This is a genomic window from Micromonospora sp. NPDC003944, assembly GCF_053605225.1.
Genome location: NZ_JBSGIV010000024.1, coordinates 1 through 55,747 on the forward strand (window position 1 = coordinate 1; position 55,747 = coordinate 55,747).

General features: G+C 71.6%; 53 protein-coding genes and 3 tRNA genes (1 of these 56 cut by a window edge). 26 read left to right on the forward strand and 30 right to left on the reverse strand.

What is annotated here, in order from left to right:
• Positions 1-81: 81 nt before the first annotated feature.
• A complete protein-coding gene (gene purD / locus ACWER9_RS14290) occupies positions 82-1,332 on the forward strand; it encodes a phosphoribosylamine--glycine ligase (RefSeq protein ID WP_452302260.1) in 1,251 nt (416 codons plus the stop codon).
• 40 nt (positions 1,333-1,372) lie between these two features.
• On the opposite strand, the gene ACWER9_RS14295 is transcribed toward purD, so the two are convergent.
• The 3 genes from ACWER9_RS14295 to ACWER9_RS14305 all read right to left on the reverse strand — a co-directional run bounded on the left by ACWER9_RS14295 (position 1,373) and on the right by ACWER9_RS14305 (position 4,798).
• Positions 1,373-2,935, reverse strand: coding sequence for an AMP-binding protein (locus tag ACWER9_RS14295; protein ID WP_452302261.1), 1,563 nt, complete (start codon positions 2,933-2,935; stop codon positions 1,373-1,375).
• Between the two features lie 194 nt (positions 2,936-3,129).
• Complete coding sequence (locus ACWER9_RS14300) at positions 3,130-4,344, reverse strand: acyl-CoA dehydrogenase family protein (RefSeq protein ID WP_452302262.1); 1,215 nt, start codon at positions 4,342-4,344, stop codon at positions 3,130-3,132.
• Position 4,345: 1 nt separating this feature from the next.
• Positions 4,346-4,798 (reverse strand): SCP2 sterol-binding domain-containing protein, encoded by a 453-nt coding sequence (locus ACWER9_RS14305; RefSeq protein WP_124815440.1) that lies wholly within the window; start codon positions 4,796-4,798, stop codon positions 4,346-4,348.
• 68 nt (positions 4,799-4,866) lie between these two features.
• Between ACWER9_RS14305 and ACWER9_RS14310 the strand changes: the two genes are divergently transcribed.
• Positions 4,867-5,505, forward strand: coding sequence for a TetR/AcrR family transcriptional regulator (locus tag ACWER9_RS14310; protein ID WP_452302263.1), 639 nt, complete (start codon positions 4,867-4,869; stop codon positions 5,503-5,505).
• On the opposite strand, the gene ACWER9_RS14315 is transcribed toward ACWER9_RS14310, so the two are convergent.
• On the reverse strand, positions 5,480-6,145 hold the full coding sequence (locus tag ACWER9_RS14315; protein ID WP_452302264.1) for a DedA family protein: 666 nt from the start codon (positions 6,143-6,145) through the stop codon (positions 5,480-5,482). The genes ACWER9_RS14310 and ACWER9_RS14315 overlap by 26 nt on opposite strands.
• Before the next feature lie 170 nt (positions 6,146-6,315).
• On the opposite strand from ACWER9_RS14315, the gene ACWER9_RS14320 reads away from it, so the two are divergent.
• Both ACWER9_RS14320 and ACWER9_RS14325 read left to right on the forward strand, forming a co-directional pair.
• Complete coding sequence (locus ACWER9_RS14320; protein ID WP_452302265.1) at positions 6,316-7,467, forward strand: sensor histidine kinase; 1,152 nt, start codon at positions 6,316-6,318, stop codon at positions 7,465-7,467.
• Complete coding sequence (locus ACWER9_RS14325) at positions 7,464-8,105, forward strand: response regulator (RefSeq protein ID WP_452302266.1); 642 nt, start codon at positions 7,464-7,466, stop codon at positions 8,103-8,105. The genes ACWER9_RS14320 and ACWER9_RS14325 overlap by 4 nt, the downstream gene beginning before the upstream one ends.
• A gap of 6 nt (positions 8,106-8,111) precedes the next feature.
• On the opposite strand, the gene ACWER9_RS14330 is transcribed toward ACWER9_RS14325, so the two are convergent.
• From ACWER9_RS14330 to ACWER9_RS14360, 7 genes are all read right to left on the reverse strand, one after another.
• Entirely contained in the window at positions 8,112-8,747 is a 636-nt protein-coding gene (locus tag ACWER9_RS14330; RefSeq protein ID WP_452302267.1) for a DedA family protein, read from the reverse strand.
• A 176-nt stretch (positions 8,748-8,923) separates the two neighbouring features.
• The gene (locus ACWER9_RS14335; protein WP_452302268.1) at positions 8,924-10,186 is read right to left on the reverse strand and encodes an adenylosuccinate synthetase; all 1,263 of its coding nucleotides are present in this window, start codon (positions 10,184-10,186) and stop codon (positions 8,924-8,926) included.
• Positions 10,183-11,142 carry a hypothetical protein gene (locus ACWER9_RS14340; protein ID WP_452302269.1) on the reverse strand — a complete coding sequence of 320 codons (960 nt, stop codon included), beginning with the start codon at positions 11,140-11,142 and terminating at the stop codon, positions 10,183-10,185. The genes ACWER9_RS14335 and ACWER9_RS14340 overlap by 4 nt, the downstream gene beginning before the upstream one ends.
• A 9-nt stretch (positions 11,143-11,151) precedes the next feature.
• Positions 11,152-12,120: a serine/threonine protein kinase gene (locus tag ACWER9_RS14345; protein ID WP_452302270.1), complete on the reverse strand. Its 969-nt coding sequence runs from the start codon at positions 12,118-12,120 to the stop codon at positions 11,152-11,154.
• Positions 12,117-12,869 carry an NUDIX hydrolase gene (locus tag ACWER9_RS14350; RefSeq protein ID WP_452302271.1) on the reverse strand — a complete coding sequence of 251 codons (753 nt, stop codon included), beginning with the start codon at positions 12,867-12,869 and terminating at the stop codon, positions 12,117-12,119. Before ACWER9_RS14350 ends, ACWER9_RS14345 begins: the two co-directional genes overlap by 4 nt.
• Positions 12,870-12,957: 88 nt before the next feature.
• The gene (locus ACWER9_RS14355; RefSeq protein WP_452302272.1) at positions 12,958-13,806 is read right to left on the reverse strand and encodes a MaoC/PaaZ C-terminal domain-containing protein; all 849 of its coding nucleotides are present in this window, start codon (positions 13,804-13,806) and stop codon (positions 12,958-12,960) included.
• Positions 13,806-15,164 carry a 3-oxoacyl-ACP reductase gene (locus tag ACWER9_RS14360; RefSeq protein WP_452302273.1) on the reverse strand — a complete coding sequence of 453 codons (1,359 nt, stop codon included), beginning with the start codon at positions 15,162-15,164 and terminating at the stop codon, positions 13,806-13,808. Before ACWER9_RS14360 ends, ACWER9_RS14355 begins: the two co-directional genes overlap by 1 nt.
• A gap of 55 nt (positions 15,165-15,219) precedes the next feature.
• Between ACWER9_RS14360 and ACWER9_RS14365 the strand changes: the two genes are divergently transcribed.
• Positions 15,220-16,512 (forward strand): acetyl-CoA C-acetyltransferase, encoded by a 1,293-nt coding sequence (locus ACWER9_RS14365; RefSeq protein WP_452302274.1) that lies wholly within the window; start codon positions 15,220-15,222, stop codon positions 16,510-16,512.
• A gap of 67 nt (positions 16,513-16,579) precedes the next feature.
• On the opposite strand, the gene ACWER9_RS14370 is transcribed toward ACWER9_RS14365, so the two are convergent.
• Positions 16,580-18,904: a PKD domain-containing protein gene (locus tag ACWER9_RS14370; RefSeq protein WP_452302275.1), complete on the reverse strand. Its 2,325-nt coding sequence runs from the start codon at positions 18,902-18,904 to the stop codon at positions 16,580-16,582.
• Between the two features lie 254 nt (positions 18,905-19,158).
• Between ACWER9_RS14370 and ACWER9_RS14375 the strand changes: the two genes are divergently transcribed.
• The 3 genes from ACWER9_RS14375 (at position 19,159) to purB (ending at position 23,991) form a co-directional block, all read left to right on the forward strand.
• Positions 19,159-20,130, forward strand: coding sequence for a glycosyltransferase family 2 protein (locus ACWER9_RS14375; RefSeq protein WP_452302322.1), 972 nt, complete (start codon positions 19,159-19,161; stop codon positions 20,128-20,130).
• A complete protein-coding gene (locus ACWER9_RS14380; protein ID WP_452302276.1) occupies positions 20,123-22,477 on the forward strand; it encodes a hypothetical protein in 2,355 nt (784 codons plus the stop codon). The genes ACWER9_RS14375 and ACWER9_RS14380 overlap by 8 nt, the downstream gene beginning before the upstream one ends.
• An 89-nt stretch (positions 22,478-22,566) precedes the next feature.
• The gene (gene purB / locus ACWER9_RS14385; RefSeq protein ID WP_452302277.1) at positions 22,567-23,991 is read left to right on the forward strand and encodes an adenylosuccinate lyase; all 1,425 of its coding nucleotides are present in this window, start codon (positions 22,567-22,569) and stop codon (positions 23,989-23,991) included.
• Between the two features lie 141 nt (positions 23,992-24,132).
• Here the strand turns inward: purB and ACWER9_RS14390 are convergent, their stop codons facing one another.
• Both ACWER9_RS14390 and ACWER9_RS14395 read right to left on the reverse strand, forming a co-directional pair.
• Complete coding sequence (locus ACWER9_RS14390) at positions 24,133-24,696, reverse strand: YbjQ family protein (protein WP_452302278.1); 564 nt, start codon at positions 24,694-24,696, stop codon at positions 24,133-24,135.
• A gap of 24 nt (positions 24,697-24,720) precedes the next feature.
• On the reverse strand, positions 24,721-25,404 hold the full coding sequence (locus ACWER9_RS14395; RefSeq protein WP_452302279.1) for a S1 family peptidase: 684 nt from the start codon (positions 25,402-25,404) through the stop codon (positions 24,721-24,723).
• Positions 25,405-25,761: 357 nt separating this feature from the next.
• Here ACWER9_RS14395 and purS point away from each other — a divergent pair, with 357 nt between their 5' ends.
• The 4 genes from purS to ACWER9_RS14415 are packed head-to-tail and all read left to right on the forward strand — an operon-like array spanning position 25,762 to position 30,181.
• Complete coding sequence (gene purS, locus ACWER9_RS14400; protein ID WP_350854676.1) at positions 25,762-26,025, forward strand: phosphoribosylformylglycinamidine synthase subunit PurS; 264 nt, start codon at positions 25,762-25,764, stop codon at positions 26,023-26,025.
• Positions 26,022-26,705 (forward strand): phosphoribosylformylglycinamidine synthase subunit PurQ, encoded by a 684-nt coding sequence (purQ, locus tag ACWER9_RS14405; protein ID WP_357348088.1) that lies wholly within the window; start codon positions 26,022-26,024, stop codon positions 26,703-26,705. Before purS ends, purQ begins: the two co-directional genes overlap by 4 nt.
• A 46-nt stretch (positions 26,706-26,751) precedes the next feature.
• Positions 26,752-29,421 carry a phosphoribosylformylglycinamidine synthase subunit PurL gene (purL, locus tag ACWER9_RS14410; protein WP_452302280.1) on the forward strand — a complete coding sequence of 890 codons (2,670 nt, stop codon included), beginning with the start codon at positions 26,752-26,754 and terminating at the stop codon, positions 29,419-29,421.
• 4 nt (positions 29,422-29,425) lie between these two features.
• The gene (locus ACWER9_RS14415; RefSeq protein ID WP_452302323.1) at positions 29,426-30,181 is read left to right on the forward strand and encodes a 2-phosphosulfolactate phosphatase; all 756 of its coding nucleotides are present in this window, start codon (positions 29,426-29,428) and stop codon (positions 30,179-30,181) included.
• Between the two features lie 211 nt (positions 30,182-30,392).
• Here the strand turns inward: ACWER9_RS14415 and ACWER9_RS14420 are convergent, their stop codons facing one another.
• On the reverse strand, positions 30,393-32,402 hold the full coding sequence (locus tag ACWER9_RS14420) for a carboxypeptidase-like regulatory domain-containing protein (RefSeq protein WP_452302281.1): 2,010 nt from the start codon (positions 32,400-32,402) through the stop codon (positions 30,393-30,395).
• A 161-nt stretch (positions 32,403-32,563) separates the two neighbouring features.
• Here ACWER9_RS14420 and ACWER9_RS14425 point away from each other — a divergent pair, with 161 nt between their 5' ends.
• From ACWER9_RS14425 to amcA, 5 genes are all read left to right on the forward strand, one after another.
• Complete coding sequence (locus ACWER9_RS14425) at positions 32,564-32,917, forward strand: sterol carrier family protein (RefSeq protein ID WP_357348082.1); 354 nt, start codon at positions 32,564-32,566, stop codon at positions 32,915-32,917.
• Between the two features lie 168 nt (positions 32,918-33,085).
• Positions 33,086-34,624, forward strand: a complete 1,539-nt coding sequence (gene purF / locus ACWER9_RS14430) for an amidophosphoribosyltransferase (RefSeq protein WP_452302282.1) — start codon at positions 33,086-33,088, stop codon at positions 34,622-34,624.
• 57 nt (positions 34,625-34,681) lie between these two features.
• Complete coding sequence (purM, locus tag ACWER9_RS14435) at positions 34,682-35,836, forward strand: phosphoribosylformylglycinamidine cyclo-ligase (protein WP_091396042.1); 1,155 nt, start codon at positions 34,682-34,684, stop codon at positions 35,834-35,836.
• Between the two features lie 203 nt (positions 35,837-36,039).
• Positions 36,040-37,143 carry a cyclophane-forming radical SAM peptide maturase AmcB gene (gene amcB / locus ACWER9_RS14440; RefSeq protein WP_452302324.1) on the forward strand — a complete coding sequence of 368 codons (1,104 nt, stop codon included), beginning with the start codon at positions 36,040-36,042 and terminating at the stop codon, positions 37,141-37,143.
• Positions 37,112-37,339, forward strand: a complete 228-nt coding sequence (amcA, locus tag ACWER9_RS14445) for a multiple cyclophane-containing RiPP AmcA (RefSeq protein WP_357348079.1) — start codon at positions 37,112-37,114, stop codon at positions 37,337-37,339. The genes amcB and amcA overlap by 32 nt, the downstream gene beginning before the upstream one ends.
• Positions 37,340-37,475: 136 nt before the next feature.
• Here amcA and ACWER9_RS14450 read toward each other — a convergent pair whose 3' ends face one another.
• Both ACWER9_RS14450 and ACWER9_RS14455 read right to left on the reverse strand, forming a co-directional pair.
• On the reverse strand, positions 37,476-37,691 hold the full coding sequence (locus ACWER9_RS14450) for a DUF3073 domain-containing protein (RefSeq protein ID WP_030332207.1): 216 nt from the start codon (positions 37,689-37,691) through the stop codon (positions 37,476-37,478).
• A 303-nt stretch (positions 37,692-37,994) separates the two neighbouring features.
• The gene (locus ACWER9_RS14455) at positions 37,995-39,077 is read right to left on the reverse strand and encodes a Leu/Phe/Val dehydrogenase (protein WP_452302283.1); all 1,083 of its coding nucleotides are present in this window, start codon (positions 39,075-39,077) and stop codon (positions 37,995-37,997) included.
• A 193-nt stretch (positions 39,078-39,270) separates the two neighbouring features.
• On the opposite strand from ACWER9_RS14455, the gene ACWER9_RS14460 reads away from it, so the two are divergent.
• Together ACWER9_RS14460 and ACWER9_RS14465 are read left to right on the forward strand one after the other, a co-directional pair.
• Positions 39,271-40,110, forward strand: a complete 840-nt coding sequence (locus tag ACWER9_RS14460; protein ID WP_452302325.1) for a hypothetical protein — start codon at positions 39,271-39,273, stop codon at positions 40,108-40,110.
• Positions 40,111-40,361: 251 nt separating this feature from the next.
• Complete coding sequence (locus ACWER9_RS14465; RefSeq protein WP_007073996.1) at positions 40,362-40,571, forward strand: BldC family transcriptional regulator; 210 nt, start codon at positions 40,362-40,364, stop codon at positions 40,569-40,571.
• A gap of 84 nt (positions 40,572-40,655) precedes the next feature.
• Here the strand turns inward: ACWER9_RS14465 and ACWER9_RS14470 are convergent, their stop codons facing one another.
• Positions 40,656-41,045: a PPOX class F420-dependent oxidoreductase gene (locus ACWER9_RS14470; RefSeq protein WP_452302284.1), complete on the reverse strand. Its 390-nt coding sequence runs from the start codon at positions 41,043-41,045 to the stop codon at positions 40,656-40,658.
• A gap of 54 nt (positions 41,046-41,099) precedes the next feature.
• Between ACWER9_RS14470 and ACWER9_RS14475 the strand changes: the two genes are divergently transcribed.
• Positions 41,100-41,879: a class I SAM-dependent methyltransferase gene (locus ACWER9_RS14475; RefSeq protein WP_452302285.1), complete on the forward strand. Its 780-nt coding sequence runs from the start codon at positions 41,100-41,102 to the stop codon at positions 41,877-41,879.
• A gap of 61 nt (positions 41,880-41,940) precedes the next feature.
• On the opposite strand, the gene ACWER9_RS14480 is transcribed toward ACWER9_RS14475, so the two are convergent.
• Positions 41,941-42,234, reverse strand: coding sequence for a hypothetical protein (locus ACWER9_RS14480; RefSeq protein ID WP_452302286.1), 294 nt, complete (start codon positions 42,232-42,234; stop codon positions 41,941-41,943).
• Positions 42,235-42,411: 177 nt separating this feature from the next.
• Here ACWER9_RS14480 and ACWER9_RS14485 point away from each other — a divergent pair, with 177 nt between their 5' ends.
• Positions 42,412-43,269, forward strand: coding sequence for a 3-hydroxyacyl-CoA dehydrogenase family protein (locus tag ACWER9_RS14485; protein WP_452302287.1), 858 nt, complete (start codon positions 42,412-42,414; stop codon positions 43,267-43,269).
• Positions 43,266-44,009 (forward strand): enoyl-CoA hydratase/isomerase family protein, encoded by a 744-nt coding sequence (locus tag ACWER9_RS14490; protein ID WP_452302288.1) that lies wholly within the window; start codon positions 43,266-43,268, stop codon positions 44,007-44,009. The genes ACWER9_RS14485 and ACWER9_RS14490 overlap by 4 nt, the downstream gene beginning before the upstream one ends.
• 68 nt (positions 44,010-44,077) lie before the next feature.
• Here the strand turns inward: ACWER9_RS14490 and ACWER9_RS14495 are convergent, their stop codons facing one another.
• Positions 44,078-45,421 (reverse strand): ABC transporter substrate-binding protein, encoded by a 1,344-nt coding sequence (locus ACWER9_RS14495; RefSeq protein WP_452302289.1) that lies wholly within the window; start codon positions 45,419-45,421, stop codon positions 44,078-44,080.
• A gap of 155 nt (positions 45,422-45,576) precedes the next feature.
• Here ACWER9_RS14495 and ACWER9_RS14500 point away from each other — a divergent pair, with 155 nt between their 5' ends.
• Positions 45,577-45,966: a hypothetical protein gene (locus tag ACWER9_RS14500; RefSeq protein WP_452302290.1), complete on the forward strand. Its 390-nt coding sequence runs from the start codon at positions 45,577-45,579 to the stop codon at positions 45,964-45,966.
• 96 nt (positions 45,967-46,062) lie between these two features.
• On the opposite strand, the gene ACWER9_RS14505 is transcribed toward ACWER9_RS14500, so the two are convergent.
• A complete protein-coding gene (locus tag ACWER9_RS14505; RefSeq protein WP_452302291.1) occupies positions 46,063-46,503 on the reverse strand; it encodes a hypothetical protein in 441 nt (146 codons plus the stop codon).
• A gap of 131 nt (positions 46,504-46,634) precedes the next feature.
• Here ACWER9_RS14505 and ACWER9_RS14510 point away from each other — a divergent pair, with 131 nt between their 5' ends.
• Complete coding sequence (locus ACWER9_RS14510; protein WP_452302292.1) at positions 46,635-47,339, forward strand: DUF2786 domain-containing protein; 705 nt, start codon at positions 46,635-46,637, stop codon at positions 47,337-47,339.
• Positions 47,340-47,409: 70 nt separating this feature from the next.
• Here ACWER9_RS14510 and ACWER9_RS14515 read toward each other — a convergent pair whose 3' ends face one another.
• Entirely contained in the window at positions 47,410-47,937 is a 528-nt protein-coding gene (locus tag ACWER9_RS14515) for an SRPBCC family protein (RefSeq protein ID WP_452302293.1), read from the reverse strand.
• Positions 47,938-48,093: 156 nt separating this feature from the next.
• Between ACWER9_RS14515 and ACWER9_RS14520 the strand changes: the two genes are divergently transcribed.
• Positions 48,094-49,050 carry a hypothetical protein gene (locus tag ACWER9_RS14520; protein ID WP_452302294.1) on the forward strand — a complete coding sequence of 319 codons (957 nt, stop codon included), beginning with the start codon at positions 48,094-48,096 and terminating at the stop codon, positions 49,048-49,050.
• Positions 49,051-49,413: 363 nt separating this feature from the next.
• On the opposite strand, the gene ACWER9_RS14525 is transcribed toward ACWER9_RS14520, so the two are convergent.
• The 8 genes from ACWER9_RS14525 to ACWER9_RS14560 form a co-directional block, all read right to left on the reverse strand.
• Positions 49,414-49,487 (reverse strand) — tRNA-Phe (locus ACWER9_RS14525).
• A 99-nt stretch (positions 49,488-49,586) separates the two neighbouring features.
• Positions 49,587-49,660, reverse strand: a tRNA-Asp gene (locus ACWER9_RS14530).
• A 31-nt stretch (positions 49,661-49,691) separates the two neighbouring features.
• Positions 49,692-49,764: transfer RNA gene (locus ACWER9_RS14535), tRNA-Glu, on the reverse strand.
• 154 nt (positions 49,765-49,918) lie between these two features.
• Positions 49,919-50,701, reverse strand: a complete 783-nt coding sequence (locus ACWER9_RS14540; protein WP_452302295.1) for a polysaccharide deacetylase family protein — start codon at positions 50,699-50,701, stop codon at positions 49,919-49,921.
• Between the two features lie 75 nt (positions 50,702-50,776).
• Complete coding sequence (locus ACWER9_RS14545) at positions 50,777-51,727, reverse strand: MerR family transcriptional regulator (RefSeq protein ID WP_452302326.1); 951 nt, start codon at positions 51,725-51,727, stop codon at positions 50,777-50,779.
• The gene (gene idi / locus ACWER9_RS14550; RefSeq protein ID WP_452302296.1) at positions 51,717-52,337 is read right to left on the reverse strand and encodes an isopentenyl-diphosphate Delta-isomerase; all 621 of its coding nucleotides are present in this window, start codon (positions 52,335-52,337) and stop codon (positions 51,717-51,719) included. Before idi ends, ACWER9_RS14545 begins: the two co-directional genes overlap by 11 nt.
• Positions 52,334-53,815: a phytoene desaturase family protein gene (crtI, locus tag ACWER9_RS14555; RefSeq protein WP_452302297.1), complete on the reverse strand. Its 1,482-nt coding sequence runs from the start codon at positions 53,813-53,815 to the stop codon at positions 52,334-52,336. Before crtI ends, idi begins: the two co-directional genes overlap by 4 nt.
• A 28-nt stretch (positions 53,816-53,843) precedes the next feature.
• On the reverse strand, positions 53,844-54,986 hold the full coding sequence (locus ACWER9_RS14560; protein ID WP_452302298.1) for a polyprenyl synthetase family protein: 1,143 nt from the start codon (positions 54,984-54,986) through the stop codon (positions 53,844-53,846).
• A 64-nt stretch (positions 54,987-55,050) separates the two neighbouring features.
• Between ACWER9_RS14560 and ACWER9_RS14565 the strand changes: the two genes are divergently transcribed.
• Positions 55,051-55,747, forward strand: the 5' portion of a protein-coding gene (locus ACWER9_RS14565) for a phytoene/squalene synthase family protein (RefSeq protein ID WP_452302299.1). Its footprint extends 227 nt past the window's final position; 697 of the gene's 924 nt are visible here — the first part of the coding sequence; it begins with the start codon at positions 55,051-55,053; its stop codon lies off the right edge, out of view.

Below are 55,747 nucleotides of genomic sequence, written 5' to 3' on the forward strand. Positions count from 1 at the left end.
GGTGGGGGTGGGTGGGCGGTGGGTGGGGGTGGGGGAGGCGGTGGGGTGGGTGGGGGTGGTGGGGGCAGTAGGATCTCGGGCGTGCGGGTTCTTTTGGTGGGTGGTGGCGGGCGGGAGCATGCGCTCGCGCTCGGGCTGGTCGGCGATCCGGGGGTTTCCGCGGTTGTCGCCGCTCCGGGCAATCCGGGGATCGCAAGCGTGGCTGAGCTGCGCACGGTGACTCCGACGGACCCGGCCGCGGTGGCGGCGTTGGCCGTCGAGACGGCGGCTGACCTGGTGGTGATCGGGCCCGAGGCGCCGTTGGTCGCCGGAGTCGCCGACGCGGTACGCGCCAAGGGCATCGCCGTGTTCGGCCCGTCCGGTGCGGCCGCCCAGTTGGAGGGTTCGAAGGCGTTCGCCAAGGACGTGATGACCGCCGCCGGCGTGCCGACCGCCAGGGCGTACGTCTGCACGGACGAGGAGAGCACCGCTCGGGCGCTCGACGAGTTCGGCGCACCGTACGTGGTGAAGGACGACGGGCTCGCCGCCGGCAAGGGCGTGGTGGTGACCGACGACCGGGCTGCCGCGTTGGCGCACGCCCGCGAGTGTGGACGGGTCGTGGTCGAGGAGTTCCTCGACGGCCCGGAGGTCAGCCTCTTCGTGGTCACCGACGGCGAGGCGGCGCTGCCGCTGCTGCCGGCGCAGGACTTCAAGCGGCTCGGCGACGGTGACACCGGGCCGAACACCGGCGGTATGGGGGCGTACGCGCCGCTGTCCTGGACCCCGCCCGATCTGGTCGACGACGTGATGCGGGACGTGGTGCACCCGACGCTCGTGGAGATGCGTCGCCGGGGCACCCCGTTCGCGGGGCTGCTCTACGTCGGGCTCGCGATCACGGCCGCCGGCCCTCGGGTGATCGAGTTCAACGCGCGCTTCGGTGACCCGGAGACCCAGGTGGTGCTCGCGCTGCTGGAGTCGCCGCTTGGCGGGCTGCTCCACGCTGCGGCCACCGGCACGTTGGCCGAGCACCCGCCGTTGCGGTGGCGGGACGGCAGCGCCGTGACGGTGGTGCTCGCCTCGTCGGGCTACCCGGCGGCGCCGCGCACCGGCGACGTGATCACCGGCGCGGAGGGTCCGGGCATCATCCACGCGGGCACCGCCCGCCGGGCCAGCGACGGCGCGTTGCTCTCCGCCGGCGGCCGGGTCCTCTGCGGTACGGCCACCGGCGCCGACCTGGCCGCCGCGCGGGATGCCGCGTACGTGCTTGTCGACGGGGTGGAGTTGGCCGGTTCGCAGCACCGTACCGACATCGCCGCCGCTGCGATCGAGGATCGCATCACGATTCCCGGCTGAACTCCGCAGCGGGCAGCGGTAACGACGCGCCTCACCACCGTCAGCCGTAGTAGCGGCGTAGTTCGCGGGCGAGCACCTTGCCGGTGGCGTTGCGGGGCAGGTACTTCACGAAGATCACGTCTCGGGGGACGCTGAACCGGGCCAGGAAGTGCCGGACGTACTCGCGTACCGCCTCGGGGTCGAGCGTCTCCCCGGGGTGCAGGGCGAGGAACGCGGACAGGCGCTGGCCGTACTCGGGGTCGGGTACGCCGATCACGGCTGCCTCGCGGACCTGCGGCAGCTGGGCGAGCAGGTCTTCCACCTCGGACGGGAAGACGTTCTCGCCTCCGGAGACGATCATGTCGTCGGCGCGACCGTCGACGAAGAGCAGCCCGTCGGCGTTGAGCCGGCCGAGGTCGCCGGTGTCGAGCAGGCCGTCGTGGGTTTCCCGGCCGGCACCGGAGGTGTAGCCCTCGAAGAGCATCTCGTTGCCGACGAAGATCCGCCCGACCCGGCCCTCCGGCACCGGCTGGCCGTCGTCGTCGAGCATCTCCAGCCGGGTCCCGTGCGGTGGGCGGCCAGCGGTGGTGGGCGCGTGACGCAGGTCCTGCGGGCTGGCGATGGAGGCCCAGGAGACCTCGGTGGACCCGTAGAGGTTGTAGAGGACGTCTCCGTAGACGTCCATGAACTTCGGGGCCAGCCCACCGGGGAGGGCGGAGCCGCTGACCGCGACGACGGTGAGCGCCGGCCGCGGTTCCGGTGGGGGCACCTCCAGCAGCCGTTGCAGCATCACCGGTACGGCGAAGAGTGCGTCGCAGCGCTGCGCGGTCAGGGCGGCGAGGGTGGCGGCCGGGTCGAAGCGACGGTGCAGCACGATCGTGGCCCGCAGCGCCAGGCAGACCTGGAGGGCGGCGAGTCCCCAGGTGTGGAAGATCGGCGCGGCGATCATCACCCGGTCCCGGGCGTGCAGGGGGATGCGGTCGATGATGGAGACCAACGGGCCGAAGCCGCTCGGCGTCGGCCGGCGGGCGCCCTTGGGCGTACCGGTGGTGCCGGAGGTGAGCACGATGATCCGGCCGTCGCGCTCCGGCGGGTGCAGGTCACCCGGCAGCGCCCCGGCCACCAACTCCTCGCGGGCGCGTTCGTCGAGTCGGGGCAGTTCGGCGGGGAGGCCGAGGACCCGCTCGGCGAACTCGTCGTCGTGCACCAGGAGCCGCAGCCGCTGTTCCTCGGCGACGGTGCCCAGTTGGGCGGCGCTGAGCCCGGTGTTGACGAGCACCGCGTCGACGCCGAGCAGGGTGGCGGCGACGATCGTCTCGATCAGCCCGTGGTGGTTGCGGCAGAGGACGCCGATCCGGTCGCCGGCCTGCACGCCGAGCCCGGCCCGCATCGAGCGGGCCATCCGTTCGGCCCGGTCGAGCAGGTCCTGGTAGGTCAGTTCGACGCCGTTCTCGTCGATGACGGCGGGGCGGCCCGGGTCCCGGGCGGCAGCCTGGCGTAGCTCGCCTGCCAGGCTCCATCCCCACGTCCGCAACGCGTTGAGCTGCGAGGCGACCCGGACCGGGCTGCCGGGGGTGAGCAGTCCACGACGGGTCAGGGTGGCGACCATGAACGGCAGGTCCATGCCGCAGACCTCCTAGGGGCGGTGCGCGGACGGGGCGGCGTATCCCCGTCCATCAGGGCTTCTTTCCTTGATCATGCACTGGGCGCGGCTGAAGGCCCAGTTGGCGTCGGCACGGGGTGACGAAGACGGCACAGATCGTGGAATCCGGGCCGCCGTCGGCCCGACCTGTTGCGGAGGGGTCGGGCCGACGGCGGTCAGCGGATCTGCATCCCGGAGATCGCCCGGGAGATGACAAGTCGCTGGATCTCCGAGGTGCCCTCGAAGATGGTGTAGATCTTGGCGTCCCGGTACCAGCGCTCGACCGGGTGGTCACGCAGGAAGCCGGCCCCACCGAGTAGCTGCACCGCCTTCTCGGTGACCGACACCGCCACCTCACCGGCCTTGAGCTTGGACATCGACCCTTCGCCGGCGGTGAACGGGCGGTTGTTGCGGCCCATCCACGAGGCCCGCCAGACCAGGAGCCGCGCCGCGTCGATCTCCGTCCGCATGTCGGCGAGCGCGAACGCGACCGCCTGGTTCTCGATGATCGGGCGTCCGAACTGGACCCGGTCCTTCGCGTAGTCGAGCGCGTACTCGTAGGCGGCCCGGGCCACGCCGAGCGCCTGCGCGCCGACGGTGGGTCGGGACAGCTCGAAGGTGCGCATGGCGGCCTGCCCGCTGGCCCGCTGTCCGGAGCGGGCCCGGGCCAACCGCTCGTCGAGCGAGTCCTTGCCGCCGAGCAGGCAGCGGCCGGGTACGCGTACCCCGTCGAGGAAGACGTCTGCGGTGTGCGACGCACGGAGGCCGAGTTTGCGCAGCTTGCGGGTGGCGGCCAGGCCGGGCGTGCCGGGTGGTACGACGAACGCCGCCTGGCCCCGGGAGCCGAGCGTGGGGTCGACGGAGGCGGTGACCACGTGCACTCCGGCGATGCCGCCGTTGGTGGCGTACGCCTTCTGGCCGGTGAGCACCCACTCGTCGGTGGCCTCGTCGTAGACGGCCCGGGTGCGCATCGCGCCGACGTCGGAGCCGGCCTCGGGCTCGCTCGTGCAGAAGGCGGCGACTGCCGGTGAGTCGACGTCGCCGAAGCACTGCGGCACCCACTCGACCATCTGGTCCGGGGTGCCGGCGCCGTAGATGGCGGCGACGGCGAGCGAGGTGCCGAAGATGCTCAGGCCGATGCCGGCGTCACCCCAGAAGAGTTCCTCGCTGGCGATCGGCAGGGAGAGCCCGGTCGGGTCGGCCCAGCAGGTGGCGAGGAACTCGAAGCCGTAGAGACCGACCTTGGCGGCTTCCTGGATCACCGGCCACGGGGTGTCCTCGCGCTCGTCCCACTCGGCGGCGGCCGGGCGCACGACCTCGGCGGCGAAGCCGTGCACCCAGTCGCGTAGATCCCGCTGTTCCTCGTTCAGGTCGAGCGAGAACTCAGCCATGTCAGGCCTTGGGGATGTCGAACAGGTTGGCGATGTTGGCGGCGAGGCCGAGGTCGCCCTTCGCCTTCAACTTGCCGGTCATGAACATCATCACCGGGTTCGCGCCACCGGAGACGATCTTCAGGAACTCGACCGGGCCCATGGTGAGGCTCAGCTTCGGGTCGTGCTGCGGGGTCTCGTTCACGACGCAGGTGCCGTCTGCGATGACCACCTCGTAGGTGTCGCTGCCGCCGTCGGGGCGACCGGTGATGATCCAGTGGATGACCGCGTTGGTGGAGCCGGCCCGGTCCGCGCGGAACAGCGACGGCATCCGGCCGAACACCTCGCCGAGGACCTTGCCGCGCAGGTCACCGGACATCACCTGGGCGATCTTGTCGTCCGGGGTGGACTTGACCAGCTGGGCGAACTCCTTGGGGCCGACGTTGGCGAAGGTGGCCGGGTCGAAGTCAGTCATCAGGTGCGCCTTCCGGAAGATTTGGCTACTCGCGCGTAACCCTACGCACGAGTAGGTATGCTCGCAAGGTGTCCAGCGTCCCCGCCTTCAAGCGCCTGCCGCGCGCCGTCCGCGAGCAGCAGATGCTCGACGCGGCCGTCAAGGTCTTCTCCCGGCGCGGCTTCCACGCCGCGAGCATGGACGAGATCGCGGAGGACGCCGGCATCTCCAAACCCATGGTGTACGCGTACCTCGGCACCAAGGAGGAGCTCTTCGTCGCCTGCCTGCACCGGGAGGGCACCCGGATGATGCAGGCCATCGCCGGGGCGGCGGCCCCCGACCTGCCGGCCGACGAGCGGCTCTGGCGTGGGCTGCGGGCGTTCTTCGGCTTCGTCGGGGCCCATCGCGACGGGTGGGCGGTGCTCTACCGGCAGGCGCGGGGCGAGCAGCCGTTCGCCGGCGAGTTGGCCACCATGCGGACCCGGTTGGTCGAGGTGGTCGCCGGGATGCTCGACCACGCACTGCGTGCCGAAGGTCGCGAGATCGCCGCTCTCGACCTGGAAGTCGTCGCGTACGCCCTGGTCGGCGCGACCGAGTCGCTTGCCGACTGGCTCGCGGACCATCCGGACGCCGACCCGGAGAAGACGGCCACCCGGATGATGAACGTGGCCTGGCTCGGTGCCGCCCAACTCCTGCACGGCGTCACCTGGTGTCCGCCGGCCGACTGACGGTCCCGGCGGAGACAGCGTCGATGCCCGGCTGGGCGGCCCGCGCCGCCCGATCTCGCCCCCGGAGCCAGCGGACCACCTCGACGACCACCGTCACCGTCAGGGCGAGACCCAGACCGAGCAGGAGACCACGCAGCGGGTCCTGCTCGAAGGCCAGCCCACCGAGGTAGCCGACAAGCGCCGAGTAGAGCCCCCAGGAGCCGGCGGCAAGCGCGTCGAAGGCCAGGAACCGTCGCCGGGGATAACCCACCGCACCCATGGTGAGGGTGACGGCGGTCCGGCCGCCGGGAACGTAGCGGGCCACGGTGAGGATCAGTCCTCCCCGGGTGGCGATCCCCCGGCGAGCCCGGTCGATGGCGGCCCGCCGTCGACCCTCGGGCGGCAACCGGTCGAGCAGCCGGGTGCCGCCGCCACGTCCGATGGCGTACGAGATGTGGTCGCCGACGAGCGCCCCGGCGGCGGCCACCAGGATCACCGCCGGCAGGTACGGCGCCCCGGAGGCCGCGAACACCCCCGCGGTGATCACCGCCGTCTCGCTCGGCACCACCGGGAAGAAGCCGTCCAGCACCGCGATCGCGAAGATCGCCAGGTACACCCAGGGCGAGGACATCGTGTCGTGCAGCAGGTCGAGCAGATCCATGATTCCGATGCTCGTCGGGGCGGCGGCTGTCGACATCGGCCAGTGGTCAGGCCGGCGGCACTACTTAGGTGTCGTCCGGCCCGGAGCGCGGGTCGGGGTCATCCCCCACCTCACCCGGGTACGGAGCAGCGGGGCGACCCGATCCGTCGGCCGAGCCCTAGGCTCGCTCCGTGGCCTCCAGCGCCGTCGCCCTCCGGCGGGTCGTCAAGCGGTACGGCCCGCTGCTGCTCGCCGGCACGGTCGGGGCAGCGGTCGGGGCCAGCGCGACAGGTGACATCGGGGTCCGCTCACCGCTGCCGGGCGCGGTCGTGCTGCTGATCGCGCTGGGCTCGGCGTGGGCGGCTGGCGCCGTCCGTACCCGTCGCTGGCCGTTGTTCCTGGCTGCGGCGGTCGGCTGGTTGGTGCTCGCCGCGGCGGCCGCCGGGGTGCTGGCCTCGTACCAGGCGGGTCTGCGGCTGCGCGGTCGCCGACTCGCCGGGTTTCTCGCCGGTGCGGCCGGGGTGCTGGCCGGCGGGGTGCTGGTCGGGCTTGCGGTGGGCGGCGTACGCCGGATGACCACCGCATCAAGCGGCAACGTGCTGCTGCTCGCCGCCTGCCTGGTCGGGCTGCCGTTGGTCCTCGGCCTCTGGGTGCGGGCCCGCCGGGACACGCTCGCCGCCCTGCGGGACCGGGCCGAGCGGCTGGAACGCGAGCAGGAGGCCCGCGCCGACCGGGTCCGCGCCGAGGAACGGACCCGGATCGCCCGGGAGATGCACGACGTGGTGGCGCACCGGGTCTCGCTGATGGTGGTGCATGCCGGGGCGCTTGAGGTGACCGCCGTGGATCCGGCGACCGTCGAGGCCGCCGCGCTGATCCGGACGACCGGTCGGCAGGCGCTCACCGACCTGCGCGAGGTGCTCGGCGTGCTGCGCCAGGCCGACCCGGCCGTGACGCCGGAGCGAGGGATCGACACGTTGGACGAGTTGATCGGGGAGTCCCGTGCCGCCGGGCTTCGGGTGTCCCGGCAGGACGAGGGCGTGCCGACGGCACTACCGGCGACGCTGGGGCGTACCGCGTACCGGGTGGTCCGCGAGGCGCTGACGAACGTGCGTAAGCACGCGGCCGACGCCGAGACGACCGTCTGTCTGCGCTTCCTGCCTGACGGGTTGGAGGTGCTGGTCCGTAACGGCCCGTCCGAGGGTGGGCCGACGCTGCCCGGTGCCGGGCAGGGAATCCTCGGGCTGCGTGAGCGGGTGGAGTTGCTCGGCGGCCGGTTGGAGGCGACTCCGGTGGACGGCGGCTTCCTGGTCCGGGCCCTGATCCCGCTTGCGGGCGCGGCGTGATCCGGGTGGTGGTGGTCGACGACGAGCAGCTGGTCCGGGCCGGGCTGCGGCTGATCCTCGAGGCGGCGGAGGACATCACTGTCGTCGGTGAGGCGGCGGACGGCGTCGGGGCGTTGGAGCAGGCCCAGCGGTTACGCCCCGACGTGGTGCTGCTGGACGTGCGGATGCCGGGGGTCGACGGGCTGACCGTCGCGCCCGAGGTGGTCGCCGCCGGCCCGAAGGTGATCATGTTGACCACCTTCGACCTCGACGAGTACGTGCACCGGGCGCTGCGGGCCGGCGCGGTCGGCTTCCTGCTCAAGGACACCCCGCCCCGCGAGTTGGCCGCGGCCGTCCGCACGGTGGCCGCCGGAAACGCGATGCTCGCCCCGACGGTGACCCGGCGCCTGATCAGCTCGTTCGCCGAGCGTGGTCCGGCCCGCCGGGACGCGGCTCGGGCGCGGCTCGCACCGTTGACCGAGCGGGAGTTGGCGATCGTCCGGGAGGTGGCGCGCGGGCACGGCAACGCGGAGATCGCCCGGCGGTTGACGATGAGCGAGGCCACCGTCAAGGCGCACGTCAGCCGGGCGCTTGCGAAGCTTCACGCGGGCAACCGGGTGCAGGTGGCCATCATCGTGCACGACGCCGACCTGCTGTGACGAGTGTCAGGTCGATCCGGCCCGGTCGGTGGTGGTGGCGGCGCGGCGGCGCGCCCGGTGGCGCAGCCAACGGATGCCCTCGATCCCGAGCGTGACGATCACCGACAGGCCGATCCCGGCGAGGACGCCCTTGACGGGGTGCCGTTCGAACGCCAGCCCACCGAAGTAGCCGAGCAGCCCGCAGTACAGGGCCCAGGTGATCGCCGCGATCGCGTCGTACAGCAGGAACGCCCGGCGGGGATAGCGCACCGCGCCCATGGTGAGGGTGACGGCGGTCCGCCCGCCCGGCAGATACCGGGAGGTGGTCAGGATCAGCCCGCCGCGCCGGTTCAGCGCGCGCCGGGCCCACTCCGAGCTGGCCCGTCGGCGGCTGCCATCGGGAAATCCGGCGAGGCGTCTCGCGCCACCACCGCGCCCAATGGCGTACGAGACGTGGTCACCGGCGCAGGCGCCCAGCGCGGCGGCGACGATCACCGCCGCCAGCTTGGGATTTCCGCTGGTGGAGAGCACGGCAGCGGTGATGACGGCCGCCTCGCCGGGTACGGCCGGAAAGAACGCGTCGACCGCCGTGAGCCCGAAGATCAGCAGGTACACCCACGGTGAGGTGACCAGCTGTCGGAGCAGGTCGAGCGCGGAGTCCATGCCCCCATGCTCGCCGGGTGCGACCCGCCCGGTGGCCGAAGCCGCGGGATAACCCTCACCTCTCCCCGCGCCGATCTTGCATTTTGTGTCCTGCCCAACCCCTGCGAAAGCCGCAAAACAACGTCCGAAAGTGCAAGATCGACGGGACGGGACGGGACGGGACGGGTGCGGGTGGGTCAGGTCGCGCGGGCCAGGGTCGGCGGGGCGAGCAGCGGGCCGCGCGTCCTCTTGTCGTCGGCGGTCGGACCGTGCGAGGTCAGCACCACGGGCGTGTCCAGCTCCGTGCTCACCGCCTCGGCCCAGTCCGACGGTGGGTCGTCGTACACCGGGCGGGAGCGCAGCAGGCGGGCGGTCAGCGCGGCCTGCCGATCCAGGTCGCCGGGTGGGCCTGGTGTGAGCCGGTCGGTGGTGTCGTAGCGGCGGCAGATGCGCAGGTCGGGGCCGGCCAGGTCGAGGTGGGTCAGCGCCAGGCCGTCGACGCCTCCGGCCGCCGCGAGGGCGTACCGGTGGGCGACCGCGTCGAAGTGGCCGAACCGGAACCGGCCCTGCCACGGGTTCGTCGGGTTGTGCGGGTCGGCGAAGGGCAGCGCCGGGTCCTCGGTCACCAACGGGCCGGGCCCGTGCCGGGTGGTGACCAGCCGGAGCACCCCGATCCGGGTCACGTCGCCGGGTCGGCCCGCCTCGGCGAGCAGGCTGTCGACGTTGCCGAACGTGGTGGTGCTCCAGGTGGTGTACGGGTGGAAGCCGTGCCACTCGTCGAGCAGCACCCCCTGCGCGCCCTCGAAGACGCAGGTCCCGGCGCGCAGCGCCCCGGCGAGCCAACCGCCGTCGACGATGGCGACCCGCCCGGTGAACCCGGTGAACCCGGGCAGACAGTCTTCGATCGGTGGCGCGTCGAGCGGGCCCAGCTCGGCGGTCAGCCGGTCCCGCAGGGTGGTCAGCCGCCGGCGCAGCAGCGCCGGGTGGTGGCAGTCGGCGACCCGTGGCGCGTCGTCGGGGTGGGCGAGACCGTACGCGACGGCCTCGCCCACCCCCAGCCCGCAGGAGCCGTGCCGGTCGGCCCCCCGGGCGATCTCGCGGGCCCGGTTGGCGGCCCGGTGGTACGGGGTGGCGAGCAGTGCGTCCCCGTCGACGGTCAGCCGATCGAGCGCGTCGGGCACCCCGACCGTGGCGAGGTGGTCGGCCTCGGCGGCGAGCGCCAACGGGTCCACCACCACGTGCCGGGACAGGTGCGTACCGACACCGGGATGGAACGTGCCGGCGCCGAACTGCGCGAACGTGTGGTGCCGCCCGTCGCGCAGCACGACGTTGTGCGCCGCCTGCGCGCCCCCGTTGAAGCGGACCACCGTGTGCACCTGACGGGTGGCGCAGAGCCAGTCCACCACCGTGCCCTTGCCGGCGTCGCCGTACCCGAGGTCGACCACCGCCAGGTGCCTCACAGCCGGGTCACCCCGCCGGCGGTGTCGGTGAAGGCGGGCAGCGTCGACACCTCGGCCCGCCGTTCCCGGCCGAGACGGGCCAGCGCCTTCGACACGGTGCCGGTGGCGGCGGAGCCGGCCCGGTCCAGGTCACGAAGGCCCTCGTCCAGGTCGATTGCCTGTTCGCCGAGGCCGATGGTGAGCGCGATGGTCTCGCAGACCGCGTCGAGGTCGTCGAGGACGACGGCGTTCTGACCCAGCAGGTCCCGCCAGAAGTCGAGCACCTTCGCGTTGCCGGCGTAGTGGCTGCCGGCGGGGAGCAGGTAGTAGGTGTCCCAGCGGCGGGTCACCTCGTCGACGACCTGTCGCAGCGGCACGTCCTCGGAGAGGTCGTCCCCGATCAAGCCGGCCACCTCCCGAGCCTTCACGCGGAGGTACGCCAACTCGTCGCCGATGACGAACAGGTAGCCGCGCCGGCCACGCTTCTCCCAGTTGTCGGTGACGGTGTGCCGGGCCATGAAGTACATGGCCAGCTCGTACGACTCGCTCATCTGCCCGCCACCACCACCCTCCAGGACGATCCGGCCGAGGTCGTCGTCCATCCGGTTGTCCGACTCGAACTGGCCCACCTGCAACGGCACCCGGTCGCAGGTGGCGTCGCCGATGGCGCCGAACATGATCTGCGGGTCGCTGGCGTAGCCCTGCCGTTGCAGCAGCCCGAGCAGCTGCGGCAGCTTGGTCTGTAGGACCCGCGGGACCGTCCGCATCGAGCCGGTCACGTCGAAGAGCACCGCGACGGGCGTCGAGCGGGGGTGCTCGTCGGAGTCGCGGCTCTCGCGGGTCGCGTCGCGGGGGTCGAGCGCGGGGTGCACGGTGCGCGCACCGCTGTCGCTGTAGGAGAAGGCGCTCTTGCCGGTGGACCGGCGGTAACGGTCGGCGGCGTCGTACACGTCGGTGGACCAGATTCCACTGCCCATGACAGCTCCCTAGGGGGTGAGGGTGAAGGGTCGGAAGGTGCGTGGCCCGTAGAGGCGGTCCAGCACCTGGTCGAGGTCGCGCAGCAGCCGCCAGGCGTCGTCGGGCCGGGCGTTCAGCGACCGTTGCCGGCAGCCCTGCGCGAAGGCGTGCAGCTCGCGGGGCGCACGCGGGCCCATCAGCCAGCTCATGCAGTGGCTGGCCATCGCGATGTCGGTGCCCGGCCCGCAGGGCTGTTTCGTGAGGACCTCCTCCGGGTCCCAGCCGTGGCCGGGCACGACCGCCGGGATGGTGCCTCCGACGGCGGCCGAGAGGCACCAGTCGACGAGCACCACGCCGTGGGCGTCCGGCTCGATCAGCACGTGTCGGGGCAGGACCGCGCCGTGCACGACCCCCGCCCGGTGGGCCAGGCCGAGCACCACCAGCAGCCGCCGCCACATCCAGGCCACGTCCCGGGCGTCCAGCCCGTCCGGGTACGCGCGTCGCACCTCGTCGAGGTCGTGCAGGCCGGGTGCGGTGGCGAGCACGTTGACCCGCCGATCCGCGCCGGTGGCGGCGTCGCGGTGTCGGAACTCGTCGACGAGTCGGGGCACGTACGGCAGGTAGCGGGGGTCGCCGCGCTCGGCGATGGTGCGCAGGGCGTGTGCCTCGCGGGCCATCAGGTCGTTGTCGGTGGGCCGTCGGGGCAGCTTGAGCAGTCGGTTGTCGCCCACGTCGTAGAGGTCGGCCAGGTCACCGGAGTGGGCCAGCGCGCCGAGTCGGTAGTCGCCGAGGACTGTGGTCTGCCGGGCCCGCCACCTGGTGGTGACGTGGATGAACGCCTCGGTGGCTTCGGCGCGTACCGCCGGGTCGGCCGGTAGGTGGTCGGGGTGCAGGGCCGCGACCAGCTCGCGGTAGCGCCGGGCCGGCTGGTCAGCGCCGAACAGGTCGGCGTCGGTGCGGGCCGCCGCGACCAGGCCGATGGCCTCCGCGGCCCTCACCGCACCGTCTCCTCGCGGGCCGGGCGCAGCAGCGCCGGGTGCAGCAGGCGGGCGTCGCCGGCCCGGTAGAGCCGGGCGCGCGGCCCGCCCCGGGCGCCGCCGCGCTCGGTGCTGGCGCCGGTGCTCTCCACGAAGCCCGGCACGGAGAGCACCTTGCGGTGGAAGTTGCCGGCGTGCAGCGGGTGCCCCCAGACCGTCTCGTAGACGGCGCGCAGCTCGCTGATGGTGAACTCGGCGGCGAGGAAGCGGGTGGCGAGCGGGGTGTACTCCAGCTTGGAGCGGGCCCGTTCCAGCGCGTCGTCGATGACCCGGCCGTGGTCGAAGGCGAGCTGCCGGCTCGTCAACGCGGTCACCGGCAGCCAGATCGCCTCGTCGGCGTCACTGCCGGCGGCCGGGTCGGGCAGGTCGGGGGCGAACGCGAGGTGGGCGATCGAGACGACCCGCATACGCGGGTCACGGTCCGGAGCGCCGTAACTGCCCAACTGCTCCAGGTGTACGCGACGCAGCGCCTCGCCGCCGAGCCCGGTCTCCTCGGCCAGCTCCCGTCGGGCACCGGCGGTCAGGTCCTCGTCGGGGCGGACGAAGCCCCCGGGCAGCGCCCAGTGCCCGGCGAAGGGTGCCTCGCCGCGCCGGATCAGCAGCAGGTGCAGTGCACCGTCCCGGATGGTCAGTGCCACCACGTCGACGGTCACGGCGACCGACGGGTAGGCCCGGGGGTCGTACGCGGCCAGGAACTCCTGCTCGTTCATCGCGTCTCTCTCATTCTGAGAACATCTCGCTGTGAGAACAACCTAGCGCAGAAGTGCGCGCCTGCCAAGGGGCGCGCACAGGGCGCGCTCAGCGCACGAGACCTGCCAGGTGTGGTCGGCCGCGGGAGTCGTGCACGGTGAACCCGCCGTCCGGCAGGAGCGCGAAGCTCACCGTGCTCGGCAGCGGCACGGACAGCTTGAAGGCGACCTCGACGGTGTACGCGTCCGGCAGGCGGGCTTCCAGTGCGGCCAGGCAGCGCGCCTTGCTCCACATGCCGTGCGCGATCGGCCGGCGGAAGCCGAACAGCCGTGCCCCGAGTCGGGAGGTGTGGATCGGGTTGTGGTCGCCGGAGACCCGCGCGTACGCCCTACCGACGCTCGGCTCCACCCGCCACCGGGCGGTGGCCGCCGGCGCGGCGGGACGTTCGCCCCGGTCGCCCCCGCCCGCCTCACGCTCCCGACCGAGGTACGTCGAGACGCCGCGCCACACCTCCTCCCCGTCGACCGAGCCGACAAGCACCACGTCCACCTGCCGCCCCCGGTCGTGTGGGCGCAGGTTCTCCGCGTACGCCGTGAAGTCGAGGGTTTCGTCGGCGGTGATCGGGCGGTGCGTGGTGATCCGGTTGCCGACGTGCACCAGGCCGAGCAGCGGGATGGGGAAGTCCGGCGCGGTCATCAGATGCAGCGCCAGTGGAAAGCCCATGACGTGCGGAAACGTAGCGGGCAGTCGATCGCTGAGCCGGAACCCGCAGACCCGGTCGTAGTCGGCCAACTGCGCCCGGTCGACAGTCACCCCGCCCACCGTCACCTCGACCGCCGGCAGGTCGGGCCCGCGCCGCCCGCCGCCGAGGCCCGGTAGCGCACCGAGCAACGCCCGTCGGTGCAGCGGCCCGGCCGCCGGCATCCGGGGCAGTTCGACACGGCTGCGGGTGCCCATCACGCCCCCAGCAGGCTCTGGCCGCACACCCGGACCACGTTTCCGCTCACCGCGCCGCTGGCCGGCCAGGCCAGCCAACCGATCGTCTCGGCGACGTCCACCGGCAACCCGCCCTGGGCCAGGCTGTTCATCCGCCGGCCCGCCTCGCGGACGACAAGCGGGATGCGCGCCGTCAAGCGGGTCTCGATGAAGCCGGGAGCCACCGCGTTGACGCTGATCCCGCGCTCCCGCAGGGCCGGCGCGAGCGAGTCGACGAGCCCGATCACGCCCGCCTTGCTCGTGGCGTAGTTGGTCTGCCCCCGGTTGCCGGCGATCCCGGCGATCGAGGAGACCGAGACGATCCGTCCGCCGGCCGGGATCAGCTCCCGCTCCAGCAGCACGTCGTTGATCCGCTCCTGGCTGGAGAGGTTGACGTCGATGACCTGGTCCCACCTGTCGGCGTCCATCCGGCCGAGCGTCTTGTCCCGGGTGATGCCGGCGTTGTGCACCACCACGTCGACCCGGCCGTGCCGGCTGTCCAGGTGCTCGGCGAGCCGGGTCGGCGCATCCGGCGCGGTCAGGTCGAGTTGGACGGCGCTGCCGCCGATGTCGTTCGCCACCGCCGCCAGGGCGTCCCCGGCGGCCGGGATGTCCAGGGCCACCACCCGCGCACCGTCGCGGGCGAGCACCTTCGCCAGCGCCGCGCCGATCCCCCGCGCGGCGCCGGTGACGAGCACGACCTGCCCGTCAAGCGGTCGGTCCCAGTCGGCCGGGGCGCTCGTCGTGCCGCTGCCGACCCGGATGACCTGCCCCGACACGTACGCGGACCGGCCGGACAGCAGGAACCGGAGCGTCGATTCGAGGCTCGTGACGGTGCCGTCGTCCGTGGCGTCTCCGCTCACCTGGACGAGTTGCGCTGTGGTGCCGCGACCGAACTCCTTGCCGATGCTGCGGACCAGCCCTTCGAGGGCACGCTGGGCGGTCGCCTCGCGGGGGGCCGCGCACTCCTGCGGCGGCCTGCCCAGCACGATCACCCGCCCGCTGGGCAGCACGGCCCGGGCCTGCGGGTGGAAGAAGTCGTAGAGCTGGCGCAGGTCGGTCGAGTCGGTGATCCCGCTGGCGTCGTACACCAGGGCACCGAAGCGGTCCTGCGGGCCGGCGGTGCCGGTGTCGCGCAGCTCGACCCCGGCGGTGGTCAGGATCCTGGCGACCGGCTCGGCGAACCGGCCGCCGGTGGCCGCGCCGAGCAGGGCCGGGCCGGGCAGCAGAGGGTCGCCGGGGTGGTGTCGGCGCAGTCGGGGCGGATCGGGCAGCCCGAGGCGCTTGACCAGCGCGCGGCCGGCGGCCGATTGGACGAAGCTCGCGTACCTGTCGGTCATGGGCGTAGCCTACTGGCGAGTAGGGTTCGAGCAACACATGTCGAGGAGGCGGATCGTGCAGAGCATCCGGCGGGTCGCGGTCATCGGGGGCAACCGCATTTCCTTCGCCCGTTCCAACTCCCGCTACGCGGACGCGTCGAACGCTGACCTGCTCGGCGCGGCGCTCGACGGCCTGGTCGCCCGCTACGGGCTTGCTGGGCAGCGCATCGGCGAGGTGGTCACCGGCGCGGTGCTCAAGCACTCCCGGGATTTCAACCTCACCCGCGAGGTGGTCCTCGGCTCCCGGCTCGACCCCCACACCCCGGCGTACGACATCCAGCAGGCCTGCGGCACCGGCCTGGAGGCGACGATCCTGGTCGCCAACAAGATCGCCCTCGGCCAGCTCGACGTGGGCATCGCCGGCGGTGTCGACACCACCTCCGACGCCCCGCTCGCCGTCAACGAGGAGATGCGCCGCACGCTGCTCAAGCTCAACGCGGCGCGTACGCTCGGTGAACGGCTCAAGATCGCGGCGAAGCTGCGCCCACTGCAACCGTTCAAGCCGGAGATCCCGCGCAACGCCGAGCCGCGTACCGGTCTGTCCATGGGTGACCACGCCGCCCAGACCGCCCTGCGGTGGCAGATCGACAGGCGATCCCAGGACGAGCTGGCGCTGCGCTCGCACCAGCGGCTCGCCGCCGCGTACGACAGGGGCTTCTTCGACGACCTGATGACGCCGTACCTGGGGCTGACCCGCGATGCGAACCTGCGCCCGGACACCAGCGCGGAGAAGCTCGGCTCGCTCAAGCCGGTCTTCGGCACCCGCGGCCCGGACGCCGAGCAGGCCACCATGACCGCCGGCAACTCGTCGCCGCTCACCGACGGCGCGTCCACGGTGCTGCTGGCCAGCGAGGAGTGGGCGGCGGCGCACCGCCTGCCGGTACTGGCCTGGTTCAGCTGGTCGGAGACGGCGGCGGTGGACTTCGTGCACGGCGACGAGGGGCTGCTGATGGCACCCGCGTACGCGGTGCCCCGGATGCTTGCCCGCGCCGGGCTGACGTTGCAGGACTTCGACTACTACGAGATCCACGAGGCCTTCGCGTCGCAGGTGCTGGCCACCCTCGCCGCCTGGGAGTCGCCGGAGTTCGCCAAGGACCGGCTCGGGCTGGACGCGCCGCTGGGCGCGATCGACACCGACCGGCTCAACGTGAACGGATCGTCGCTCGCCGCCGGGCACCCGTTCGCCGCGACCGGCGGACGGATCGTCGCCACGCTTGCGAAGCTGCTCGCCGAGAAGGGCAGCGGGCGCGGGCTGATCTCCATCTGCGCCGCCGGTGGTCAGGGCGTGACAGCGATCCTGGAGCGCTGAACGGGCCCTCGTACGGCGACGCCCGCCGGACCCGGGGGTCTGGCGGGCGTCGATCCTGCGGCAGGGCTCAGCCGAGGGTGAACTTCTCCCAGGTGCTGATGGATGGACCGTTGGCGATCAGTGGCTTGCTGCCGGCGCCGTCGGCGCTGGCGTACCTGTTGTTGATGGTGGCCTTGAAGCTGACCGTGCCGTCGCTGTTGCGGACCATGGTGAACCGTTCCCAGGTGCTTGCCGTCGGGGCGTTCGCGATCAGCGGCTTGGCGCCCGCGCCGTCGGCGGAGACGAAGCGGTTGTTGACGCGGGCGAGGAGGCCTACCTGCCCGTTGCCGAGATCGACCACGTCGAACCGCTCCCAGAGGCTGGCGGTGGGAGCGGAGGCGATCAACGGCTTGCTCCCCGCGCCGTCGGCGCTGACGAAGCGTCCGTTGATCTGGGCCTTCAGGGATCGGTTCGCGTCCGGTACGACGACCTGGAGGAACTTCTCCCAGGTGCTGATGGTGGGCCGGCTGGCCGTCATCGGGAGGGTGCCACTGGGATCGGCGGTCACGTAGTTAGCGGTGATGGGGGCCTGGAGGCTGATGGTGCCGTCGCTGTTGCGCACCAGCGTGAACGCCTCGCGGCTGTCCACGAGCGTGCTCTTCGCGGTCAACGTGGTGTTGTCGAGGTCGGAGATGGCGAGGTAGCGCCCGACCGCCCGGGAGAAGAGCGCGACCTTGCCGTCACCGGCGTCCGTCAGGTCGAACTGCGCAATGGTGCTCGGTTCGGCCTGGTTCGGCAGGAGCCCGGAGCCGGTCTGGTAACTCACGTAGCGGCGGTTGGACTGGGCGCGCAGGCCCACAGTTCCGATCGGCCGCAGCATGCTTACCTGCTCGTTGCGGGTCGTCGACCGACCGTCGGTGCCGGTGACCTTGACGTTCACGAGGTAGCGGTCCGTCTTCGCGTACACGTGCGAGGCGATCGGGCTGGCCTGGGTGACGACGCTGCCGTCGCCGAACGAGAACTCGTAGGACGCGATCGGGTTGAGGCCGGGGGTGGACGCGGACGCGTCCACGGTCACCGAGCGCGCTCCGAGATTCAGGGTGAGGTCGAACAACACCACCGGGGCCCGGACGGTCTCCACGGCCCCACGGTCTGCGTAGGTGACCGGGCCGGCACCGGTGTTCGGCACGGCCGGGTCGTCGACGCGCGGCCAGCCGGCTCGGTCCAGGGTCGGGTAACCACGGGCGGCCGAGTTCGCCGAGTCGATGACGTCCCGGGTCTGTCCCGTCTCGCGGTCGTGCGCGGCCTGGCCGGACGCGGTCCGGAACGCGGCGAGACCCATCCGGGTGTTCCAGGCGTAGATCACCGGTGAGTTGTCGTAGTAGTGGTGGGCGTTGTTGTAGTCGACAGCCGTCTTGCCGACTGCCCCGCCGTAGACGCCGATCTCGACACCGTCGAGGAACGCCGGGTCGCAGTAGCCCTGGTTGAAGTAGCCGTTCGTGATCAGCACGTTGTTCTGCACGGAGACGCCGGACGAGGCCCCGTCGACGCGGATGCCGTCGCGGCAGCGGTCCTTGATGGTGTTGTTGGTGATCGCCGTGCCGGTGCCGCCGTTGTTGTGCACCCCGTGGCCACGGCCACCGTCGATCTGGTTGTTTGCCACCACCGTGTCGACCGCGCCCGCCCCGACGACGACCGCTGCTCCGGTGAAGCCGCTGACCTTGCTGTCCAGGATGCTGACCCTCGGCCCGTCGACCCGAATGCCGACGCCTCCGGTGGCTGTCTGCCCCCCAGGGCTGCTCAACACGTTCGCGGACTTGACGATCACGTCGCTGCTCGCGGCGTCGATGGTGATCCCGGTGGCCAGAGACGCGCCACTGGCGTTGATCTGCGTCAGCGTCGAGGTGGTGACGCCGGCCAACTGGACGGCGGGCGCGGTCGAGGCGGCGTCCATCGCGAAGTTGCCGCCATGGACGGTGATCCGTGAGGAGTTGCGCAGGTCGAGGCCCGGCAGGCTGGCGGCCGACCCGTCGACGCGGAGATGCTGGAGTACGACATCGTGCTGGCCGTTGATCACGAAGCCGGCCGTCGCGCCGATCAGGGTTGCCACGGCGTTGGTGAGGAAGGTGACCGGCTGCTCGGGCGTGCCGGACACGGGGATGGTGACGCGTTCCCGGTAGTTGCCGCCGCCGACGTCCACCGTCTGGCCGGCGGTGACCACCGCAGCCGCGGCGCTGATGGTGCAGAACGGCTGCGCCAACGTGCCCGGGAACTGGTCGGAGCAGCCGGTGGCGGCGTTCTGCCGGACGTAGAGCGTCGCCGGAGCGTCCGCCTGGGCGGGCAACGCGGTGCCCACCAGGGCACCGCCGGTCAGCACGACGGTCACGAAACTGGTGCGGAAGGATCTACGCATGCTGGCCTCGAAGATGAGGAGGATCCGGCGACGCCGGAATCAGACAGGGCTGATCTTGCATGACCATCAGTTGGGACGCCGCCCCGGGTGACAAAACGGCCATCCGCTCGTACCGACGGGCGTGCGTGGACGTTCACGTCCTGTTCAACAGGAGGCCGACCGCCCGTGAGGTTGCCGGGTAACGGTGACCGTCCGCACCCTGCGCGAGGTGCGTTCGATGCCACCTGCGTCCGGAACGGGGCCGGTAAGTGTTGGTGCTGTCTGTCGTCATTCCGATGTACAACGAGGCCGCGGTCATCCCGGCCCTGATCGCCCGGCTGCGTCCGGTGCTCGACGCGCTGAGCGTCGACTACGAGGTGGTGGCCGTCGACGACGGCAGCCGGGACGACACCGTCGCGGTGCTGTTCGGCCAGGCGCGGAACTGGCCGCAACTGCGCCTGGTCCAGCTTCGTCGCAACAGCGGACACCAGGCGGCACTCACCGCCGGGCTGCACCGCGCGCGCGGGCAGTGGGTGGTCAGCCTCGACGCCGACCTGCAGGACCCGCCGGAGACGGTCGCCGAGATGCTGCGGGTGGCGTGCGAACAGGGCGTCGACGTGGTGTACGGCGTACGCGCCGACCGCAGCACGGACACCGTGTTCAAACGGCGCACCGCGCAGCTCTACTACCGACTGATGCGGCGGCTCGTCGGTGCCGACGTGCCCGCCCAGGCCGGCGACTTCCGGCTGGTCAGCAGGGACGTCGTCGAGACGTTGCGTCAGCTGCCCGAACGCACGCCGGTGTACCGGCTCCTGGTGCCCGCGCTCGGCTTCCCCACCGCTGAGGTGCGCTACTCCCGGGAGGTTCGGGCGGCCGGCGAGACGAAGTACCCACTGCCCCGGATGATCGCGCTCGCCTGGGACAGCATCGCCAACTTCTCCGCAGCACCGCTGCGTCTCGCCACCTGGCTCGGCGCGGTCAGCTTCCTGGCCTGTCTCGGCCTCATCGGCTTCGGCGTCGTAGCGTACCTGCGTGGTCTGACCATCCCGGGCTGGACCTCGACCTTCGTGGCGGTCCTGCTCCTCGGCGGCGTGCAACTGGTCTGTCTCGGCCTGCTCGGTGAGTACGTCGGGCGAATCTACGCGACCGTGCAGGGTCGACCGACGTACCACGTCGGCGCGGACTCGGCGGACACCGAGCTGACCTCCCCGGTCCCCACCGCAACGGTGAGCAGCGTCCGTGGCTGACTCGCGACAGCTGATGGAACGACAAGCCCCGGCACCCGCGCCGCAGCCAGGCCAACGGTCCGCCGGGTCGCTCGGCTCCACAGTGGTCGTGGCACTGCCCTGGTTGGTGCTCCTCGCCGCGCTGCCGGTCGCCTGGTGGCACACCGACGTGCCCGCCGCCGACGTACTCCGGTACGTGGCGTACTGGTCGTTGGCCCTGGTGCTGCCCGGCACCTTGGTGCACCGGGCGGTACGCGGTGGTCGCGGCAACCTTCCGGAGGACCTGGGCTACGGCGCGGCCACCGGCCTGCTCCTCGAACTCGGCGCCTGGGCCGCCGCCGCGACCACCGGTCAGCAGCACCTGCTGCGCTGGTGGCCGGTACCCCTGGTGCTGGCCTTCGTGGCCGTACCCCGGCTGCGCCGGCACTGGCGGGTCGGGACCCGCCGGCCGCTCCCGCTCGCCTGGCACGTGGCGGTCGGCGCGGTGCTGCTGCTGGTGCTGCTCTGGTCCGTCGCGCAGTGGCGTCTGGTGCCACTCCCGCCGGTGGACCACACCTACTACCAGGATCTGCTCTACCACCTGTCGCTGGTCCAGGAGCTGACCCGGGACCTACCCTTCCAGCTTCCGCAGATGGCCGGTGAGCCGCTGCGCTACCACTACCTGTCCGACGCGCACATGGCCGCCGGCAGCATGATCACCGGCATTCCACCGGCAACGGTCCTGCTCCGGCTGTGGCTGGCGCCGGTCGCCGTGGTCACCGTGCTCGTCACCGCCGGCCTGGCCCGGGACCTGACCGGCCGCTGGTGGGCGGGCCCGGTGGCGGGGGCGGCGGCTGGCCTCGGAATGCCGGTGGCCGTCAACTCGGCCATCGCTGACGGCTCCTTCGCGTTCTCCTTCTCCAGCCCGTCCCAGACGTACGTCCTGCCGCTGCTGGTGCTGCTCGCCGGCATCTGCGTCGACGCCGTACGCGGGCGGCCGCTCGGCGTGGCCTGGGCTCTGCTGCCGGCACTCGGGCTGGCCTGCGCCGGTTCCAAGTCCAGCGCACTGCCGCCGCTGATCGCCGGCGTCGGCGTGGCCGCCGCCGCCATCTGGTGGCAGCAGAAACGGCGGGTGCCCTGGCCGGCGCTCGCGACGGTGCTCTTGCTCGTGGTGCCGATGGGCGTCGGTTACCTCCTCTTCGCCGGCGGTGGGGCGGGCACCCTGACCCCTCAGGCGTTCGCGTTCCTGCACGCCATGCCGCAGTACCGGGAGACCATCGGCGCGGGCGACGGGGTACGCGGCGGCGGGCTGCTGCCGTTCGGTCTGGGCCGGGCGGGGGCGTCCGGTTGGCTGCTGACACTCGTCCTGCTCGGTTGGTGGCTGCTGGTGCAGCTGCCCCGGCTCATCGGCGTGCTGGTCCTCGCCGGGCCGCGTCGTGCCGACCCGGCACCCTGGCTGCTGTCGGGTGCGGTGCTCGCCGGCGCGGGCGGCATCTGGACCCTGCACCATCCGTCGCTGAGTCAGGTCTACTTCTGGCTGGACGTGCTCCCGTTCGGCGCCGTGCTGACCGTGTGGCTGCTCACGCTCGTCCGGCCGTCCTGGCCGGTGGCGGTGTCCGCCGCGGCGCTCGGCGTGGCGTCGTCCTTCCTCGTGCCCGTGATGCCCCGACCGGCCGCGACCATAGCCGGTTGGATGGGCGTCCTCACCCGGTCGTACCTGCGGCTCGCGGTCCTTCTCCTGCTGGCCGCGCTCGTGGCGGTCGGAGTTCGTGCCCTGCTGCGCCGTCGAAACGGGGACGCGGGCGGGGGCGGGCGGCGGCGGGTCGTGGCGGTGGCGGTGGCCGGCGTCACGGCGGCGCTGCTGGGCGCGAGCGTCGCCCGGGGCGTCGATGGCGCCGTCCGGTACGCCCAGGCCGCACCGGGGCTGCCCGCGCCGGTCGCGCAGCCGTCCACCGTGACGGCGGCCGAGATGCGGGCCGCGCTGTGGCTCGACGAGCACGCCGGGGACGACGACGTGGTGGCCACCAACGTGCACTGCCGGCCGGTGCCGACCACGGCGCACTGCGACGCCCGCGCCTACTGGGTGACCGGGCTGGGTGGGCACCGGACGGTGGTGGAGAGCTGGGGCTACACCGACGCCGCCCTCGCCGCCCACGGCCGGTGGGGCCTCGGCTACGTCCGGCAGGATCCGCCGGACCCGGCCCGGTTCGCGCTCAACGAGCGGGTCTTCCGTGCACCCACGGCCGCCGACCTGGACCGGCTGCGCACCGACTACCGGGTCCGGTGGCTCTTCGCCGACACACGGGCCGGCGAGGTGTCGCCCGCGTTGGCCGGGCTGGCCCAGGTACGCCTCGTCTCCGGCAGCGTCACGGTCTACGAGCTGAGCTGACGGGGCCCTCGCCCGGCGACGCCCGAGCCAGCCTGACCCGCCCCGGCCTGCTGGCCGGACCTGCCGCGGGGTAGGAGACAATGAGGCACGTGACGACGATCCCCAACGTGCTGGCCAACCGCTACGCCTCGCCCGAACTTGTCGCCCTCTGGTCGCCGGAGGAGAAGGTCCGGATGGAGCGGCGGCTCTGGCTCGCCGTCCTCCGCGCTCAACGCGACCTGGGTGTGCCGGTGCCGGACGGCGTGGTCGAGGCGTACGAGAGGGTGCTCGACCAGGTCGACCTCGCCTCGATCGCCGAGCGGGAGCGGGTCACCCGGCACGACGTGAAGGCCCGGATCGAGGAGTTCAGCGCGCTCGCCGGGCACGAGCACGTGCACAAGGGGATGACCTCCCGGGACCTCACCGAGAACGTCGAGCAGCTCCAGGTGCGCGCGTCCCTGGAGCTGATCCGCGACCGGGTGGTGGCCACCCTGGCCCGCCTCGCCTTCCTGGCGTACGAGCACTCCGAGCTGGTGCTGACCGGCCGGTCGCACAATGTGGCGGCGCAGGCCACCACGCTGGGCAAGCGCTTCGCGTCGGCGGCGGAGGAGCTGCTGATCGCGTACGAGCGGTTGGAGGAGCTGATCGCCCGCTACCCGCTGCGGGGGATCAAGGGACCGGTCGGCACGGCCGCCGACCAGCTCGACCTCTTCGACGGCGACGCCGACAAGGTCGCCGAGTTGGAGCGTCGGGTCGCCGAGCACCTCGGCTTCTCCCGGGTACTGGACAGCGTCGGGCAGGTCTATCCGCGCTCGCTCGACTTCGACGTGCTGGCCGCGCTGGCCCAGACCGCCGCCGCGCCGTCGTCCCTGGCCACCACGATTCGGTTGATGGTCGGCCAGGAGTTGGCGACCGAGGGCTTCAAGCCGGGTCAGGTCGGCTCCAGCGCGATGCCGCACAAGATGAACACCCGCTCGTCGGAGCGGGTGAACGGCTTCGCCGTGATCATCCGGGGTTACCTGTCGATGGTCGGCGAGTTGGCCGGCGACCAGTGGAACGAGGGGGACGTGTCCTGCTCGGTGGTCCGGCGGGTGGCCCTGCCGGACGCGTTCTTCGCCGCCGACGGGCTGTTCCAGACGTTCCTCACCGTGCTGGACGAGTTCGGCGCCTACCCGGCGGTGATCAACCGGGAGCTGGAGCGTTTCCTGCCGTTCCTGGCCACCACGAAGATCCTTGTCGCGGCTGTCCGTCGGGGTGTCGGTCGGGAGGTCGCCCACGAGGTGATCAAGGAGCACGCGGTCGCGGTGGCGCTCGCGATGCGCGAGAAGGGCGCACCGGAGAACGACCTCTTCGACCGTCTGGCGGCGGACGGCCGACTCGGCCTGTCCCGCGCCGACATCGACACCCTGGTCGCCGACCGCAACGCCTTCGTCGGCGCAGCCCAAGCCCAGGTAGCAGCGGTAACGAGCCGCATCACCAAGGTCGTAACGGCCCACCCCGAAGCCGCCACCTACACCCCACCCCCCATCCTCTAACCCCCACCCCCACCCCCACCCAACCCCACCCGCACCCCGCCGTCCTGGGTGATCAAGAGGTTTGCGTCATTTTCGATCTCCCTGGTGACCGAAACCTCTTGATCAACACGGGATAGGTGGGTGGGTGGGTGGGTGGGTTGGTTAGTCGCCGGTTGGGGTTTCGGCGGCGGTTCTCAGGTTGGGGGCGCTTGCCGGTTCGGCGATGCCGCCGAGCGATTCGGCGAAGCCCGCGGGCTCGGCGGTCCCGGCGGCCACCGCCGGCTGGTCGGTCGGCATGACCTCGGGCATCTTGGGTACGGCGACCACCGCCGTCCCGTACGCGCAGATCTCCATCCACATCTCGCCGCAGTCCCGGCTGTCGAACCGCATCCCGATCACCGCGTTCGCGCCGAGCCGGAGGGCCTCCTCGCCGAGGCGGGTGACCGAGTCGGTGCGCCACCGGGTGAGGTTGTCCGGGGCCATCGGGTCGTACGCGCCGCCGCGCAGGTTCTTGACCCCTTCGCGGTACGGGTTGCGCGTCCTGGCCATCGATGACACCACCTCACCGAGAATCTGGCGGATCTCGTAGCCGGGCAGTTGCTCTGTCGTCACGACCAGCACGTTTCCGATGCTGTCAGGAGTGGCGCGACCCGATCGTGTGCATTGTTCACCTGATCGGATGCTGCAAAACGGCGCGGCGCGGACGGCCGGCGCGTGGCCGACCATCCGCGTCGAGCCGGGCGCTAACTGTCAGACACCGGCCACCGAGGTGATCCAGGCCCGGTTGTACGCAACGCTGCCGTAGTTCTGGATGCTCGACCCGTCGGCGGTGGAGGCGACGCCGACCTGCTGACCGTTGTAGAACTGCGGGCCACCGGAGTCGCCGCGCCAGGCGTTGCCGTTGATCCGGGTGCTGCGGATCGCCTGGCCGCCGTACGCGTCGGTGACGCTGTTGCTCGTCACCCGGACGGTGGCGGTCTTCAGTTGGGTCGACGCCGAGCAGCCGCTGTAGCAGGTCATGCCCCAGCCGTAGATCGAGTTCGTCGAGTTGATCGGCGGGTTGCTGCTGGCCAGGCTCACCGTGGAGGTGCTGACAGTGCTGGAGAGCCGCATGAGCGCGAGGTCGTAGCGGGTGTAGGTGGCGCTGACCGTGCGGGTGACCCCGCCGGAGGTGCGGTTCACGCTTCCGACGCGTACCGACATGGTGCCGTTGATGCAGTGCCGGGCGGTGAGCACCCACTGGGCGGCGATGACGCTGCCGGAGCAGGTGAACGAGCCGTTGCTGAGCACCGCGGCGGCCCAGGGCGCGGACGAGACGGTCTCGCCGCCGATGATGGGTTGCGGGCCGGCCGGGGCGGCGGACGCGGCGGACGTGACGCCGAGGGCGCCGACCAGCGCGGTGCTGAGCACGGCGAGCAGGGGGCGGATGCGCATCGGGTGGACTCCTTGGACGGGGCGGGCCCGGGGTCGCCGGGTGCGGGTGGGGCGGGCGCCGGGGGTTCCCGTGCACCCGTGAATCGACTTACGTCGATGTACAGTAGGGCCCGGAGTGGCGGTAATCAAGAAGCTGATCCAGATTGATCAATGTAACGATTCGGCCACCTGTCGCGCCGTATATGTCCTGCTGAGGCCACGTGTCGCGCCTGGCGGATCACCCTGAGCGCCGGTAATGTCGATCACTGCCTGAACTGCACCCGGCCGGTGCGTCCGCAGCGATATCTGCCAGGTACGCTGGCTGCGCTCGCCCGTTGTGGGTCGGCACCCAACTGCGTACACAGTCAGGAGTGCCCAGTGCCTCGCGTCGTCGTCGACGTCATGCTCAAGCCCGAGATCCTTGATCCGCAGGGCCAGGCCGTCGCAAACGCGCTGCCCCGGCTCGGCGTCGGTGACGTCGCCTCGGTTCGGATCGGCAGGCGGATCGAGATCGAGTTCACCGGTGAACCGGACCTGGACCGCGCTCGGGAGATTGCCGACAAACTGCTCGCCAACCCCGTCATCGAGGACTTCACCGTCCGCGTTGTCGAGGCCGACGAGACCGCGGACGCCCGCTCGTGACCGCCCGGGTCGGTGTCGTCACCTTCCCCGGCTCGCTCGACGACGGGGACGCGGCCCGCGCTGTCCGGATCGCCGGAGCCGAGCCGGTCCGGCTCTGGCACGGTGACCCGGACCTGCACGGCGTCGACGCGGTCGTCCTGCCCGGTGGGTTCTCCTACGGTGACTACCTGCGGTGCGGTGCCATCGCCCGGTTCGCCCCGGTGATGGAGACGATCGTGGACGCCGCTCAGGGTGGTCTGCCGGTACTCGGCATCTGCAACGGCTTCCAGATCCTGTGCGAGGCGCACCTGCTGCCGGGTGCGCTCACCCGCAACCAGCACCTGCACTTCCGCAATCGGGATCAGGTCCTGCGCATCGAGTCGGCCGGGACCGCGTGGACCAACGCGTTCCAGCCCGGCCAGGAGGTGCTCATCCCGGTCAAGAACGGTGAGGGCTGCTACGTCGCGGACACCGCGACGCTTGACCAGCTCGAAGCCGAGGGCCGGGTGGTCGCCCGCTACATCGGCGGCAACCCCAACGGATCCCAGCGCGACATCGCCGCGATCAGCAACGCCGCCGGCAACGTGGTCGGCATCATGCCGCACCCCGAGCACGCGGTGGAGGCGCTCACCGGCCCTTCGCTGGACGGCCTCGGCTTCTTCACGTCGGTTCTCAAGCACCTGGTCGGGGCGCCGGCATGAGTGCGAGGAGCGGTTCCGGCGGGCACCAGCGCAGCGAGGAGAGGTCATGACCACCCATCCGGACCCGGTACGGGACACACCGGAGGCGTACTCCGCCCCGGCGCAGCCGACCGAGCCGAGCCCGGCGCAGCCGACCGCACCGGCAGGCGCTCCGGCGCAGCCGACCGCGGCCGTCTGGACCGAGGGCGTGGACACCGTGCCGCGCGCCGGTGGCACTCCGGGCGAGCTTCAGCCGTACACCGAGCTGGGCCTGCGCGACGACGAGTACGACCGGATCCGGCAGATCCTCGGCCGCCGGCCCACCCAGTCCGAGTTGGCCATGTACTCGATCATGTGGAGCGAGCACTGCTCCTACAAGTCGAGCAAGGTGCACCTGCGCCAGTTCGGCGAGAAGGCTCCGCAGAGCGACCGGCTGCTCGCCGGCATCGGTGAGAACGCCGGTGTCGTGCAGATCTCCGACGAGCTGGCGGTGACCTTCAAGGTCGAGTCGCACAACCACCCGAGCTTCGTCGAGCCCTACCAGGGCGCGGCGACCGGCGTCGGTGGCATCGTCCGGGACATCCTCGCCATGGGTGCCCGCCCGGTCGCGGTGATGGACCCGCTGCGCTTCGGTGCCGCGGACCACCCGGACACCGCCCGGGTGCTCACCGGCGTGGTCGCCGGCGTCGGTGGCTACGGCAACTGCCTGGGCCTGCCCAACATCGGTGGCGAGCTGGTCTTCGACCCCTCCTACCAGGGCAACCCGCTGCTCAACGCGCTCTGCCTGGGCGTGCTGCCGGTCGACCGGCTGCAGAACAAGGCCGCCGCCGGCCCGGGCAACGTTGTCGTACTGATGGGTGCCAAGACCGGCCGCGACGGCATCGGCGGCGTCTCGGTGCTGGCCAGCGCGACCTTCGACGAGGGCAGCGAGGCCCGCCGACCAGCAGTGCAGGTCGGTGACCCGTTCACCGAGAAGCTGCTCATCGAGGCGTGCCTCGAGCTGTACGACGGCCAACTGGTCGTCGGCATCCAGGACCTCGGCGGCGCCGGTCTGACCTGCGCACTCACCGAGACCGCCGCCGCGGCCGGCACCGGCATGCGGGTCTGGCTGGAGCGGGTTCCGCTGCGCGAGCCCTCGATGGACCCGCACGAGATCCTGGCCAGCGAGTCGCAGGAGCGGATGCTGCTCGTCGTCGAGCCGGACAAGCTCGACGCGGTGCTCAAGACCTGCGAGAAGTGGGGCGTCCTCGCCACCGCGATCGGTGAGGTCACCGCACCGGAGCCGGACGGCCGCCCGGGTCGACTGCTGATCACCTGGCAGGACCACCTGGTCGTCGACGTGCCGCCGGGTTCGCTCGTCGACGACGGCCCGGTCTACGCCCGGCCGATGCGTGAGCCGGCCGACCTGATCCTGCTCCAGGCCGACCGGGCCGAGACGCTGCCCCGCCCGGCCGACCCGGATGCGCTGCGGGAAACCGTGCTGCGCATGATCGCGTCGCCGAACCTGGCCGACAAGACCTGGGTCACCGAGCAGTACGACCGCTACGTGCTGGGCAACACCGTGCTCGCCCAGCCGGAGGACGGCGGTGTGATCCGGATCGACGAGCGCAGCGGTCTCGGCGTGGCGCTGTCGGTGGACGGCAACGGTCGGTACGCCCGCCTGGACCCGTACAACGGCACCAAGCTGGCCCTGGCCGAGGCGTACCGGAACGTGGCGGTGACCGGCGCCAAGCCGATCGCCGTGACCAACTGCCTCAACTTCGGCTCCCCGGAGGACCCGGGCGTGATGTGGCAGTTCGCCGAGGCCGTGCGCGGCCTGGCGGACGGCTGCCTCGAGCTGGGCATCCCGGTCACCGGCGGCAACGTCAGCTTCTACAACCAGACCGGCGCGGCGGCCATCCACCCGACCCCGGTTGTCGGCGTGCTGGGCGTGCTGGACAACGTGGCGGACCGGGTGCCGATGGGCTTCGTGCCGCGCGCCGGTGGCGACCACGACCAGCTCTACCTGCTCGGCGAGACGAACGTGGAGCTGTCCGGCTCGGAGTGGGCCTGGGTGACGCACGAGCACCTCGGCGGCATCCCGCCGCAGGTCGACCTGCTCCGCGAGAAGGCGCTCGCCGACCTGCTGGCCGAGGCGGCCCGGGTGGGTCACCTCAGCTCGGCGCACGACCTCTCCGACGGGGGCCTCGCGCAGAGCCTTGTCGAGTCCTGCCTGCGTCGCGGCGTCGGTGCCCGGGTCGCGGTGCCGGAGCAGTTCACCGAGGGCTCGATGCCGTTCGTCTACCTGTTCAGCGAGTCCGCCACCCGGGCGCTGGTGTCGGTGCCGCGCGGCCACGACAAGGCGTTCGCGGCGCTCTGCGCCGAGCGGGGCGTTCCGTTCGAGCTGATCGGTGTCACCGACCCGTCCGGCGGTGCGCTGGAGGTGCACGGGCAGTTCCGGATCGGCCTGGACGAGCTGCGCACCGCGCACACCGAGACGTTGCCGCGCCTCTTCGGGGGCTCGGCGGCCGTCGACGTGCCCGCGCCGGCCGCCGGTGTGGCGGGTGCGGTCGAGGCCGTGCCGCTGCCTGGAGAGCCGGCCGAGCCGGTCGACCCGGCCGAGGTCGTCTCCGAGCCGATCGCCTCTGCGGGGCCGTCCCCGCAGACCGGCGCTGTCGAGCCGATCGACTCCGAGGAGTCCGGCGCGGCGTCCGAGTCTGACCCCGGTGTCACCGAGCCGTCGCCTGACGAGCGCTGAGGCGTTGGCGGCCGCTGTCTTCGGCCAACCCGGTTCCGGTGCCCGGTTCGACTGGGGGCTGACCGGGGCGGCCGAGCTCGGTCGGGTCTGCGCGGCGCTGGTGGTGGTGGACGTCCTCTCGTTCACCACCGCCGTCGAGGTGGCGGTGGCCCGAGGCATGCGGGTGCACCCGTTCCCCTGGGGTGAGCAGGCCGCCGAGTACGCCGTCCGGGTCGGCGCGACCGCCGCGGTCGGGCGGCGGCAGACGACCGCGGAACATCCGTGGTCGCTCTCGCCCGCCGCGCTGAGCACCGCGCCGGTGGTCGCTGACCTCGTGCTGCCCTCCCCGAATGGCTCCGCAATCAGCGCCGCCGCCAGCGCCACAGGTCTGCCGGTGGTCGCGGCGTGCCTGCGCAACGCACGCGCCGTCGGGCGTTGGCTGCGCCGCCAGGGGTACGGCACGGTGGACGCCCCGATCGGCGTGGTCGCCTCGGGGGAGCGGTGGCCGGACGGGTCGCTGCGCCCGTCCGTGGAGGACCAACTCGGTGCCGCCTCGGTGCTGGACGCCCTCTCCGGCGTGCCGGGTGGGCTCTCGGTGGAGGCGGCGATGGCGCTCGCCGCGTTGGCGAGTACCCCGGATGTGCCGGCCGCCGTGCGCGGCAGCGTCTCCGGCCGTGAGTTGACCGAGAGCGGCTTCGCTGGCGACGTGGATGTCGCCGTCCGGATCGGCGTGTCCGACGTCGTGCCGGTGCTTCGGCAGGGCGTCTTCTCCGCCGCCTGACCGCCGCGCGCCCTGACCCCGGTCGCCGTGACCGCCGCGCGCCCTGACCGCCGGGCGCGGCGTTGCCCGCGGCGTTGTGATCAACTCGGGTTGCAGGAAGGCGGGCTGTCCTGCGACCCAGGACCCCCCGACTTCCTGAAACCCGAGTCGCTCTTGGAGCGAAACGGCCACCCGGAGATCCGGGTGGCCGTTTCGGCGTGCTGTGGTGGGGTCAGTCGTCGAGCCAGTCGAGGCGGCGACCGCCGCGCTCGGTCGGCGGCGGGGTGTCCGGTCGGTTCCGCCCGGCGGGCTGACCGTAGCCGCCCTGGTCGTAGCCCCGGTCGTCGTAGCCGCCGCCGCGCTGCTGCGGAGGCTCCTGGCCGTAGTTGCCGCCCTGGTCGTACCCGCCGGCCGGTTGACCGTAGCCACCGCCCTGGTCGTAGCCCCGGTCGTCGTAGCCGCCGCCGCGCTGCTGCGGAGCGTCCTGGCCGTAGTTGCCGCCCTGGTCGTACCCGCCAGCGGGTTGGCCGTAGCCGCCCTGGTCGTACCCACCGGTCTCCGGACCGCCGTAGCCAGCGGTCGGCTCGGCAGCGCGACCGCCGTACGGGGCGGCGTCGGACTGGCCGTACCCCTGCCCCTGCTCCGGCTGGTAGACGCCGGTGGCGTAGGGGTCGGAGGGGGCCGGGTACTGGGTGCTGTCGCCGGTGTACCGGCCGGTCGGCTCGTCGAACCGCTCGCCGTAGGACCCGCCGCCAGCGGGAGCCGGCGGGTAGGCGGCGGTGCCGCTCGGGGCGTCGTAGTCACGACCGCCGTAGCCGCCCCCGGATGCCGGAGCGTTGCCGTAACCGGCACCGGAGGCCGGGGCGTTGCCATAACCGGCACCGGTCGCGGCACCGTAGCCGTCACCCGCGCCGTAGCCGCCCTCCGGACCGGCCGGAGCGCCGTAGCCGCCACCCGAAGCGGGGGCGTTGCCGTAGCCGCCGGCGCCGTAGCCGCCGGGTGCCGGCTCGTCGCCGTAGCCGGCGCCGCCCCAGCCCTGCTGGCCCGCACCGCCGTACGCCTGTGCGGGCGCGCCGTACGGGTCCGGCGGGACGTCGTCGACCACCGGGCGGTGCATCATCGTCGGCGCCTCGCTCAGCGCCGCGCCGCCGACCATGGTCGGGTCCGCTCCACCACCGGGACGACCGCCGACCACCCGGGTCTGGTCGTCGGGGCCGCGGAACCCGCCGCGCGAGGGCGGCACCACACCGCCGCCGCCGGCCGCCGCCGGAGCGTCGTCGTCACCGTTCTCCCTGCGCTTCATCCAGAGCAGCACGATCGTGCCGACACCTGCGGCGACCAGAAGACCACCGAGCAGAATGATCATGTACGAGCCGAGACCGCCGCTGTCCTCGTTGTTCGCGGCGTTCGCCGGAGCGCCCTGGCTCGCCTCCTCGGTGGGCTCCTCCTCGGTGCCCTCCTCGGTGGTCGCCTCCTCGGTGGGAGTGGCCTCGGGGGTGGCGGACGGGGTGGCGCTCGGCGTCGTCTCGACCTTGATCGCGAGGCTGAGGCGCTGCCCGGTGATGGCCTGCCCGGCGCTGGCGTTCACGGACTTGAACGCCTTGATGTTGTCGAACGACGCGCCCAGGTCGATCCGGCCGGGTGCGATCGGCTTGTCGCTGGTGCCGGTGAAGCGGAAGTCGCCGCTGCCGTTGCTGGTGGCGTCATAGCGGTGACCGGCGGTGTCCTGGAGGACCACGAAGGCGTTGGGCACGGCCCTGCCGTCCCCCTGCGCGACCACCTTGCCGGAGACCGACCGTACGGTCTGGTTCTGCGGCGGCGGCGGCGCGGCCTTGCCCTTGACGGTCAGCGAGAAGGTCTTGGTGTCCGGGCCGGAGTCGGCCTCCACGGCCACGGTGACGGTCGCGGTCGCGTCGCCGGCGTTGTCGTTGGCCGCGATGCGTACCAGCTGCGACCTCGGCTGGTTGCTGAGGGCGGGGAAGTTGACGTCGCCACATCCGCTGGCGCAGCTGACTCCCGACGGCAGACCGGAGAGGCTGATCGTCGCCTTGCTGTCACCGTTACCCGGTGTTACGCGCACGGTGATCGTGGCGTCGCTGCCGGCGTTCACCGAGACCGAGCCCGGTGTTACCTCGACGCTTGCGGCCATGGCTGGTGTGGCGGGGACGGCGAGCAGAGCGCCGGCAACCAGCGCTACGACCACACCGGCCCGCTGCTTCCAGGCACGTCGGTGTGTTGACACGTCCACCGCCTTCCGGGCTGACTTCCCTCTCGCCGGCGGGGCGCCGGGCCGGGGATCATCACGGTACGAATACGCCGTCGGCAACTATGCCTTGTCCGACTGCATGAGCGCGACCCAGGGCCAGCGTCGCGTGTCTGGCCTGGGGGTCGTATCGTCCCGTCGTGTCCTCTCCGCACAGTAAGTCCGCTGCCGTTACGGCCGCGTTGTCGGCGCTCGACGAGGGGCGTACACCCGAACGGCCGGTGTTCCGAGAGGCGGTCCGGTCGTTGTTGGCCGTCCTCGCGGAGCGCGCCCCCGGCCGATCGGTGGAGGTGCGCGTCCCACCATACGGGGCGATCCAGTGCGTACCGGGGCCTCGACACACCAGAGGAAACCCACCAAACGTGGTCGAGATGGCCCCGAACACCTGGCTGGAGCTGGCGACCGGCAGGGTTTCCTGGGCCGAGGCGGTCACCGACGGTCGTGTCCAGATGAGCGGTAACCGCGCGGACCTCTCGGCGTTTCTGCCCCTCTGATCGTCCCGATGTCCCACTCGCCGTCACGCTGAGCAGGGGAATCGTGACTTTCTGTATTGACGCCGATTCGCGTACACTGTCAGGCGACGACAGTGGTCCCGGCAGAGGAGTGTGGATCCGCCCGTGATCCCCGCCCGGCCGGTCCAGACCAGCATGAGGGAGCGGTAGGTGCCCCGAGGCGACGGCCGGCTGAGCCACGACCTTGACCCCCAACGACCTGGCCCCCAAGATGCCTGCGGCGTCTTCGGCGTCTGGGCCCCCGGCGAAGAGGTCGCCAACCTGACCTACTTCGGCCTCTACGCCCTGCAGCACCGCGGCCAGGAGGCGGCGGGCATCGCGGTGAGCGACGGCTCCGGCGTCGTGGTCTACAAGGACCTCGGCCTGGTGGCGCAGGTCTTCGACGAGCCCACCCTGGCGAGCCTGCGTGGTCACCTGGCCATCGGGCACGCCCGATACTCGACCACCGGCGCATCGAACTGGGAGAACGCCCAGCCGACGATCCGGTCGACGACCTCCGGCACGACCATCGCGCTGGCCCACAACGGCAATCTGGTCAACACCGCCGAGCTGGAGAAGGAGGTCGCCGATCGCGGTCTCATCGCGGACGGTTCGACGAACGACACCTCCCTGGTGACGATGCTGCTCGCCGGTCGACCGGACCTGTCGGTCGAGGCGGCCGCGTTGGAGGTGCTGCCGCAGTTGCGCGGCGCGTTCAGCTTCGTCTTCATGGACGAGTCGACCCTCTACGCAGCCCGTGATCCGCACGGCGTCCGCCCGCTGGTGCTCGGCCGCCTGGAGCGCGGCTGGGTGGTCGCAAGCGAGACCGCCGCCCTGGACATCGTCGGCGCGAGCGTGGTGCGCGAGGTCGAGCCGGGCGAGCTGATCGCGATCGACGAGAACGGCCTGCGCTCCACCCGGTTCGCCGCGCCGGAGCCGAAGGGCTGTCTCTTCGAGTACGTCTACATCGCCCGCCCGGACGCCACGATCGCCGGGCGCAACGTCCACGCGACGCGGGTGCAGATCGGTCGGCAGTTGGCCAAGGAGCACCCGGTCGAGGCGGACCTTGTCATCGGCGTTCCGGAGTCCGGCATTCCGGCCGCGATCGGTTACGCGGAGGCGTCCGGGATCACCTACGGCGCCGGGCTGATGAAGAACCCGTACGTCGGCCGCACCTTCATCCAGCCGTCGCAGACCCTGCGTCAGCTCGGCATCCGGCTCAAGCTCAACCCGCTGCGGGAGAACGTCCGGGGCAAGCGCCTGGTGGTCGTGGACGACTCGATCGTGCGCGGCAACACCCAGCGCGCCATCGTCCGGATGCTGCGTGAGGCAGGGGCGCTGGAGGTGCACGTCCGGATCTCCTCGCCGCCGGTCAGCTGGCCGTGTTTCTACGGCATCGACTTCGCCACCCGGGCGGAGCTGCTGGCCAACGGGTTGGACAACGACGGCATCCGGCGCTCGATCGGCGCCGACACGCTGGGTTACGTTTCGCTTCCTGGTCTGATCGCCGCGACCGAGCAGCCGAAGACCCGGTTGTGTCGGGCGTGTTTCGATGGGGAGTACCCGATCGAGTTGCCGGCCGGCAACCTGATCGGTAAGCACGTGCTCGAAGGGGTGGGTCGACGCGTCGCCAACTCGGCGCTGGAGACCCCACAAACCAACGGCTCGTCCGTCGCCACTCCGGGTGGCGTTACCGCAAACCGCCCGTAGCACCAACCGGCGCGGCCCGGCTACCGCCGGCGGCACCGAGAACCAAAGGGGAGAACCGTGACGCACGTGTCCGAGCGCAGCGGCGCAGGAAGCAGCCCGACCGGCGCTGGCGGTGACCGCCAGCCGTGGACGGGCGGTGCTGGCCGCCAGGCGCGCAAACGCTCGGTCTCGTACGCCGACGCCGGCGTCTCCATCGACGCGGGCGACCGCGCGGTGGAGCTGCTCAAGTCGAAGGTGCGGCAGACCCGCCGTCCCGAGGTGCTCGGTGACCTCGGTGGCTTCGCCGGCCTGTTCCGGCTCGACACGAAGAAGTACAAGAGCCCGATCCTGGCGTCCTCCACCGACGGGGTGGGCACCAAGCTGGTGATCGCACAGCAGATGGACATTCACGACACGGTCGGCATCGACCTGGTCGCGATGGTCGTCGACGATCTGGTGGCCTGCGGTGCCGAGCCGCTCTTCCTGCTCGACTACATCGCCACCGGCGAGGTCGTACCGGACAAGGTCGCCGAGATCGGCGCGGGCATCGCCGACGGCTGCCGCTACGCGGGCTGTGCGCTGCTGGGTGGCGAGACCGCCGAGCACCCCGGCGTTCTGCGCCCGGACGAGTACGACATCTCCGCCACCGGTGTGGGTGTGGTCGAGGAGGCCGACATCCTCAGCCCCGACCGGGTCGAGGTCGGCGACGTGGTGATCGCCATGCGCTCGTCCGGTCTGCACTCCAACGGATACTCGCTGGTCCGGCACGTGCTGCTCGGTGCTGCTCGGATGCGTCTGGACATCGTGATCGACGACTTCGGCCGGCAGCGGACCCTCGGTGAGGAGCTGCTGACCCCGACCAAGATCTACGCCAAGGACTGTCTGAAGCTGATCGCCGAGGCCGAGGTGCGGGCGCTGTCCCACATCACCGGCGGCGGCATCCCCGGCAACCTGGTCCGGGTGCTGCCCGAGCACGTCGACGCGGTGGTCAACAGGTCCACCTGGAAGCCGCAGCCGATCTTCGACCTGATCCAGACGAAGGGTCGGATCGACGACCACGACATGGAGTCGACGTTCAACATGGGCGTCGGCATGTTCGCGATCGTGTCGGCCGAGGACGCCGACCGGGCGCTGGCCACCCTGACCGGCCGTGGGGTCGAGGCGTGGCAGGCCGGCGAGATCATCGAGGGCACCGGAAACGTGCAGATGGTTGGTCAGCACACCCGAGGATGATCACCCTCCGGTGATCGTACGGGCACCTGATCAGGGCTTCACCCGAGTGGCCAATGCCGCCTAGCCTGAAGGGCACCCTTCAGAGACGGTCGGGGAGCCGCGAGGCGGCTGCGGCTCCGCCGTGCTCGCCCCGAGGCTTCCCGACCGCCTCTCAGGCTAGGCGGAGGAGGGCGATGGCTGCTCGGGGGCGTTCGTTCAGCGGGATGCGCGGTCTGGCCGCCGTCCCGTCGTACGTCGTCATGCAGCCCACCACCCTCTGCAATCTCGACTGCGCGTACTGCTACCTGCCGTTCCGGGCCGTCGACCGGCGGATGCCGGTGGCGGTGGCCGAGGCGGTCGCGGCTTCGGTCAACCCCTGGGCGGCGAATGGCCGCTTCTCGGTGGTGTGGCACGGCGGTGAGCCTCTGGCCGCCGGTCGTGAGCACCTGGCCGACCTGATGGCGCCGTTCGGGTCCGAGGTCGAGCACCACGTGCAGACCAACGCCACCCTCATCGACGACGACTGGTGCGACTTCTTCGTCAAGCACGGGATGCGCGTGAGCGTGAGCGTCGACGGGCCCCGGGCGCGCAACGGCGACCGGGTGAACCGTGGCGGTCAGCCGGCGTACGACCGGATCCTGCGCGGTATCTCGGCGCTGCGCGGTCGCGGTCTGCCCTTCTCGGCGCTGGCCGTGGTGTCCCGGCCGGAGCCGGGGCTCGCCACCGAGCTGTACGACTACTTCCTCGAGCTGGGCTGCGACGTGCTTGGCGTCAACATCGAGGAGACCGAGGGGGTCAACACCCGCGACAACAGCCACGACCCGTCGGCGGTGTCCGGGTTCTGGGCGGAGCTGGTCGGCGCGTGGCGCCGGCAACCACGGATCCACCTTCGCGAGATCGAGTGGTCGTTGCGCTACGCCGCGGCGGTGCTCGACAACTCGGCGGACGGGGTGCTGCCCCGCCACCTGGACCCGATCCCGACGATCGGTCACGACGGCTCGGTGATCGTTCTCTCCCCCGAGTTGGCGGGCTTCACCGACCCCCGCTACGGCGACTTCAGCAGCGGCAACGTGCTGACGACCCCGCTGGCGCAGATCCTCGGCAACGCGGCGGCGACCCCGTGGGTGGGCGAGTTCCTGACCGGGGTGGAGGCGTGCCGGGCGTCCTGCCCGTACTTCGGCTTCTGTGGCGGCGGCCATGCCGCCAACCGTTACTTCGAGCTGGGGCGTTTTGACGGTACGGAGACCGAGCACTGCCGCAACAGCAAGATCCGCCTATTGGAGGGAGTGTTGGAGCATGCCCGAGACCACCAGTCACCGGCGGCCTGAGCGCGAAGCGGACGACGGAGTCACCGAACGGGTGCGGGGCGCGGCTCACGGGCTCGTCGCGCTGCTCCAGGAGGCAGAGGACGCACGGCGGCTGCGCTCGGAGGTGTCGGGCGGCGACGGCTCCAGCGCGGTCTGCGCCTGGAACCACTTCGAGAACATCCCGACGTTCTACAACTGGAACAACCGCCCGCGCTGAGGGAGCCGTGGTCAGGGGCCTGTCGAGCGGCCGGAGTGGCTCCGGTCGGGCCAGGCCCCTGATCGTCGGCGACTGCACCTGCACGGGACGTGGGTGAGCACGCGGAGGTTACCGCGTGCTCAGCTGCGTCGAGAGGTCAGCGGGTCGGACGGACCCAGGGATCCGGATCGTCGTCCGCGTGATCCTCATCATCGTCGTCGACGAACTCTTTAGAGTCGTCGTCGAAGTGGTGCTCAGACTTACCAGCACCCGCCAGTTCGCGCTGCAAGGCGGTGAGGTCGGTGTTCGGGGAGTGGTACTTCAACTCCCGCGCCACCTTAGTCTGCTTGGCCTTAGCACGGCCGCGCCCCATGGCTCGACCCCCTCGCACAGAATGCGGGGCAGCCCGAAGGCGGGCCCCGATGACGTCAGGCATCTCTCGTGGCTCTTACGGTACATGGGGATGCCACCGTTCGGCACCTCGGGTTACCGTCAGCCGGCTCTGCGCGTCGCGTCGATCCGGCCGTTACCCAGTGTACCGGGTAAGGAGCGGAACGGTTAGCACCCGTGACACCGGACAAACCGCATCAAACTTGAAACCCGGGCTCAGCTTACCGAGCCGCACGGGCCCCCGGGGGCCCGGAGGCGGATCTCGTCGATCCGCCTCCGGGAGCGTTCAGCGCAGGTGGATCGAGCGCAGCCGGCCGACGTCCGCCATCCGCCGCTCCGCAAGCCGGTCGGCGGCCACCGCCGGCGGCACGCCCTCGGCGTCGGCCAGGTGCAGGATCTCGCGGGTGGTGTCGTAGATCCGCGTCGCCCTCAGCTTCGCCCGGTCGAAGTTGAAGCCCTCGATCTCGTCGGCCACCTGGATGACGCCGCCTGCGTTGACCACGTAGTCCGGGGTGTAGAGGATGCCCCGGTCGGCAAGCAGCTTCTCGATGCCCGGGTGGGCGAGTTGGTTGTTGGCCGCCCCGGTCACCACCTTCGCGCGCAACGCCGGCACGGTGTCGTCGTTCAGGGCGCCGCCGAGCGCGCACGGGGCGTACACGTCGAGGTCCGCGGCGACCAGCGCGCTGGAGTCGTCGACGAGGGTGACCTCCGGGTGGTTGGTGCGCACCCAGGCCAACGCCTTCGGGTTGACGTCGGTGGCGACCACCTCGGCGCCGTCCTCGAGCAGGTGCCCGGTGAGGTACTTGCCGACCTTGCCCAGCCCGGCCACGCCGACCCGCCGGCCCCGCAGGCTCGGGGTGCCCCACACGTGCTCGGCCGCGGCCCGCATCCCCTGGAAGACACCCCAGGCGGTGAGGATCGACGAGTCGCCCGCGCCACCGTGTTCCACGCTGCGCCCGGTCACGAAGCGGGTCTCCCGGGCCACGACGTCCATGTCCGCCACGTACGTGCCGACATCGCAGGCGGTGTAGTACCGGCCGCCGAGCGACTCCACGAAGCGCCCGTACGCGCGCAGCAGCGCCTCGCTCTTGATCTGCTCCGGGTCACCCCAGATGACGGCCTTGCCGCCGCCCAGGTCCAGCCCGGCGAGCGCGTTCTTGTACGCCATCCCGCGCGACAGGTCCAGCACGTCGGCGAGGGCGTCGTCCTCGCTCGCGTACGGGTAGAAGCGGGTGCCGCCGAGCGCCGGGCCCAGCGCGGTGGAGTAGATGCCGATGATCGCCTTCAGGCCGCTCTGCTTGTCCTGGCAGAACACGACCTGCTCGTGCCCGGTCGATATCGGGTCGTCGGTGCTCGCGAATACACCCATGGTTGGCTCCTACGGTGGTGTGCGTCCTTGTGGAACGCGGACCTGGTGGACCCCGGCGGGGATGCTGCCGGTGTCGTCGAGCCTAGTATCGGCCGCCGTGCGGGCGCTCGACGCGCCACCGCCGTCCCACGGTGCGGCGCGCGTGCTCCGGCCGCTGACCGCGTACGGGCGTGGTTCGTGGGAGGATCGCGCGGTGCCGTCGCTCTTCGCTTCTTACCTGCGGGTGTACGAACCGTTGGCCGCCTTCGATCGAGACCGGCAGAGCTACTGGCGCCGCTACGTCTCGGAGGGGCGCGCGGTCGCCCCGGTCGAGGGGCCCGGTCGGCAGCGGACGGCGGTGATCGAGGCGCTGGGTGCCGGCTGGACCCGGCTGCCGGACCTGCCGGAGGAGGCGTACGTCCTGGAGACGGACGACAGCCTGCTGGTCTGCCCGTGGAACCTGCGCATCCGGGTCGCTGAGGCGGCGCTCAGCGCCCGGGACGGGGTGCCCTCGGTGCTCGCCGACGCCTTCGTGCCGCCGGTGCTCGCCGGGCAGGCCAGGGCGGTGGTGGACGACTGGCGCAGTGGCGCCCGGGTGCTTGAGCACGGGGTGCCGCGGGTGCACGAGCAGATCGCCACCTGGGGCGTACCGCTGCGGTGGTTCGTGCTCTTCGACCCGTCGGAGCGGGACCTGGTCACCCAGTCGGGCCGCCGGGCGTTGCGCTACCGCACCGAGATCTCCAAGGCTCGACGGCGCTCGTCCAGGGCGCTGTCGGTGCTGCGCAAGTCGGTGGGCGAGGCGCCGATCACCGAGGCGGTGGAGGAGGCGGCCCGCTGGCTGGAGGAGTTCCATCCACGGTCCGTTGTCGAACTGGACTACGGCGGTCTGGTCGACCTGCTCTCCGACGAGACCCTCGCGGCGGACGACTCGCCCGAGCTGGTCGCCGGCGGCCTGGCGGGGCTGTCGCGCGGGGAGGCCGAGGAGGCGTCCGCCGCGTACGACAAGTTGGTGGCACGGTGGCGCGCGGTGCAGCTGTTGGAGCGGTGCAATTAGGGGCATAAAGCCCTAGGAGCGCTCCCAAGGTGAGGTGCACTCGTAGTTGACGCATCACGAACCGTGATCATGAGTCCGAATAAGGTAGTTTCTGCCGTGTAAAAGTCGTAAAAATCGGGCATGGTTCATCCGTCCGTCTAGGGACCTTCATCCGTTCGGCCCATGTCGGACATCGGGGACTAGCCGGACCATGGGAGACGCGTCGGCCGGCGGGACCCCGGCCGATGTCTATACATGTGGAGGAGTGACCGATGGCATCGCGAACGCACGAACCAGAGCCGCTACTCACGCCGGCCGAGGTGGCGTCGATGTTCCGGGTCGACCCGAAGACGGTGACCCGGTGGGCCAAGGCTGGCAAGCTCAGTGCCATCCGCACCCTGGGTGGCCACCGTCGGTACCGTGAGTCGGAGGTCAGGGCGCTGCTGCAGGGCCAGATCCCGCAGCAGCGGCAGGGCGACTGAGCCGGCGACAGTTCTACGTCAGGGGCGGTGGATCTCGGTCCGCCGCCCCTTTCCATGCCCAGTGAGCACGACGGCGGCCGCCGGTCAGCGCTGCGGCTCGGCCAACGTCACCCGGATGCCGACCGTGCGGCCCTCGCCGTGGCGCAACCGGCTGCCCAGCAGGCTCAGCCGACCGATCAGGCGGTACTTGTGCTTGAGCAGGTCACGGACCCGACCGGTGTCGGCGCTCCCGTAGATCGTCGCGTGAGCTGGCACCTCCATCCCGTGCGGTCGACCCCGCACGTCGCAGGGCGCCACCGTCACGTCGCCGTTGTGACGGATCCGCTTCACCTTGCCCGAGTCGGCCCGGGTCCAGACCGCCAACGCCTCACCGTCGCGTACCGCCCAGACCGGGGTCGGCACCGCCCGACCGTCCCTGCGGAAGGTCGTGAGCAGGATGTACTTCTCGGCCGACAGCCGGTCCAGCATGGTCACGCCGCCAGGATACGGCCGCTACAGGCCGCTGAGTGGCCGGATAGCGTGAACGCCGTGACGGTTGAGCCTCTAATCGGTGACGTGGTCGGCGAGCTGCTGCGGGACACTCTCGCGGTGGCCACCGGGGTGGGTCCCCGGCCGCTTGTCGGTGGTCGACTGCCGCGACCGGTCATCGAGATCATCGAGCGGGACGACGGCCTGATCAACGGCGCCCCGGCCGCGCACTACCTGGACCAGCCTGCGGAATGGCAGCCGTACGACCACCGCGCTTTCGACCGGGCGCGCGGCGAGACGCTCGACATCGGCACCGGCGCCGGCCGGATCGCGCTGCTGCTGCAGGAGCGCGGCGTACCGGTCACCGGGCTGGACACCTCCGCGGGCGCACTCGAGGTGAGCCGGCGTCGGGGCGTCCGGCGACTGGTGCACGGCACCGTCGACACGCACATCGCCGACGGTCCGCGTTACGACACGTTCCTGCTGCTCGGTAACAATCTCGGGCTGTTCGAGGGCCGCGAGCGCGCCCCCCGCTTCCTGGCCGCGCTCGCCGCGCTGGCCCGACCTGGCGCGCAGATCATCGCGCAGGGCACCGACCCGTACGGCACCCGCGACCCACTGCACACCGGCTACCACGAGCGCAACCGTCGGCGCGGCCGGCTCGGTGGCCAGCTACGGCTGCGGCTGCGCTACCGCGAGTTGAGCACCGAGTGGTTCGACTATCTGGTCTGCTCGGCTGACGAGTTTGCAAGTCTGGTGCACGGCTCCGGCTGGCGGCTGACCGATGTGGACGATCGCGACGCCCCCTACTACCTGGCGACCCTGCGTCTCGTCGACTGAGCTGAGTGCCGACGGCCCCTGCGATCCGTGCTCGAAGCGGAGGCAGGGGCCGTCGTACGTCTCAGACCTGGACGGTCGGGGGGAGCTGCTCGGGCGGCAGGCCGCCGTCGCCGTCGACCACCTCGTCCGGCTGGCCGTCCTCGTCGATGTCGACCATGGTGATGTCCACCTTGCCGTCACCGTCGGTGTCGAACTGGAACAGGTCGGCCTTGCCGTCGCCGTCGGTGTCCACCACCCACACGTCGGTCTTGCCGTCGTTGTTGGTGTCGGCGCGCAGCAGCTCGACCCGCTCGTCACCCCGGGTCTCCACGATCTCGGTGTCGGTGTCGGTGACGCTCTCCGGTGCCTGGCTCATGTCGATGTGGTCCTTCCCTCGGTTGACGGGCCGTCATTACCCGATCCGGCGCTCCCCCACGCATGGGCCGGGTCGTCGCGCTGTCTAGGGTCGCACCATGAGCGAGCGGAGCGGACGGGACACCCGGGCCGGTGCGGCGGGGACCCCGCGCACCGGCGGACGGGACAGGGAGGCGTGATGGGCGATCGTTTCGTGGTCGTCGGTGCCGGCACGATGGGGCTCGGCATCGCGTACGTGGCCGCCGGCGCCGGGCACGCCGTCGAGCTGGTCGAGGTGGACCCCGACCGGGGTGCGGCGGCCCTGAACCGGCTCGCCGAGCTGTGGGAGCGGGCGGTGCAGCGCGGGAAGCTGAGCGCTGACGAGGCCGCCACCAACCGGCAACGGGTGACGCTGCGTCCGACCCTCGCCGACGTCGCTCCCGCCCCACAGGTGATCGTGGAGGCGGTGCCGGAGCGTCTCGACCTGAAGCGGGCGGTGCTGCGGGAGGCCGCCGCTCTGCACCCGGAACTGCTGGGCAGCAACACGTCGAGCATCGCCATCGGCGAACTGGCCGCCGAGCTGGACGCGCCCGAGCGCTTCCTCGGCCTGCACTTCTTCAACCCGGTCTGGGCGATGACACTGCTGGAGATCGTGGTCGGCCCGGCCACCGCCGAGGAGACCACCACCGCGGCCGTCGCGCTCGCCGGTCGGCTTGGCAAGGACCCCGTCGTCGTACGCGACATGCCCGGCTTCGCCACCTCCCGACTCGGGGTCACCCTCGGGCTGGAGGCGATCCGGATGGTCGCCGACGGGGTGGCCAGCCCGGCGGACATCGACAAGGCCATGGTGCTCGGTTACCGGCATCCGATCGGGCCGTTGGAGCTCACCGACCTGGTCGGCCTCGACGTGCGGCTGGACATCGCCCGCACGCTGCAGAACGCGTACGGGGACCGCTTCGCGCCACCGCCGCTGCTCGTGGAGATGGTGGCCGCGGGTCGGCTGGGCAAGAAGTCGGGGCACGGCTTCTACCACTGGGAAGCCGGCGTCAAGCAATGACCGGATTGCGGATCGAGGAGTTGCCGGACCGGCTGGTGGTCACCCTGGACCGGCCGGAGAAGCGCAACGCCATCGACGCCGACCTGATCGCCGAGCTGCACCAGGTCTGCGCCGAGTTGGAGGCGCGCCCGCGCCTGCTGCTGCTCACCGGCGGCGCGGAGGGCATCTTCGCTGGTGGCGCTGACATCGGCCAGCTCCGCGAACGGGGTCGCACGGACGCTCTCGCCGCGATCAACTCGGCCGCCTTCGCGCGCATCCGGGCGTTGCCGATGCCGACCGTGGCGGCCGTCGACGGCCCGGCGTTGGGCGGTGGCGCGGAGCTGGCGTACGCCTGCGATCTTCGGGTGTGCACGGCGCGGGCGGTCTTCGGCCAGCCGGAGGTGCGGTTGGGCATCCTGGCCGGCGCTGGCGCGACCCACCGGCTGCCCGCGTTGGTCGGCGAGGGCCGGGCCAAGGAGTTGCTCTTCACCGGCCGCCGGGTGGACGCCGCCGAGGCGCTGCGGATCGGGCTGGTGAACCGGGTCGTGGACGAGCCCGGCGAGCTGCTGACGGTGGCGCACGCGCTACTGGACGAGATCGCCCTGGGCTCACCGTTGGCGGTGCGGCTGACCAAGTTGGCGGTGGACGCGCCCGCCGCCGCGCACCCGCATCTCGACCTGGTCAGCCAGGCGGTGCTCTTCGAGGACGACGAGAAGCGGCGCCGGATGACCGAGTTTCTGGAGCGCCGCCGGCCGCGCTGATCCCGCGTACCAGAAACGGCCGCACCGGCGGGAAGCCGGTGCGGCCGTCGTGGATGTGTCGGTGCCGCCTACTGCCGGATCTGTACCCCGGCGTCGGCCAGGCCACGAATCACCTGGGCGGACTCACCGAAGCCGATGATCAGCACGGCGTCCGCGCCGAACGTCTTGATCTCCTTCGCGCCGCTGCTGAAGTCGACAGGCGCCGCCTTCGCGTCGGCCGGCGGCTCGTACGTCATCAGCTTGAGTCGGTCGCCGGCGACACCGGCCTTCTCCAACTCGTCGCGGACGGTGGCCTGGAGGCCCTCACCGTAGGAGTCCTTGCGGGCGACGATGACGATCTTCTGTGACCCGTCGCGCAGGATCACGTCGGCCAGCGCCCGGCCCTGGAGGCTGTCCGGAGGGGCGGTGCGGAAGTAGAGGCCCTGGTCGTCCGCATCGGTCAGGCTGCTGTCGGTGTTCGACGGGGAGAAGAGGATCTTCCCGGCCGCCACCACGTCCGGCAGCACCGCCCGGGAGATTCCCGAACCACCCGCGCCGATGATCACGCTGACGCCGTCCGTCACGTGCTTCGCCACCGTCGCCTTGGCCACGGCCGGGTTCGTGCCGTCGTCGCCGTCCAGCCACGTCACCGGCTTGCCCAGCGCGCCGCCGGCGGCGTTGATCTCCTTGATCGCCAGCGCGGCGCCGGCGGCCATCGGCGGGTAGGCGATCGCGAGGTCACCCGTCTTCGGCAGCAGGCCGCCCAGGACCAACGGCTCCTGGTCGTCGTTGCCACCCGGGCGCTGCTTCTTGGGCTTCGGCGGCGTCTTGGTGCTCGCCGCCGACTCGATGCCCGCGCCGACGAACTCGGTCTTGCCGTCGTTGATCTGCTGCCCGTCGAAGGTCAGCGTGGCGTAGCTCGCCGTGGCCGGCTCACCCTTGTCGGTGAAACCCGCGCGGGTCAGCGACACGCCCCGGTACTCGACGTCCTGCCCGTTACGGGCCAGCGCGAGACAGCTCGCCGGGTCCTCGCAGCGCTGCCCGTCGTTCGTCACGGCGACGATCTGCTTCGTGATGGCGGCCGGATCGGTGCTGCCAGCCAACTGGGCGGCGAGCACGGCGATCACCACCGCGTCGTACGTCTCGGCGGAGTACAGGTAGTCCGTCAGCGCCGGATTGATGCCTTTGAGCCGGCCCTTGAAGTCCTCGGGCAGCGGAACGAGGGGCGTGGTGCCCTTCATCCCGTCGACGAGGTTGGCCCGCTCCTTCAACTCCGCAGGATAGGAGTTGAGCATGTTTCCGTCCGTGCCGTAGAGGCGCACCTGTTGGGCGCTCGCCTCCTCGGGCTTGTCATCCCCGCAAGCGCTTGTGGCGAGCAGGATCGTCGCGCAGGCAGCCAGTGTGGCTACCCGCGAACGGCGTGATACGAACATGGTCGTCCTTCCTCCGGCGAAGGTCCGCTGCGCACATTAGCGTGCCGACGCCGACGGCGGGACCGTGGAGGTGGCGTAATGCGCAGGTAACTCGCGTTGCATACGGAGAGTGACGATTGCCGGAGGGCTTGACCACCAGTCCTACTGTGCGCTGCGTGACTGACCTACCACAGCAGACGTTCGATGACGCGGCCGCCGTGCTCCGTTCGGCGCTCGCCGGCGATGGAGACGCGGTGGTGGGAGCATTCGACGCGGTCGTCGACCGGGCCGGCCTGAACGGCGCGTACGGAGTCGCCTGGTGCCTGGCCGCGACCATGCTCGGTGACGCGCCGGAGGCCAGCGGCGCGGCGCTCGACTTCCCGGGAATCGACCAGGCCGGGTACGACACCCGGTGGGTGGCCCGCTTCGTCAGCGCGTACGCGAACCAGGACGAACCGACAGGTGAGGCGCTGTTCGGCGCGGCGGCCGCGGACGGGCTGCTCCCCGACTGCCTGCTCACCCTTGCCGGCTCGACGATCGCCACCCTGCGCAGCCGCGCCGGGTGAGCGGCCGGACCGGGCGCTGCGCCGATGGGACGCGGCGGCGGTTGGCCGGTCACGGCGTCCGTTCGTGGGGGCGGACGCCGCGACCGCGCGGGTCAGTCAGAACGCGTGGTACGCGATCAGCGGCTCGTACTCGTACCGCAGGTTCTCGAAGCGGACCCGGAAGTTGACGCCGTCCCGGACGTTCGTCGCCACGGTGATCCAGCCCGAGTTGGCCGGCAGGTAGGTCCAGTAGTTACAGGCGCTCGTCTTGTCCACGAAGATCACACACGCGTCGGTGCCGTACACGCTCGCGTTGCGGACGTTGATGTCGCGACAGCGCGTCGTGGTCCGGTACTGCCCGGCCGAGCCGCCGTAGCGGCCGGTCTCGAAGTACGACCGGACCGCACCGCCGTAACAGGTGGCGAGCGGGGCGAACGCATTCGGCCCCGAGCTGACCGGTGTGGTCGGTGATGTCGGCTCCGCCCGGGCGGGAGTGCCGGTGGCGAGCAGCGCGGTAACCGTGGCGACGGCGAGCAGACGAGCGGTGGGGGATGGCATTCGTTCGCACCTCCGAGAACAGTTGACTGACCGTCCGTATCGGACTGATCATCTGGCCGTGACGATGATACGTATCGATTGATCTCGGCGTTGCCCTGCTGATGTCCGGCTGGTGTGATAGCTCTGTAGGCATGTCCGAGGCCATGCTCAGCAAGGTGCGCAAGCTGCTGGCCCAGGCCGAGGACCCGGCCTGCACGCCGGCCGAGTCGGCCGCGTTCACCGCCAAGGCGACCGAGTTGATCGCCCGTTACGGCGTCGACCGGGCGCTGCTCGCCGCCCGCGACCCGGCCACCGACCCGGTCGGCGATCGGGTGCTCGACGTCGTCGCCCCGTACGCCCGCGACAAGGTCGGCCTGCTCGCCGCGGTGGCCGAGCCGCTGCGCTGCCGCTGCGTACGCCGTCGGCAGGGCAACGGCTTCGCCCTGCACCTCTTCGGCTTCGCCAGCGACCTGGAGCGGGTCGACCTGCTCTTCACCTCACTGCTCGTGCAGGCGGCGCACGGCCTCGCCGCCACCGAGGTGCCCGCGGACGACCACCCCGCCGCCTTCCGCCGCTCCTGGCTTGCCGGTTTCGCCGAGGTGGTCGGTGGCCGGCTCTGGGCGGCCGAGACGGCGGCGGCAAGTGAGTCGGGCGCACCGTCGATGGCGCTGGTGCTCGCCGACCGTTCCGACCGGGTGCAGCGCCGGCTCACCGAGGAGTACCCGCGACTGCGCACCGCACCACCGCGCCGGTTGGGCGGCACCGGCTTCGGCTCGGGGGCGGAAGCCGGCCAACGCGCGAACCTTGGTGGTCGGAACGTCGGCGGCTCCGCTGCCGACCGGCGGCTGGGTCGCTGATCCCGGCGGCTGGGCCGCTGATTCGCTGGCTGGGTCCTTGATCCGCTGGCTCGGTCGTTGATCCGGGTCGTCAGGCCGCCGTGCTGGGGCGGTGGCGCGACACGGTGGCGACGTAGCGGGTGAGCAGCTCGTGCCAACCGGCGGTGAGTGCCGTGCGGTAACCCTCGGCAGCCTCGCCGTGCCGGTCGAAGTGCCGGTGCTCCAGCTCGACCCAGGTGCGCTCCGGGCCTTCGGAATGGAACAGCACCTCGACCTCGCTCGCGCGGGCCGGGTCCGGCACCGGCGCCCGGTCGGGGCCGATCTGCCAGACGAAGACCAGCCGGCGAGGTGGATCCCAGGTGAGCACCCGACCCCAGTCGGCGCGGAAACCGTACGGGCCCAACTCGTAGAGCATGCCGCCGGCCCGAGGCTCCATGCCCAGCTCGGCCAACGCGTCCGGACCGGACCAGGTGTACTCGGTGACCCACCAGTCGGTCAGCTCGTCGGTGAAGACCGCGAACGCGTGCTCGGCGGAGCCCGGGACGAGGAGGCTGCACCGGAGGGAGAACCGGTCGACGTCCTGCCGGATGTCGGCCGGATCAGTCAATTCCTGTCCCATAGGCCCGGACCATACCGGCTGATGCCCGGGTGTGCAGCTTCGCACGGTGCCCGGTTCCAGACAGAGGGTCGTCGAGCCGTCACGGACGGGATGCCCCGCCGGAAAGCGGGTAACCGCGCCGAACGACCGGGGACTCTTTGCAGGCGGCGGGAGATCATGAGCGAGAACGCGCAGCAACGAGAGCCGGACCAGCACGTCGGCGACGCAGCTCCGGACGTCCTGCTCGACATTCCGAAGGTCTCCGTCGACTCCATCCGGCTGGCGGTCGACGGTCTGGAGGCCGACCTGTCGCTGCGCGCCCGGGTCGCCAACCTGCTCCAGGTCGACGCCGGCGTACGGGTGCACCTCAACGGCGGCGAGTTGACAGTCAACGGCGTGAACGCCGAGGCGGAGCTGCGGGTGCGGTTGGAGCAGTTGACCAGGATCCTGGGACGCGCGCTCGACACCCTGGACAACAACCCACACATCATCGAAGCACTTGCGCGTACGGCCGTCGACGATGCCGACCGCAGCACCCAGCAGTTGACCGCCAACGCAGCGGAGCTCAAAGCGAGCCGGCGCTCAAACGGCGGGCCGGAGGGCCGTGGGCCTGCGGGCCTGCGTCCTCGTCCGGAGGGCCGTGAGCCTGCGGGGCTGCGTTCGGAGGGGCGTGAGCCTGTGGGTCAGCGCCTTGAGGGGCGGCGTGCTGAGGGGCGTGAGCCTGGGGCCGGTGCGCCGGGTGGCAGCCGACCTGAAGGCCGGCGCCCCGAGGGGTCACAGCGTCCCGAGGGGTTGCGGCAACCCGAGGAAGAGCGGCCCGGAGGCACGGGTGACGGAGAGCATTCGGCAGGTGCGGCCACGAACGTGCGACACCCTCAGGGATCAGCGGGGTCGGCGGGCGGTGGGAACCGCAACCAGCCTGGTCGGTCGGGTGCGCCCGGTGCGAGCCCGCCCGGTGGTGGCGACAGCGGTCTGCCGGGGCCGGCGCAGGCCGCAGCTCAGAGCGCGGCCCAGGGTGCGGCGCAGCTCGCCGAGCAGGCGGGGGAGACGCTGCGGCAGGCCGGTCGCAGCGTGTGGGAGGCGATCCAGGGCAGCGTGGCGCAGCATCGCCAACAGGGCCGTCGCGACCACTGACAAGGCGGTGTCCCCTGTGCAGCAGGGGTGTTCCCACCCGATGGCCGCGCAGAGGGCGCCAAGACCCGAGCATCTTCAGGGAAACTGCCGCCTCAGCCAGTCAGGAGGCAGCAGTTTCGGTGATAGTGCGTAAAGCGCCGCTCGCAGGCGTGGTCCGAAGCGTCGCCAGGCCACGCTCAATCGCATGATCGTGCTCGATCCTTGATGTAGTGGCCTCGTCCGCGCTTCGAGACCACTGTTTCCTGGATCGAGCACGATCTTGGAGGTGCCGGCGGGACGTGCCGGCGGGACGCGTCGGAAACAGCAAGATCCCCACCTGCGTTTCCGCTGGCGGGGACCTCTGTAGCCCGGCGAAAGGCTATGTGGCCAGGGGCGGGGTCGAACCGCCGACCTTCCGATTTTCAGTCGGACGCTCGTACCAACTGAGCTACCTGGCCGTGTCGCTCGGCTCATGTTACCCGGCAACCGGACGAACCGGCGGCAAGGCGACCTGCTCCGATACGCAGAACGCCGCGCGGGGCGCGGCGTCAGCGCTGCGGTCCTGACGGGACTTGAACCCGCGACCTCCGCCTTGACAGGGCGGCGAGCACTCCAACTGCTCCACAGGACCTAGCTTGTGTTGCTCCGGCTTGCGCCGGTCGTGCCCCCAACGGGATTCGAACCCGTGCTACCGCCTTGAAAGGGCGGCGTCCTGGGCCGCTAGACGATGAGGGCGGCCCCGCCATCATTGCACATTCGCAACTTCAAGCGGACTTGCTCCCATCCGGCCCCGCCGGAGGCTTCGAAAGCATACGTGATGCTCCGTCGGTCGACAAAATCGGTATCGGCAAGGGCTTGGGATGGGCCATAACTGCAGGTCAGAGCGGTGCTAGTGGAGTCGGGTGATGCCGAAGCGCTTCTTCAGGTCGGCGATCACCTTCGGGCACGCGGCGAGGGTCGCGGCCCGATTTCCGCCTCCGTCGTGCAGGAGGACGATCGCGCCGGGGCGGCTGGCGGCGTGGATTCGCTTGCCGATCGTGGCTGCGGTCGGCTTGTCCCAGTCCTGTGGGTCGACCGACCAGTGCAGCGGACGCATCCCGAGGTCCTTGGCCACGCCGAGCACCTCCGACGTCCACCGACCGCCTGGCTGCCGGTAGAACGACACCTTCGTGCCGGGAGCGGCCTCCTGGATGGCCCTGTTGGTGCGGGCAAGGTCGGCCCGGATATCGGCGACAGGTCGCCGGGCGAGATCGAGGTCGTGTCGCCAGCTGTGGTTGCAGAGCTGGTGTCCCTCCCGGACGATCCGCCGGATCAACTCCGGGTGGCGCTGCGCCTCACGACCGACGACGCAGAAGGTAGCGGTCACCTTGGCGGCCTTCAGCTGGTCCAGCACCTTGGGCGTCCAGGCCGGGCTGGGCCCGTCGTCGAATGTGAGGGCCACCGGGCGTACCCCGGTGTTGCGGCCCAGACCGGCGGGGAGCTTGGCCGGCAGCGGCCGCAGCGGCGGTTTGGCCGGCTTGGTGACGCTGGGGCGCGGCGTGGGGGTGGGCGGTGTGGTGGATTCCACAGGCTTCGGCGGGCCGGCGGCGGCGATGGTGCGGTCCGGCTGGGCACAGCCGGACAAGACCAGCGCCACGGCGAGGACGGACGCCAGGGCGGCGCGGGCTTGCATCTGCTCGCTCCCGGAGGGTCGGGGTAGGCGGACCCGCACGACGGTAGTTCACGCCGCCAGCCGGCGACAGTGCGGTCAGTCACGCCCCGACTGGTCGAGGGAATCGCGGACGGCGGCGGAGAGCGAGACCGCCTCGGCCAGGTCGACCGGCCGCACCACCCCGGCGGGCAGCGTGTCGGCGCGCCAGCCGGGGCCGGCGGCGAGCACCAGCAACGGGCGTCGGGGCGCGGCGAGCAGCGCGCCCAGCTGGGCCGGGTCGGCGGTGGCCCGGGTGTGTGACCAGAGCACCACGGCGGCCGGTCCGGTCCGGTTGACCGCCTCGACGAGAGCGGCCACCGGCACCCGCGCGCCGAGCATCCGGTAGCTGACACCGGCCTCCACGAGGGCTGCGGCCAACGCCTCCAGGGGCAGGGTGTGCTGTTCCTCGTCGGCGCAGGAGAGCAGGATCCGGGCCGGCCCGGTGGGGATCTTGGCCCGACTGGCTGCCGCGAGCGCCTCCGAGACGCAGCGGGACACCAGGTGTTCCACCTCGATCAGGCCGGCGGTGGCGGCGTGTCGTTCACCGATGCCGGCGAGCACCGGGCGCAGCAGGTTCTCCCAGGTGGCGACGACACCGCCGGCGGCCAGGGCGTGCGCGATCGTCTCGCTGATCGCCGCCGCGTCCAGCCGCATGGCGGCTCGGGCCAGTCCGCGGGCCGCCGGGCCGGCACGGCCGACCGGGATGGTGCCGCCGCCGTCACGACCGGTCGGGTGGCCCCGGGTGGGGCCGCTGGCGCCGTTGCCGTTGGGCATCGGGTCCGGTGCCTGGCGGGCCCAGCGGGCCGCCTCGGCGGGGCTCACCCCTTCGGCGGTGAGTCGTCGCATGATCTCGAGGCGGGCCAGATCGGAGGGTGTGTACCGGCGGTGGTGGCCGGGGATGTGCTCGCTGGGCCCGAGCCCGTAGCGCTGGTGCCAGGTGCGCAGGGTCGTCACCGCGACACCCAGCCGACGTGCGACGGCACCCGCGCTCAGCGCCTCATCGACCACCCGACCGCTCCGCCGTGTCATCCGCCGACAGTCCGGGCGGGGCCAGGGCGGAACCGGGTGCGCCCGACCGGGGCTCCGAGGGGTGGAGCAGCCGGTGCACCACCCCACCCAGCCAGGGCGCGTACGACCGGGGGTCGCGCTTCAACTCGGCCTCCAGTGCGGTGGGGTCGGCCCACCGCAGCTCGGCCACCTCGTCCGGGTCCGGCAGCAGCGGAGCGCTGGGCAGGAATTCGCCGCGCAGCACGTGGTCGTACTCGAACTCGACCCGACCGGTCGCCGGGTCCTCGGCGTAGTAGAGGTAGATGCCGACCTCGGTCAACTCGATCGGGCCCGCGCCCAACTCCTCGCTCAACCGTCGGTTGGCCGCCTCGACGAGCGACTCCCCGGGCTGTGGGTGGCCGCAGCAGGAGTTTGCCCACCGCAGCGGGAACCGGGTCTTGACGGCGGCTCGGCGCTGGAGCAGCACCTGGCCGTCCGGGTCCACGAGCATCACCGAGAAGGCCCGGTGCAACTGCCCCGGCGGTTGGTGGGAGGCCGTGACGGTCGTCTTACCGTGGGCCGTGCCGTTTTCGTCGACGAGTTCGACGAGGTGCTCCTCGCGGCTGCTCATCGGCCCTCCCCAGTGATTCGGCCGGCGGCGAGCTTGCCGGAGATGAGCACCATCGGCACGCCGACGCCGGGTTGGGTTCCGGAGCCGACGAACACGACGTTCGACAGGTCGCGGTGCAGGTTGGACGGGCGGAACGGGCCGGTCTGGAAGAGGGTGTGCGCGGCGGCGAACGGGGTGCCCGCGGCCATCCCCTGCTCCTCCCACTCGGCGGGGGTGACCGCCCGCACCACCTCGACCCCGGCGCCGAAGCCGACGTAGCCGCGCTCCTCCAGCGTGCCGATCAGTTGGTCGGTGTAGCGCTGGGTCAGGTCGCCGCGCCACTCGAACGGCGCCCGGTGCAGGTTGGGCACCGGGGCGAGCACGTAGTAGGTGTGCCGGTCCGGCGGGGCCACCGCGGGGTCGGTCCGGCTCGGGTTGGTCACCAGGAGCGACGGGTCGGTCATCAGCTCACCTCGCCGAATGACCTCATCGAAGGTGCCCTTCCACTTGCGCCCGAAGTGAATGTTGTGATGGGCGATCTTCGCATAGCCCTGTCGGGAACCGACGTGCAGAACGACGCAGGACGGCGAGTAGGTGAGCTGACGCTTGGGCGCGGCGGGTAGCAGGTCCCGGTAGGCGACCGGCAGGTCGGGGTTGAGCACCACCACGTCCGCGGGCACCAGGTCGCCGTCGGCGGTGAGGACGCCGGTGGCGCGGCCGTTCGCGGTCTCCACCCGGGTCACCGTGGTGTCGTAGCGGATCTGCACGCCGTGCTTCTCGGCCGCGCCGGCCATCGCCCTGGAGACCGCGTGGATACCACCGCGCGGGAAGTAGACCCCGGCCACCGAGTCGAGGTACGCGATGACCGCGTAGATGGCCAGCGCGTCGTGCGGCGCGAGGCCGGCGTACATCGCCTGGAAGGAGAAGATCCGCTGGGTACGCGGGTCGCGGAAGAACTGGTTGATCTTCGTCTGGAGTCGGCGGAAGGCTCCACCGCCGAGCAGCTTGAGCAGGTTGCCGGTGATCAGGTCGGTAGGCGCGTCCAGGTTGCGTTCGATGAAGTCGGTGCGCTCCAACCGCCACAGCTCCCGCGCGTACTCGACGAAACGCAGGTAGCCGTCGGCCTCCCGGGGCCCGCAGACCCGGGAGATCTCGGCCGCCATCCGGGTCGTGTCGGTGAGCACGTCGAGGGTCGAGCCGTCCGGGTAGTACGCCCGGTAGGCGGGGTCGAGCGGGGTGAGGTCCAGCCAGTCGTGCAACTCCTCGCCGACCGCGCCGAGCGCCTCGGCGATCAGGTCGGGCATGGTGAGCACCGTCGGGCCGGTGTCGAACTCGTAGCCGTCGACGCCGAGCCGCCCGGCCCGCCCGCCGGGCATCGGCTCACGCTCCAGCACGGTCACCTGCCGACCGCTGCCGGCCAGGTGCAGTGCGCAGGCAAGCCCGCCCAGCCCGGCCCCGACGACCACCACCCGGTCGGTGCGTCCTGTCACCGTTCGCACGTGACCACCTCCTCGCTCGAGTCGCTCATCAGGCCCGCCGGTTGGTGGCGGCGGTGGCCAGCCCGGTCAGCGCGGTCCGCGCCGTCTGGTCCACGGGCGCGGCGTCGAGCGCGGCCAGCGCGTCGCTCACCCGTTCGGCGATCATCTGCTCGAGCCGGGTCACCGCACCAGTCTCGGCGACAAGCCCGGCGAGCATGTCGACAGGCCCGTCGGCGGCCCGCTCCAATGCGGTGAGCTGGGCCGGTGTGGCCAGCTCACGGGCCAGCATGAGCAGCGTGGTCGGCTTGCCGGTGCGCAGGTCGTCGCCGGCCGGCTTGCCGGTGGCTGCCGGGTCGCCGTAGACGCCGAGCAGGTCGTCGCGGAGCTGGAACGCCTCGCCGACGGCCAGGCCATAACGGGTGTACGCGGAGGCCAGCGGATCGTCGGCGGGCACCCCGGCCAGGCAGGTCCCGAAGAGCAGTGGTCGCTGGACGGTGTAGCTGGCGGTCTTGTAGCGGGCAACCCGCAGCGCCCGATCGACGGACCAACTGGCCGGGTCGTTCTCGCCGAGGACGTCGAGATACTGCCCGGCGACCGTCTCCACCCGCATCTGGTCGTAGCAGCGGCGCACCTCGAAGAGTCGGGTCGACGGCACCGAGGCGTGAGCCAGCAACTGGTCGGCCCAGACCATGCAGAGGTCGCCGATGAGCACGGCGACGGCCTCACCGAACCGATCGGGGTCACCTCGGTGGCCGGCGGCGATGTGCTGCTCGGCGAGCGCGACGTGTGCGGTGGGTCGGCCACGGCGGGTGGTGGACGCGTCCATCACGTCGTCGTGCACCAGCGCGAAGGTGTGCAGCAGCTCCAGCGCGGCCAGCGCCGGCAGCACGGGCGGCAGCGCCGCGGTGCCACCGACCGCCCCGCGCCAACCCCAGTAGGCGAACGTGGACCGGATTCGTTTGCCGCCGGCCAGGACGGCCTCCCGCGCGGTGGCGGCGAAGTGGCCCATCGATGCGTCGATGTCGTTGAGGGTGTCGACCTCGGCGGTGAGGAAGGTGTCCAGGGTCTCGTCGACCGCAGTCACGAGGTCGTGGGTGTACGCGGCCAGAACGGCGCGGACCGGATCGTCCCCGTCCCCCGGCCCTGCCGGCGCCACGCGGGTCACGTTGCCCGCTACTGCGTCGTTGGCCATGCGGCTGAGCGTACCCTAGGCTACGAGTTGCGTCGATTGGTGCGTCGATAATTGAGGAGGGCCGGTGGAAACTGATCTCACCGCTGCCTATGGCCGGTGTCGTGAGCTGCACAAACGCCACGGCCGCACCTACTATCTCGCCACCCGCCTGTTGCCCGCTTGGAAACGACGACATGTGCACGCCCTCTACGGCTTCACCCGGTACGCGGACGAGATAGTCGACCGCACCGAGGACCTGCCGCCGGCCGAGCGCGCGGCTCGTCTGGACCACTGGGCCAGCCAGTTCATGGCCGGTCTGCGCGGTGCGTCGGTCGACGACCCGCTGTTGCCGGCGGTGCTGCACACGATCGCCGTCTTCGATCTCGACCGGGACGACTTCGCGTCGTTTCTGAAGAGCATGGCGATGGACCTGACCGTCACCGCGTACCCGACCTACGATCACCTGCTCGACTACATGGAGGGCTCGGCGGCGGTCATCGGCACCATGATGCTGCCGATCCTGGGCAGCTCCGACCCGGTGGCGGCCCGGGAGCCGGCCCGGCAGCTCGGCTTCGCCTTCCAGCTCACCAACTTCATCCGGGACGTCGCCGAGGACCTCGACCGGGGCCGCACCTACCTGCCGGACGAGGACATGGCGAAGTTCGGGGTCACCCGCGAGGAACTGGCCGAGGCTCGCGCCCAGGGCCGTGTCACGCCTCGGATCCGCGAGCTGATCGAGTACGAGGTGACCCGCGCCCAGGCGCACTACGCCGCCGCCGCGC

Excerpts from the sequence above, each read along its gene's own strand:
- ACWER9_RS14560 (WP_452302298.1), bottom strand. The coding sequence starts at position 54,986 with ATGGCCAACGACGCAGTAGCGGGCAACGTGACCCGCGTGGCGCCGGCA.
- ACWER9_RS14350 (WP_452302271.1), bottom strand. The coding sequence starts at position 12,869 with ATGAACGAGCAGGAGTTCCTGGCCGCGTACGACCCCCGGGCCTACCCG.
- ACWER9_RS14390 (WP_452302278.1), bottom strand. The coding sequence starts at position 24,696 with ATGGTCGGCCACGCGCCGGCCGTCCGCGCCGCGCCGTTTTGCAGCATC.
- ACWER9_RS14315 (WP_452302264.1), bottom strand. The coding sequence starts at position 6,145 with ATGGATCTGCTCGACCTGCTGCACGACACGATGTCCTCGCCCTGGGTG.
- purL (WP_452302280.1), top strand. The coding sequence starts at position 26,752 with ATGACCACCCATCCGGACCCGGTACGGGACACACCGGAGGCGTACTCC.
- amcB (WP_452302324.1), top strand. The coding sequence starts at position 36,040 with ATGCGCGGTCTGGCCGCCGTCCCGTCGTACGTCGTCATGCAGCCCACC.
- ACWER9_RS14455 (WP_452302283.1), bottom strand. The coding sequence starts at position 39,077 with ATGGGTGTATTCGCGAGCACCGACGACCCGATATCGACCGGGCACGAG.
- ACWER9_RS14540 (WP_452302295.1), bottom strand. The coding sequence starts at position 50,701 with ATGCAAGCCCGCGCCGCCCTGGCGTCCGTCCTCGCCGTGGCGCTGGTC.
- ACWER9_RS14330 (WP_452302267.1), bottom strand. The coding sequence starts at position 8,747 with ATGGACTCCGCGCTCGACCTGCTCCGACAGCTGGTCACCTCACCGTGG.
- amcA (WP_357348079.1), top strand. The coding sequence starts at position 37,112 with ATGCCCGAGACCACCAGTCACCGGCGGCCTGAGCGCGAAGCGGACGAC.
- ACWER9_RS14355 (WP_452302272.1), bottom strand. The coding sequence starts at position 13,806 with ATGGGCACCCGCAGCCGTGTCGAACTGCCCCGGATGCCGGCGGCCGGG.
- ACWER9_RS14340 (WP_452302269.1), bottom strand. The coding sequence starts at position 11,142 with ATGGGCAGTGGAATCTGGTCCACCGACGTGTACGACGCCGCCGACCGT.
- ACWER9_RS14360 (WP_452302273.1), bottom strand. The coding sequence starts at position 15,164 with ATGACCGACAGGTACGCGAGCTTCGTCCAATCGGCCGCCGGCCGCGCG.
- ACWER9_RS14490 (WP_452302288.1), top strand. The coding sequence starts at position 43,266 with ATGACCGGATTGCGGATCGAGGAGTTGCCGGACCGGCTGGTGGTCACC.
- ACWER9_RS14450 (WP_030332207.1), bottom strand. The coding sequence starts at position 37,691 with ATGGGGCGCGGCCGTGCTAAGGCCAAGCAGACTAAGGTGGCGCGGGAG.
- ACWER9_RS14370 (WP_452302275.1), bottom strand. The coding sequence starts at position 18,904 with ATGCGTAGATCCTTCCGCACCAGTTTCGTGACCGTCGTGCTGACCGGC.
- ACWER9_RS14515 (WP_452302293.1), bottom strand. The coding sequence starts at position 47,937 with ATGGGACAGGAATTGACTGATCCGGCCGACATCCGGCAGGACGTCGAC.
- ACWER9_RS14395 (WP_452302279.1), bottom strand. The coding sequence starts at position 25,404 with ATGCGCATCCGCCCCCTGCTCGCCGTGCTCAGCACCGCGCTGGTCGGC.
- ACWER9_RS14495 (WP_452302289.1), bottom strand. The coding sequence starts at position 45,421 with ATGTTCGTATCACGCCGTTCGCGGGTAGCCACACTGGCTGCCTGCGCG.
- ACWER9_RS14305 (WP_124815440.1), bottom strand. The coding sequence starts at position 4,798 with ATGACTGACTTCGACCCGGCCACCTTCGCCAACGTCGGCCCCAAGGAG.
- ACWER9_RS14465 (WP_007073996.1), top strand. The coding sequence starts at position 40,362 with ATGGCATCGCGAACGCACGAACCAGAGCCGCTACTCACGCCGGCCGAG.
- ACWER9_RS14520 (WP_452302294.1), top strand. The coding sequence starts at position 48,094 with ATGAGCGAGAACGCGCAGCAACGAGAGCCGGACCAGCACGTCGGCGAC.
- idi (WP_452302296.1), bottom strand. The coding sequence starts at position 52,337 with ATGAGCAGCCGCGAGGAGCACCTCGTCGAACTCGTCGACGAAAACGGC.
- ACWER9_RS14295 (WP_452302261.1), bottom strand. The coding sequence starts at position 2,935 with ATGGACCTGCCGTTCATGGTCGCCACCCTGACCCGTCGTGGACTGCTC.
- ACWER9_RS14505 (WP_452302291.1), bottom strand. The coding sequence starts at position 46,503 with ATGCCATCCCCCACCGCTCGTCTGCTCGCCGTCGCCACGGTTACCGCG.
- ACWER9_RS14485 (WP_452302287.1), top strand. The coding sequence starts at position 42,412 with ATGGGCGATCGTTTCGTGGTCGTCGGTGCCGGCACGATGGGGCTCGGC.
- ACWER9_RS14480 (WP_452302286.1), bottom strand. The coding sequence starts at position 42,234 with ATGAGCCAGGCACCGGAGAGCGTCACCGACACCGACACCGAGATCGTG.
- ACWER9_RS14300 (WP_452302262.1), bottom strand. The coding sequence starts at position 4,344 with ATGGCTGAGTTCTCGCTCGACCTGAACGAGGAACAGCGGGATCTACGC.
- ACWER9_RS14510 (WP_452302292.1), top strand. The coding sequence starts at position 46,635 with ATGTCCGAGGCCATGCTCAGCAAGGTGCGCAAGCTGCTGGCCCAGGCC.